The 57,671-nt window shown below is 39.6% G+C and carries 55 protein-coding genes (1 of these 55 running past the window's edge); 30 read left to right on the top strand and 25 right to left on the bottom strand.

What is annotated here, in order from left to right:
- Positions 1-310: the start of a shikimate dehydrogenase gene (aroE, locus tag AAEY62_RS15805; protein WP_350635324.1), read on the bottom strand. Its footprint begins 515 nt before the window's first position; only the first 310 of its 825 coding nucleotides appear in the window; it begins with the start codon at positions 308-310; the stop codon falls past the left edge of the window.
- 53 nt (positions 311-363) lie between these two features.
- Between aroE and AAEY62_RS15800 the strand changes: the two genes are divergently transcribed.
- Positions 364-801 (top strand): group II truncated hemoglobin, encoded by a 438-nt coding sequence (locus tag AAEY62_RS15800; RefSeq protein ID WP_004335148.1) that lies wholly within the window; start codon positions 364-366, stop codon positions 799-801.
- Between the two features lie 63 nt (positions 802-864).
- Here the strand turns inward: AAEY62_RS15800 and hemF are convergent, their stop codons facing one another.
- The 6 genes from hemF to AAEY62_RS15770 form a co-directional block, all read right to left on the bottom strand.
- Positions 865-1,815, bottom strand: coding sequence for an oxygen-dependent coproporphyrinogen oxidase (hemF, locus tag AAEY62_RS15795; RefSeq protein ID WP_350635322.1), 951 nt, complete (start codon positions 1,813-1,815; stop codon positions 865-867).
- Between the two features lies 1 nt (position 1,816).
- Entirely contained in the window at positions 1,817-2,380 is a 564-nt protein-coding gene (tsaC, locus tag AAEY62_RS15790) for an L-threonylcarbamoyladenylate synthase type 1 TsaC (RefSeq protein ID WP_007584148.1), read from the bottom strand.
- A 25-nt stretch (positions 2,381-2,405) separates the two neighbouring features.
- Positions 2,406-2,981 (bottom strand): DNA topoisomerase family protein, encoded by a 576-nt coding sequence (locus tag AAEY62_RS15785; protein ID WP_010555162.1) that lies wholly within the window; start codon positions 2,979-2,981, stop codon positions 2,406-2,408.
- Between the two features lie 114 nt (positions 2,982-3,095).
- Positions 3,096-3,569: a DUF494 family protein gene (locus AAEY62_RS15780; protein ID WP_350635319.1), complete on the bottom strand. Its 474-nt coding sequence runs from the start codon at positions 3,567-3,569 to the stop codon at positions 3,096-3,098.
- Position 3,570: 1 nt separating this feature from the next.
- Positions 3,571-4,662 (bottom strand): DNA-processing protein DprA, encoded by a 1,092-nt coding sequence (gene dprA / locus AAEY62_RS15775; protein WP_024607304.1) that lies wholly within the window; start codon positions 4,660-4,662, stop codon positions 3,571-3,573.
- A 31-nt stretch (positions 4,663-4,693) separates the two neighbouring features.
- Positions 4,694-5,812, bottom strand: coding sequence for a LysM peptidoglycan-binding domain-containing protein (locus AAEY62_RS15770; RefSeq protein ID WP_007584165.1), 1,119 nt, complete (start codon positions 5,810-5,812; stop codon positions 4,694-4,696).
- 118 nt (positions 5,813-5,930) lie between these two features.
- Here AAEY62_RS15770 and def point away from each other — a divergent pair, with 118 nt between their 5' ends.
- The 4 genes from def to trkA all read left to right on the top strand — a co-directional run bounded on the left by def (position 5,931) and on the right by trkA (position 10,163).
- Positions 5,931-6,434 (top strand): peptide deformylase, encoded by a 504-nt coding sequence (gene def, locus AAEY62_RS15765; RefSeq protein WP_007584168.1) that lies wholly within the window; start codon positions 5,931-5,933, stop codon positions 6,432-6,434.
- Between the two features lie 24 nt (positions 6,435-6,458).
- Positions 6,459-7,412, top strand: a complete 954-nt coding sequence (gene fmt, locus AAEY62_RS15760) for a methionyl-tRNA formyltransferase (RefSeq protein ID WP_350635317.1) — start codon at positions 6,459-6,461, stop codon at positions 7,410-7,412.
- On the top strand, positions 7,405-8,700 hold the full coding sequence (gene rsmB / locus AAEY62_RS15755; RefSeq protein WP_007584175.1) for a 16S rRNA (cytosine(967)-C(5))-methyltransferase RsmB: 1,296 nt from the start codon (positions 7,405-7,407) through the stop codon (positions 8,698-8,700). Before fmt ends, rsmB begins: the two co-directional genes overlap by 8 nt.
- Before the next feature lie 86 nt (positions 8,701-8,786).
- Positions 8,787-10,163 (top strand): Trk system potassium transporter TrkA, encoded by a 1,377-nt coding sequence (gene trkA, locus AAEY62_RS15750; protein ID WP_004335170.1) that lies wholly within the window; start codon positions 8,787-8,789, stop codon positions 10,161-10,163.
- A gap of 81 nt (positions 10,164-10,244) precedes the next feature.
- Here the strand turns inward: trkA and AAEY62_RS15745 are convergent, their stop codons facing one another.
- The 8 genes from AAEY62_RS15745 to AAEY62_RS15710 form a co-directional block, all read right to left on the bottom strand.
- Positions 10,245-10,460 carry an EF-hand domain-containing protein gene (locus AAEY62_RS15745; RefSeq protein ID WP_007584177.1) on the bottom strand — a complete coding sequence of 72 codons (216 nt, stop codon included), beginning with the start codon at positions 10,458-10,460 and terminating at the stop codon, positions 10,245-10,247.
- A gap of 77 nt (positions 10,461-10,537) precedes the next feature.
- Complete coding sequence (locus tag AAEY62_RS15740; protein WP_350635315.1) at positions 10,538-10,750, bottom strand: EF-hand domain-containing protein; 213 nt, start codon at positions 10,748-10,750, stop codon at positions 10,538-10,540.
- A 139-nt stretch (positions 10,751-10,889) separates the two neighbouring features.
- A complete protein-coding gene (locus AAEY62_RS15735) occupies positions 10,890-11,102 on the bottom strand; it encodes an EF-hand domain-containing protein (protein WP_004335175.1) in 213 nt (70 codons plus the stop codon).
- A gap of 464 nt (positions 11,103-11,566) precedes the next feature.
- On the bottom strand, positions 11,567-12,226 hold the full coding sequence (locus AAEY62_RS15730) for a flagellar brake domain-containing protein (RefSeq protein ID WP_024591286.1): 660 nt from the start codon (positions 12,224-12,226) through the stop codon (positions 11,567-11,569).
- Between the two features lie 44 nt (positions 12,227-12,270).
- The gene (locus AAEY62_RS15725) at positions 12,271-13,722 is read right to left on the bottom strand and encodes a TrkH family potassium uptake protein (protein WP_007584186.1); all 1,452 of its coding nucleotides are present in this window, start codon (positions 13,720-13,722) and stop codon (positions 12,271-12,273) included.
- 96 nt (positions 13,723-13,818) lie between these two features.
- Positions 13,819-14,433: a YigZ family protein gene (locus AAEY62_RS15720; RefSeq protein ID WP_007377640.1), complete on the bottom strand. Its 615-nt coding sequence runs from the start codon at positions 14,431-14,433 to the stop codon at positions 13,819-13,821.
- Positions 14,434-14,521: 88 nt separating this feature from the next.
- Positions 14,522-15,844: a Xaa-Pro dipeptidase gene (pepQ, locus tag AAEY62_RS15715; protein WP_008171989.1), complete on the bottom strand. Its 1,323-nt coding sequence runs from the start codon at positions 15,842-15,844 to the stop codon at positions 14,522-14,524.
- 149 nt (positions 15,845-15,993) lie between these two features.
- Entirely contained in the window at positions 15,994-17,880 is a 1,887-nt protein-coding gene (locus AAEY62_RS15710) for a transglycosylase SLT domain-containing protein (protein ID WP_350635313.1), read from the bottom strand.
- A gap of 192 nt (positions 17,881-18,072) precedes the next feature.
- On the opposite strand from AAEY62_RS15710, the gene fadB reads away from it, so the two are divergent.
- The 3 genes from fadB (at position 18,073) to tusA (ending at position 21,964) form a co-directional block, all read left to right on the top strand.
- Positions 18,073-20,232, top strand: a complete 2,160-nt coding sequence (gene fadB / locus AAEY62_RS15705) for a fatty acid oxidation complex subunit alpha FadB (protein WP_024591283.1) — start codon at positions 18,073-18,075, stop codon at positions 20,230-20,232.
- A 4-nt stretch (positions 20,233-20,236) separates the two neighbouring features.
- A complete protein-coding gene (gene fadA / locus AAEY62_RS15700) occupies positions 20,237-21,406 on the top strand; it encodes an acetyl-CoA C-acyltransferase FadA (protein ID WP_007584192.1) in 1,170 nt (389 codons plus the stop codon).
- 318 nt (positions 21,407-21,724) lie between these two features.
- Positions 21,725-21,964: a sulfurtransferase TusA gene (gene tusA, locus AAEY62_RS15695; RefSeq protein ID WP_007377644.1), complete on the top strand. Its 240-nt coding sequence runs from the start codon at positions 21,725-21,727 to the stop codon at positions 21,962-21,964.
- Positions 21,965-21,976: 12 nt separating this feature from the next.
- On the opposite strand, the gene AAEY62_RS15690 is transcribed toward tusA, so the two are convergent.
- From AAEY62_RS15690 to dnaA, 9 genes are all read right to left on the bottom strand, one after another.
- A complete protein-coding gene (locus AAEY62_RS15690) occupies positions 21,977-22,579 on the bottom strand; it encodes a DUF4276 family protein (RefSeq protein ID WP_350635311.1) in 603 nt (200 codons plus the stop codon).
- The gene (locus AAEY62_RS15685) at positions 22,573-23,694 is read right to left on the bottom strand and encodes an AAA family ATPase (RefSeq protein WP_008138036.1); all 1,122 of its coding nucleotides are present in this window, start codon (positions 23,692-23,694) and stop codon (positions 22,573-22,575) included. The genes AAEY62_RS15690 and AAEY62_RS15685 overlap by 7 nt, the downstream gene beginning before the upstream one ends.
- Positions 23,695-23,842: 148 nt before the next feature.
- The gene (locus tag AAEY62_RS15680) at positions 23,843-24,292 is read right to left on the bottom strand and encodes an early set domain-containing protein (protein ID WP_350635309.1); all 450 of its coding nucleotides are present in this window, start codon (positions 24,290-24,292) and stop codon (positions 23,843-23,845) included.
- 74 nt (positions 24,293-24,366) lie between these two features.
- Positions 24,367-26,436: a glycine--tRNA ligase subunit beta gene (gene glyS / locus AAEY62_RS15675; protein ID WP_350635307.1), complete on the bottom strand. Its 2,070-nt coding sequence runs from the start codon at positions 26,434-26,436 to the stop codon at positions 24,367-24,369.
- A gap of 2 nt (positions 26,437-26,438) precedes the next feature.
- On the bottom strand, positions 26,439-27,341 hold the full coding sequence (glyQ, locus tag AAEY62_RS15670) for a glycine--tRNA ligase subunit alpha (protein ID WP_007584197.1): 903 nt from the start codon (positions 27,339-27,341) through the stop codon (positions 26,439-26,441).
- Positions 27,342-27,483: 142 nt separating this feature from the next.
- Positions 27,484-29,910: a DNA topoisomerase (ATP-hydrolyzing) subunit B gene (gyrB, locus tag AAEY62_RS15665; protein ID WP_008172005.1), complete on the bottom strand. Its 2,427-nt coding sequence runs from the start codon at positions 29,908-29,910 to the stop codon at positions 27,484-27,486.
- 12 nt (positions 29,911-29,922) lie between these two features.
- Positions 29,923-31,017, bottom strand: a complete 1,095-nt coding sequence (gene recF, locus AAEY62_RS15660; RefSeq protein ID WP_008138030.1) for a DNA replication/repair protein RecF — start codon at positions 31,015-31,017, stop codon at positions 29,923-29,925.
- 15 nt (positions 31,018-31,032) lie between these two features.
- Positions 31,033-32,136, bottom strand: coding sequence for a DNA polymerase III subunit beta (gene dnaN / locus AAEY62_RS15655; RefSeq protein WP_004335206.1), 1,104 nt, complete (start codon positions 32,134-32,136; stop codon positions 31,033-31,035).
- A 13-nt stretch (positions 32,137-32,149) separates the two neighbouring features.
- Positions 32,150-33,538 (bottom strand): chromosomal replication initiator protein DnaA, encoded by a 1,389-nt coding sequence (gene dnaA / locus AAEY62_RS15650; protein ID WP_010555148.1) that lies wholly within the window; start codon positions 33,536-33,538, stop codon positions 32,150-32,152.
- A 518-nt stretch (positions 33,539-34,056) separates the two neighbouring features.
- Here dnaA and rpmH point away from each other — a divergent pair.
- From rpmH to glmU, 20 genes are all read left to right on the top strand, one after another.
- The gene (gene rpmH, locus AAEY62_RS15645) at positions 34,057-34,191 is read left to right on the top strand and encodes a 50S ribosomal protein L34 (RefSeq protein ID WP_004335215.1); all 135 of its coding nucleotides are present in this window, start codon (positions 34,057-34,059) and stop codon (positions 34,189-34,191) included.
- Positions 34,192-34,198: 7 nt separating this feature from the next.
- A complete protein-coding gene (gene rnpA, locus AAEY62_RS15640; protein WP_007584204.1) occupies positions 34,199-34,621 on the top strand; it encodes a ribonuclease P protein component in 423 nt (140 codons plus the stop codon).
- 129 nt (positions 34,622-34,750) lie between these two features.
- A complete protein-coding gene (gene yidD / locus AAEY62_RS15635; RefSeq protein WP_008138026.1) occupies positions 34,751-35,026 on the top strand; it encodes a membrane protein insertion efficiency factor YidD in 276 nt (91 codons plus the stop codon).
- 8 nt (positions 35,027-35,034) lie between these two features.
- Positions 35,035-36,672, top strand: coding sequence for a membrane protein insertase YidC (gene yidC, locus AAEY62_RS15630; RefSeq protein WP_024591278.1), 1,638 nt, complete (start codon positions 35,035-35,037; stop codon positions 36,670-36,672).
- A 135-nt stretch (positions 36,673-36,807) separates the two neighbouring features.
- Positions 36,808-38,172 carry a tRNA uridine-5-carboxymethylaminomethyl(34) synthesis GTPase MnmE gene (mnmE, locus tag AAEY62_RS15625; RefSeq protein ID WP_007584209.1) on the top strand — a complete coding sequence of 455 codons (1,365 nt, stop codon included), beginning with the start codon at positions 36,808-36,810 and terminating at the stop codon, positions 38,170-38,172.
- Between the two features lie 1,106 nt (positions 38,173-39,278).
- Positions 39,279-39,728: an FMN-binding protein MioC gene (gene mioC / locus AAEY62_RS15620; RefSeq protein WP_024591277.1), complete on the top strand. Its 450-nt coding sequence runs from the start codon at positions 39,279-39,281 to the stop codon at positions 39,726-39,728.
- A gap of 428 nt (positions 39,729-40,156) precedes the next feature.
- Positions 40,157-42,046 (top strand): tRNA uridine-5-carboxymethylaminomethyl(34) synthesis enzyme MnmG, encoded by a 1,890-nt coding sequence (gene mnmG / locus AAEY62_RS15615; protein WP_010555145.1) that lies wholly within the window; start codon positions 40,157-40,159, stop codon positions 42,044-42,046.
- Between the two features lie 15 nt (positions 42,047-42,061).
- Positions 42,062-42,682 carry a 16S rRNA (guanine(527)-N(7))-methyltransferase RsmG gene (gene rsmG, locus AAEY62_RS15610; RefSeq protein ID WP_007585988.1) on the top strand — a complete coding sequence of 207 codons (621 nt, stop codon included), beginning with the start codon at positions 42,062-42,064 and terminating at the stop codon, positions 42,680-42,682.
- 14 nt (positions 42,683-42,696) lie between these two features.
- On the top strand, positions 42,697-43,482 hold the full coding sequence (locus tag AAEY62_RS15605) for a ParA family protein (RefSeq protein ID WP_004335235.1): 786 nt from the start codon (positions 42,697-42,699) through the stop codon (positions 43,480-43,482).
- 20 nt (positions 43,483-43,502) lie between these two features.
- Positions 43,503-44,426 carry a ParB/RepB/Spo0J family partition protein gene (locus tag AAEY62_RS15600; protein ID WP_024591276.1) on the top strand — a complete coding sequence of 308 codons (924 nt, stop codon included), beginning with the start codon at positions 43,503-43,505 and terminating at the stop codon, positions 44,424-44,426.
- Positions 44,427-44,568: 142 nt separating this feature from the next.
- Positions 44,569-44,949: an ATP synthase subunit I gene (locus tag AAEY62_RS15595; protein ID WP_007585983.1), complete on the top strand. Its 381-nt coding sequence runs from the start codon at positions 44,569-44,571 to the stop codon at positions 44,947-44,949.
- A gap of 15 nt (positions 44,950-44,964) precedes the next feature.
- The gene (gene atpB, locus AAEY62_RS15590) at positions 44,965-45,822 is read left to right on the top strand and encodes a F0F1 ATP synthase subunit A (RefSeq protein WP_010555143.1); all 858 of its coding nucleotides are present in this window, start codon (positions 44,965-44,967) and stop codon (positions 45,820-45,822) included.
- Between the two features lie 61 nt (positions 45,823-45,883).
- A complete protein-coding gene (gene atpE, locus AAEY62_RS15585; protein WP_007585980.1) occupies positions 45,884-46,126 on the top strand; it encodes a F0F1 ATP synthase subunit C in 243 nt (80 codons plus the stop codon).
- A 41-nt stretch (positions 46,127-46,167) separates the two neighbouring features.
- Complete coding sequence (gene atpF, locus AAEY62_RS15580) at positions 46,168-46,638, top strand: F0F1 ATP synthase subunit B (RefSeq protein ID WP_004335264.1); 471 nt, start codon at positions 46,168-46,170, stop codon at positions 46,636-46,638.
- A gap of 16 nt (positions 46,639-46,654) precedes the next feature.
- The gene (atpH, locus tag AAEY62_RS15575; protein ID WP_007585978.1) at positions 46,655-47,188 is read left to right on the top strand and encodes a F0F1 ATP synthase subunit delta; all 534 of its coding nucleotides are present in this window, start codon (positions 46,655-46,657) and stop codon (positions 47,186-47,188) included.
- A gap of 14 nt (positions 47,189-47,202) precedes the next feature.
- Complete coding sequence (gene atpA / locus AAEY62_RS15570) at positions 47,203-48,744, top strand: F0F1 ATP synthase subunit alpha (protein WP_024611290.1); 1,542 nt, start codon at positions 47,203-47,205, stop codon at positions 48,742-48,744.
- Between the two features lie 60 nt (positions 48,745-48,804).
- A complete protein-coding gene (gene atpG / locus AAEY62_RS15565) occupies positions 48,805-49,665 on the top strand; it encodes a F0F1 ATP synthase subunit gamma (RefSeq protein ID WP_007585974.1) in 861 nt (286 codons plus the stop codon).
- A gap of 33 nt (positions 49,666-49,698) precedes the next feature.
- Positions 49,699-51,084: a F0F1 ATP synthase subunit beta gene (atpD, locus tag AAEY62_RS15560; RefSeq protein WP_007585971.1), complete on the top strand. Its 1,386-nt coding sequence runs from the start codon at positions 49,699-49,701 to the stop codon at positions 51,082-51,084.
- Positions 51,085-51,097: 13 nt separating this feature from the next.
- The gene (locus tag AAEY62_RS15555) at positions 51,098-51,520 is read left to right on the top strand and encodes a F0F1 ATP synthase subunit epsilon (protein WP_007377666.1); all 423 of its coding nucleotides are present in this window, start codon (positions 51,098-51,100) and stop codon (positions 51,518-51,520) included.
- Between the two features lie 293 nt (positions 51,521-51,813).
- Complete coding sequence (gene glmU, locus AAEY62_RS15550) at positions 51,814-53,172, top strand: bifunctional UDP-N-acetylglucosamine diphosphorylase/glucosamine-1-phosphate N-acetyltransferase GlmU (protein ID WP_350635305.1); 1,359 nt, start codon at positions 51,814-51,816, stop codon at positions 53,170-53,172.
- A 27-nt stretch (positions 53,173-53,199) separates the two neighbouring features.
- Here glmU and AAEY62_RS15545 read toward each other — a convergent pair whose 3' ends face one another.
- On the bottom strand, positions 53,200-54,042 hold the full coding sequence (locus AAEY62_RS15545; protein ID WP_350635303.1) for a LytR/AlgR family response regulator transcription factor: 843 nt from the start codon (positions 54,040-54,042) through the stop codon (positions 53,200-53,202).
- Positions 54,043-54,186: 144 nt separating this feature from the next.
- Here AAEY62_RS15545 and AAEY62_RS15540 point away from each other — a divergent pair, with 144 nt between their 5' ends.
- Positions 54,187-55,416 carry an acyltransferase family protein gene (locus AAEY62_RS15540; protein ID WP_350635301.1) on the top strand — a complete coding sequence of 410 codons (1,230 nt, stop codon included), beginning with the start codon at positions 54,187-54,189 and terminating at the stop codon, positions 55,414-55,416.
- Positions 55,417-55,499: 83 nt separating this feature from the next.
- Positions 55,500-57,293 (top strand): choice-of-anchor I family protein, encoded by a 1,794-nt coding sequence (locus AAEY62_RS15535; RefSeq protein WP_024607960.1) that lies wholly within the window; start codon positions 55,500-55,502, stop codon positions 57,291-57,293.
- The last annotated feature ends 378 nt before the right edge of the window (positions 57,294-57,671 follow it).

Raw genomic sequence — 57,671 nt, 5'->3', positions numbered from 1 at the left:
CACCATCGGTGTTATCACCGAGTAATGTGCCATCATCTCGTTTTTTTAATGTATTAACAGCCCCTACAATTTTAGCTAATGGCGTAAGCTCATCAGCCATTGCATAGGCTTGCTCTTTAAATGGCATTGTAACGTTAGCACCAACACCGCCTTGCTCAAAAAAAGACAATACTGTTTTTTCAAAGTTATCGATAGGTGCTAATATTGCGCGATAGTCGATTTGCTCACCCAGTGATACAGCAAATTGTTTATGTATCGCGGGGGATTTTGAATGTTTAATTGGATTTCCAAAAACCGCATATTTGTCCATTTTAAAGCAACCTCTTTGCAGCTATATACTGCCTATTAACGATGATAAGTAATATGATTAAACGACTTTTTTCTAAATCTAAGCCAGCTCCTGAGCAACAGGCTCCTACTCCTGAAAAAACACCGTATGAAATAATAGGTGGAGAGAAAGGGGCGCGTGCTATCTCCAATCGATTCTACGACATAATGGAGTCAGATGAATACGCTAAACCGTTATATGATATGCATCCTCTGCCATTAGATCGAATTCGCCAAGTATTTTTTGAATTTTTATCTGGTTGGTTAGGCGGGCCAAACCTATTTACTGAAAAACATGGCCAGCCAATGCTACGTAAAAGACATATGCCTTTTACTGTAGATAAAGCATTGCGCGATCAATGGATGTACTGCATGAATAAAACGCTGGATATAGAAATAGACAATCCGTTGTTACGTGAAGGCTTAAAGCAATCATTCTCTCAACTAGCAACGCATATGATCAATCAGCATTAAATTTGTATTTAGCCACAATGCAAAAAGGCGCTAATTAGCGCCCTTTTGATTACTGTGTAATTGTTATAGTTGCCACTCTCTGGCTATCAACTCACTTGGTTGACTAGTTAACCACTCTTGCGGGCGTAAGTAATACTGATATAGGTTAGCTTCTGGGCTACTTGGCTCTGGTTTATAGTTATATTCCCAGCGTGCAAGTGGTGGCATAGACATTAATATAGACTCAGTGCGCCCGCCACTTTGTAATCCAAATAAAGTGCCTCTATCCCATACTAAATTAAACTCGACATAACGTCCGCGACGATAAAGCTGAAAATCACGTTGTTGTTCTGTGTATTCGTCATTTTTGCGACGTTCAATAATAGGTAAATAGGCATCTAAAAAGCCATTACCCACCGATTGCATAAACGCAAAACTCTTTTCAAAACCAAGTTCGTTTAAATCGTCAAAAAACAAACCGCCTACTCCGCGAGTCTCATCTCTGTGCTTTAAATAAAAGTACTCGTCGCACCATGTTTTGTATTTTGGATAAACTTCACTACCAAATGGCGCACAAATGTCGTGAGCAACTTGATGCCAATGCTGTACGTCTTCTAATACTGGGTAAAAAGGAGTGAGATCAAACCCGCCACCAAACCACCATATTGGCTCTTCGCCTTCTTTTTCGGCTATAAAAAAGCGCACATTGGCATGACTTGTTGGTACGTGAGGGTTTTTAGGATGAATAACTAACGACACACCACATGCATGAAAGCTGCGTCCTGCAAGCTCTGGTCTGTGTGCTGTTGCAGAACCTGGCATTGAAGCGCCAAATACATGAGAGTAATTAACTCCGCCTTGCTCTATTACAGCGCCATTTGTGGTTACACGTGTACGACCACCACCGCCTTCTGCTCGCTGCCAGTTATCCTCTATAAATTTAGCACTGCCATCTGCAGCCTCCAAACCTTGGCAAATAGTGTCTTGCAAAGCCATAAAGTATGCTTTTACTTGATTTAATAATTCGCTTTGCATATTAACCTCTAAATATTTTGCCAGTCATGGCATCTTTTATTGTGCTTGGTTGAGTATTACCACCTAACGCCTCATCAACGTAAAAGCCAACTTGTTCTGTAAATTGCGCTTTAGCTTGCTCAATACTAATTACCGTTTCTTGACCGGTTAAGTTTGCACTGGTTGATACTAGTGGCTTACCAAACTCTTGGCACAAACGTTTTACTGTTGGATGGTTTGTTACTCTGACTGCAATGGTATCAAACTGCCCTGTGAGCCATTTAGGCGTGTTTTTAGATGCAGGCATAACCCATGTAATTGCAGCAGGCCAACTCGAAAAAATATCAGCTCGTTTATCCATTGGTATTTTTGCATCATCTACGTATTTTAATAATTGTCCGTAGTTATCAGCAATTAAAATAAGTCCTTTTTCAACCGGGCGCTGCTTAATAGCTAATAGTGCCTCAACGGCTTGTTGATTATCTGGATCACAACCTAAACCATATACAGCTTCTGTTGGGTATAAAATAACTTCGCCTTGCGTTAAGCATGTTATTGCAGTGGGCGTATTTGAAAGGTCTGACAAAGTAGTCTCCAGATATAATTAAACGTTATTCAGTTGGGGTGAGCTTATGCATGCAGCTTTTTTGTGGGCATTGCAATAATGTGCCGTTTGCCATATTTCTCTCTATGACTATGGGCCAGTTACATTCAGGACACGGGTGTTCAACAGGTTTATTATTAAGTGTGTATTTACAACTTGGATAGCAATCACAAGAATAAAATACTTTACCAAATTTATTACTGCGCGCGACTAAATGACCTTTTTTGCATTTAGGGCAACTTGGCAAAGTGTCTTCGCTTTGTTTTTCTTCATTTTCGTTAGCAATGTAATGACACTCTGGATAACCCGTACACCCAATAAACATACCGTAGCGCCCATTTTTAACCACCAGCGGTTTGCTGCACTGCGGGCATGCTGAATCTTCAAGAACTTTAATTTCGTTACTATCGTGATGTGCCAACGGCCTAATAAAATCGCATTTGGGATAACTTGCGCATCCTAAAAAAGGGCCTGATTTACTATTGCGGATCACTAACTCTGAACCACACTGTGGGCATATCTCGTATTCTTTTTCGAGGGCGTGCTTGTTCGCCGAGAAAAGCGAATGGTCGATTTTACTCATGGTGATCCTAATAGGTTGGTGAATTTTCGCCTAATATACCCAAACCACTTAAAGATACAAGCAATGCCGTGCTTATCCTTTTAAGTAATTTGAGTACAATTAAGATAATTATCTCTAATGAAGAAGTTCGCTGGGTTCATCAAAAATCAAATCTTCCATTTGCTCATATGCCTCTTCAGAGCCAGGAACGTTAAACAAGATCATAAGTACAATCCACTTTAAGTCTTCTAGGCTTATAGTTGGTTGATCGAGAGAGGCTAAACAGTCCATTACCATTTCACGTGTTACATTGTTAATTACGCCTATTTGCTCAATAAACATTAAAAAGCCACGGCACTCAGCACTGAGCCTTTGGCACTCGCTATCGGTAAATATACGCACTGCATCTTTAGGGTTAGCTATTAAATAAGGAGATTCGTCACTGTGTTGTAAATCAGCTAGTTGCTCTAACCAATCGAGTGCTTTAAATATCTCAGGCTTATTAAAGCCCGCACGCAGTAGCTCATCGGTTAACTCATTTTGCTCTGCAAATATATCCGCTTCGCTATGAATGTAATTTTCAAAAAGATATAAAAGAATATCAAACATATTACCTTCCTGCGCTCAACTTAATATAACCATCTAACACTCGCTCAATCTGATCGTCTAATTCTAAATCGAGCAACCTAGCGAGCACTTTGTCTATTGGCCACTGCGCACGACGTACAATGTCGTCTACGCTGGTGACTTCAAAGCCAATGCTATTTAAAACCTCGCATTGAGAATTTGCCTGAATAGGCTGCTCTTTGTTACATACATTATTGTCGTAAGTAAAACTCACCTCATCAAGAATGTCAGCCACGTTTTCTACCAGCTTAGCACCTTGCTTTATTAAAAAGTGACTTGCCTGCGCTAACGGGTTTTTAATAGAACCCGGTACTGCAAATACCTCTTTATTTTGTTCAAGCGCATAGCGTACTGTAATTAACGAACCACTTTTAATTTCAGCCTCAACAATAAGCACTCCCAACGATAACCCAGAAATAATACGATTTCGGCGCGGAAAGTTATGCGCATGAGCAGCTGCCCCTGGTAAAAACTCACTCACTAACAGGCCGCTTTCTAAAACTTGATCTGTTAATAGTTTATGGCGTTTAGGATAGTAAATATCAACCCCAGTACCAAGCACCGCTATGGTTTTACCCGTACCAGCAAGAGAGCCCTTATGTGCTGCTCCATCTATTCCCCGTGCCATACCTGAGGTAACTGTAATACCCGCTAAAGTTAACTCGTATGCAAATTCTGATGCTATTTCAAGCCCGGTAGGTGTGGCATTACGACTCCCTACAATTGCAATTTGTGGAGTAGATAATAACGAGACATCTCCCCTACAAAATAGTAATAAAGGCGCACTGGCAATCTGTCGGAGATCTTCTGGATAAAGCGCATCAAAAATACAGACAACCGTAATGTTGTGCAGCGTAATTAGTTGCTCATAATGGCTGACTTGTTGCCAATTGGTGTTGAGTAAATTACTCGCCTGATTAGCGGTTAATCCAAGCTGTAAAAGCTTGTCATGAGATAAGTCGAATAACGACCCAAGGGAATAGTTTGTAGATAGTGCTAAAAGGGTTTTGATACCCAACCCTTTACACATATAAAAGGCAAGCCAGTGGGCTAGCTTGCCAGATGACTGATCCATGCTCTCTCCTAGAGCACCGACTCGCTACTTCTTAATGAATAACTGCAATATCTCCAATGCGAATTGGGTGCTGGTTTTTAGTTATTAATGCATAACTTATTTTGTCATACACTTTAAAGACAATTAGCTCGCCAACTTTTTCTTTAGGCATAGTCCACGTTGTGCTCTCTTCGTCAGACTCACCACCAAATAATTGGCTCACATCAGATAAAAGCTTCTCGTATTTACTAGAATCTTCTGGATAACGAGGGCCACGAGGACCATCAATAACCGTTGGCGATTGACGTTCTAGATCTAATACATGACCCGCTTCTATGTTTTGTTCACTGCCTAAGTTTAGCACTACAACATCCATTGTGCTGAATTCTCTAACTTGTCGTGGGGAAGCAATAATATTCCCTGTTACAGGCTCAGAAGGACGGTGAATATTAAAGTACGCAGGAAGCATTTGACCTTCCATTGCCGGCATTAAAAAATCGCCTTGCTGAATTTCTCGTTTAACAGATTCAACACGTAATGACGAAGGCACGCCATTGTGTTCATCACCCGCTCTAAACGCACGTGCGATACCAACGTAAGATGCACGCGTTGCTAACACTTCACCGGTTAAATCGGTGTAAGGGTCACCTTTATGGTAAATGGCATATGCTTTATGTACTTGTAAGTCGCCTTTAACATATAAAATATGGCCTAACGTTTGTGTTTTAGTATTTTCGTTAGCACCTAAAATATAAGGTTTGCCTTTAATATCGTCACTGTTCATTGCTTGCTCGTAACTGATATAAGGTTTGATCATTTCAAGCGGCAAAGTAGTAATAGCATTACGCCCTTTTGGTGTAATACGACCCTGAGGAGATAGCTTTCTATATCCTTTATTAATCACTAAACGTGGGTTTCCATCTGCATCGTATATCAGCGCTAATGCATCACCGGGGTAAATTAGGTGCGGGTTGTCAATTTGTGGATTCATTTGCCAAAGTTCAGGCCATAGCCAAGGCTCATCTAAATAGATGCCAGAAATATCCCAAAGTGTATCGCCTTTTTTTACAACATACTGTTTTGGTGCATCTTTTTTTATTTTAAGCACGTCAGCAATTGCGGGAAACGCAGCACTTAACGTAAGCATGATTGCAAGTAATGGAGATTTCATTGAGCTTCCTTGTATTGTTTTTTCATTATTATTGCCCAAAACCTGTTAAAGGTGAACGCGAATGGCTAAAATAAGAGCATACAATACCCTAAATTAAGCACAAGTGAAAAAGGTAACTATGGCTAGGTTAGAAGTTTTAAGATTTCCAGATGAACGTTTACGTACTATAGCAAAAGATGTTGCACAAGTTGACGACACAGTACGCCAAATTGTAAAAGACATGCTAGAGACAATGTACGATGAAAATGGCATTGGACTTGCGGCCACGCAAGTAGATATTCATCAACGAATCGTTGTTATTGATGTATCAGAAGAGCGCGACGAGCCACTGGTATTAATTAATCCACAAATCATTAAAAAAGACGGCTCTACCGTTAGCGAAGAAGGCTGTTTATCAGTACCTAACTCGTATGCAAAAGTAGACCGCGCTGAAACAGTAACAGTCGCTGCACTTAACGAAAACGGTGAAGAGTTTGTACTAGATGCAGATGAATTACTGGCTATTTGTATTCAACACGAACTAGATCACCTTCAAGGTAAGCTGTTCATTGATTACTTATCTCCATTAAAGCGCCAACGTATTCGTAAAAAGCTTGAAAAAGAAGCTAAATTTGCAGATTAGTAATAAGTACCTTAGGAAAACTCAGTGACTCAACCATTACGCATTATATTTGCCGGTACGCCGGACTTTGCAGCACGTCATTTACAAGCGCTGATACAAAGCGAACACCAAATAGTGGGTGTATATAGCCAGCCAGATCGCCCTGCAGGTCGTGGTAAAAAATTAAAAGCCAGTGAAGTGAAAGAGCTAGCGCTTGAGCACAACTTACCGGTTTTTCAGCCACAGTCATTAAAAAATGATGTAGCACTAGCAGAGCTAACAAGCTTAAATGCCGACATTATGATTGTTGTAGCGTATGGCTTAATCTTACCTAAAGCTATATTAGAAGCCCCACGTTTGGGTTGTTTAAATGTGCATGGTTCTATATTACCGCGCTGGCGCGGCGCTGCACCTATTCAACGCGCAATTTGGGCAGGTGATGAACAAACCGGCGTAACAATAATGCAAATGGATGAAGGGCTAGATACCGGCGATATGCTACATATAAGTCGCTGCCCTATTAGCACGACAGAAACTAGCGCTAGTTTATATACAAAGCTTGCTGAGCTAGGTCCAGACGCGTTAATTGAAACCATTAATAAATTAGCGAATGGCGAGATCACCCCTGAACCTCAAAACGATGAACTTGCTAACTACGCTAAAAAGCTTTCTAAAGAGGAAGCTAATATCGATTGGTCAATGAGTGCACTGCAAATTGAGCGAAACATTCGCTCTTTTAATCCATGGCCAGTGTGCTTTACCCAAATGGGTGGGCAAACAGTAAAGATTTATCAAGCGCAGGTTGTGCTGCAATCAGGTGATCCTGGGCAAATTTTATCAAGCGATAAGAATGGCGTAGTAGTGGCGTGTGGCGAACACGCTTTATGTATTACGCAATTACAGCCGCAAGGTAAAAAACCAATGGCAATTAACGACTTTTTAAATGGTCGTAGTGACTGGGTTACCCCTGGCACAATATTAGGCGAAAACAATGAGTAATGTTCCAAACGTACGAGCGCTGGCCGCTGAAACTTTATATAACGTAGTTGATAAAGGCGCATCGCTTAATCAAGAACTTCCATTTGCAAGCCAAGGCTTGCCGCCTAAAGATAAAGCGTTGCTACAGCAAATTTGTTATGGCGTTTTACGCTACTTACCGAGCCTTGAAAATTACTGCCAACACTTAGTAGAGCAGCCATTAAAAGGTAAACGTAGAATATTTCAGTTTTTATTATATGTAGGTATTTATCAACTGCAGCATATGCGCGTACCACCACATGCTGCAATTTCAGAAACTGTAAACGCACTGGCTCAACTACGCGCTTTAGGATTAAAAGGGCTGATAAACGCCATTTTACGTAGTTTTCAGCGCCAACAAGCAGAGCTTGAAGAAAAAGCGAAGCTTATTCCGGTATGTTTATACAACCATCCAAATTGGTTTATTAAACAGGTGCAAACAGCCTACCCAGATAGCTGGGAAGCACTACTTGAAGAAAACCAGCAACAAGCACCAATGTGGCTTCGTGTAAATCAAGCACAATTTAGCACGCAAGAGTACAGCGAAATGCTTAGCGCTAACGATATTGAACACACCTTAAACCCTGACTTTATTGATGGGATTAAGCTTGCCAAACCACGTGATGTATTTTCGTTGCCTGAGTTTGATACAGGTGCATGTTCAGTACAAGATGCTGCAGCACAACTTGCAGCTCGCTTTTTAGAACCTAAAGCAGATGACTATATTTTAGATGCCTGTGCCGCCCCTGGCGGAAAAACGTGTCATATATTAGAGCTTGCTGATGCTGATGTACTTGCACTTGATAGCGACTCAACTCGCCTTGAACGCGTTAAGCAAAACTTAACTCGTATTGGCTTAGGTGCAGACCTTCAATGTGGCGATGCCTCACAACCACATACTTGGTGGGACGAAAAATTATTTGATCGTATTTTGCTTGATGTGCCTTGTTCAGCCACTGGCGTAATTCGCCGTCACCCTGATATAAAATGGTTACGTCGCGCATCAGATATCGAAGACTTATCTAAGTTACAAAACGATATTCTTGATAGCATTTGGCCACTGTTAAAACCAGGTGGCACATTGGTATATGCTACGTGTTCGGTTCTTCCACAAGAAAACCAACAGCAAGTTGCTAAGTTTTTAGCTAATAACGATGATGTAGAACATATACCTCTACACGAAAATGATACCGTAACAACTCCAGGTTTGCAGTTACTGCCCGGTGAAAGTGATGGATTTTATTACGCTAAGCTAGTTAAAAAAGCCTAATAGCCGTACACTAAATAGTTAGCCATTTATGAAACATTAAATGGCTATTTTTTTAATTAAATTATGATCAATACCACGGGTAAATAATGAAAATAATTATACTCGGTGCCGGGCAAGTTGGTGCTACGCTTGCTGAAAACTTAGTTGGCGAACAAAACGAAATTACCGTTGTTGATATAGACGGTAACCGATTACGTGAACTTCAAGATAAGTACGACTTACAAGGGGTTATGGGCCACAGTGCGCATCCTGATGTATTACGCCGTGCAGGTGCTGAAGATGCCGATATGATTATAGCGGTAACCAGTTCAGATGAAGTGAACATGGTTGCATGCCAAGTGGCGTACAGTATTTTTAAAACGCCCACTAAAATTGCCCGCATTCGCTCAGAGCAATATTTAAAATACCGCGAAAAACTATTTCAAAACGATGATTTACCAATCGATCATTACATTGCTCCCGAAGCACTGGTCACTAAGTATATTCGCCGTCTAATTGACTACCCTGGTGCTCTGCAAGTATTGCAGTTTGCTGATGGCATGCTCTCGTTAGTAGCCGTAAAAGCTTACTATGGGGGTTTATTAGTAGGTTATGCGTTATCTGCACTTAAAGAACATATTCCTAATGTAGAAACTCGTGTTGCCGCTATTTATCGTCAAGGTAAAGCAATCAAACCACTGGGTACCACCGTTATTGAAGCCGATGACGAAGTATTCTTTATTGCCGCTACAAAACATATACGCGCAGTAATGAACGAGCTACAAAAACTTGAGCGTTCGTACAAAAAAATTATGATAGCTGGTGGCGGTAACATTGGGGCAGGCCTTGCCCGCTCACTTGAAAAAAACCACACCGTTAAACTAATTGAACGCAGTAAAGAACGTGCCGAGCAACTCTCAGAAATGCTCGATAACACGGTCGTTTTTTGTGGTGACGCATCTGATCAAGAACTGCTCTCAGAAGAGCATATTGAACAAGTCGATGTATTTATTGCCGTAACCAACGACGATGAAGCAAACATTATGTCGGCCATGCTTGCAAAACGTATGGGCGCACAAAAAACCATGGTACTTATTCAACGTGGAGCTTACGTTGATTTGGTACAAGGCGGCGAAATAGATATTGCCATATCGCCACAACAAGCAACTATATCAGCGTTATTAACGCACGTACGCCGTGGTGATATTGTTAACGTGTATTCACTGCGTAAAGGCGCAGCAGAAGCCATTGAAGCGGTTGCTCATGGTGATGAAAACACATCTAAAGTGGTTGGTCGTGCGATTGCCGACATAAAACTTCCTGCAGGTACAACCATTGGGGCAATAGTACGTAATGACGATGTGTTGATAGCTCACGATGATACAATTATTATGTCGGGCGATCATGTCATCATGTTTTTAATCGACAAAAAACACATTACCGTTGTAGAAAAACTATTCCAAGTAAGTGCTATATTCCTTTAAATAGTTACTCTAATTAGTTAATTTAATACACAAAAAAGCCGCTGACTAAGGCGGCTTTAATGGAGTATGCTTAAATATTGATTACTGTACTTTTGAAAACTCTTCTTTAGAGATTTCACCATTACCATCAGTATCCAAATCATCAAAAATCTTTACAAGCTGAGGGTTAACCTTTGCTTCTTCCATTGTAATAGCACCGTTACCATCTGCATCAAAAGAGGCAAAATCTACTGCGGCATATGCTGCTGATGAAGATGCTAAAACGATAACTGCAAGTGTTGTATTTAATGTTTTCATAATAATATTCCTAGTAATATGGGAAGTCCTTTTCAAAGATCCCTGACTGTGAAAAATGTTTAATCTGAAAAGATTAATTAGTAATTAGCGAATTCTTCTTTAGAAAGCTCGCCGCTACCGTCGGTATCTAGCTTAATAAATTCAGCCATTAAATCTGTATCGACTGCCGCTTCGCTTGGGCTAATTGTGCCGCTACCATCGATATCAAGGCTGTCAAAATCTGATGCTGCAAATGCAGCGGAAGAAGATGCTAGTACTATAAGTGCTAATGCTTTATTTAAATGTTTCATAACTTAATCCTTCAATGTTCTATCAAAAAAATTGCTTCGTTTAACTTAAAACGTAATTTTTCACTTCCTTGTTATCCTCTTTCGTAAGCTCCCTTGCCTACTTAGGTGTCTTTGGCAACTCAGGATAAATACTTTTTAATTAAGCTTCTGAAAATTCTTCTTTTGATAACTCACCATTTTGGTCAGTATCAAGCTCAGAAAACATGCTCATTAGCTTTGCATCAACTGATGCTTCTGCTTGGCTAATTGTGCCACTGCCGTCTACATCCAGTGTGTCAAAATCTGTTGCAGCAAAAGCGGCTGAAGAAGATGCAATAGCGATAAGTGCTAAAGTTTTATTAATGCTTTTCATAATATGTATCCTTCAAATTTATGTGTGTGCGATTAAGTATTTCACTTTGAATCACGATTTCGTTCAGTACACTTAGACTATTACAACTTAGATGCCAACATTTAAAAATTAATAATTTTCAATAAGTTAAATATAAAACGTACAACAAGAAAGCGTTTTTAGAATAATTATTGTTGCCCTTTAGCAACACGTTTTAAAGAGATGGCATTAAAGTCATTAAAAACATATAGTTATGTTTATATAAAAAGATACATTTTTAAATGTACGGTTTTAAAAGGAGGGATTTTAAAGAATAATTGAGATAAATTTTAACGAGGAAGCTTTAATAACAAAAAATAAGCTGTAAAAAATAATACGTAATCAGTTGTTTTATTTAAATAATAATTTTAATTATGAAAGAGAAAAAAAAATTTTATAAATACTGACGTAAAATGCCTTTTTGTTGCAAATAAGCGAAAACCTATTTATTCAACGGTAGGCTCAAGCGCAGAAGGGTCTATAAAATGCTCTTTCATAAAGGCTTTCATTTCATCCTCGCTTGCTAGTAGCTTAATTCCACAGTGCACGCCTGCGGCATGCTCTTTAACACTGCAAATTTCACCTTCAAAATCTTTATCACTGCTATTAAGTACGACAGTGCATTGCATATCTTTAATACTTTCAACTTGCTGATCGCCTCTAATATCAAACATTACACCAGTGAGTGAAATGTCTTTAATAAGGCCTTCAAGTACCCTATCGTCACTTAGCTTTAGCTTTGCAGGTAATAAGGTAGGTATGCGTGTTTGTGAGCGTAGCGCAAATAACTGCACTTGCTTTGGAAAGTTTATAAACACGAGTTTAGCGGGATGAGAGGCTACCGACATAATTTGCTGGCGAAACGCAATAACTTGCCCACCACTACCTTCAATAAGCGCTCTTACAACAACCATTACGCCATCACGTAAATAGTCACTCGCCGCAGGTAAACGCTTTGCATTGGGATAATTTAAAATAATAAACTGTTTATCGAGTAAACCAATTAATTCAGTTTTAACACGCTTACTGCTTGTAGGTGTTAATATTTCTAGGTCGACTAAGCTGCCTACACTTATATGCTTTAGCTTTTCTAAATTTGTTGGCATATCCCTTTCCCAATAGTTCGTAATTTAAAACTTAAGCCGCTCGTTTATCCACGCCAAAAAGTAGGCGTAAATAACACTAATAAAGTAAATATTTCTAAACGACCAAACACCATTGCAATGGTAAGCAACCATTTAGCACCATCGGTTATAGCGCCATAATGCGACGCTACATCCCCCAGACCTGGACCTAAGTTATTTAAACAAGCCGCAGTGGCTGAGAACGCAGTTATGTTATCCATACCCGTGCCCATAAGCGCTAACATAATAATAATAAACACCAACGCATATGCAGAGAAAAATCCCCACACGGCTTCTACTACTTTGTCTGGCAACGCCTTTCGACCCAGCTTGATTGAATATATAGCCCGTGGGTGCACCAAACGATTAAGCTCACGCACACCCTGCAAGTAAAGTAAGAACACGCGCACTACTTTCATACCACCACCAGTAGAGCCTGCACAGCCACCAATAAAGCTCGAAAATATAAGTAAAATAGGTAAAAACAAAGGCCATGTTGAAAAGTTATCAGTAGCAAAGCCTGCTGTTGTACTCATAGAAACAGCCTGAAATAATGCCTGATCGAGGGTTTCATCGCCATTAGCAAATATTTCGTTAGAGGAAAGTACGGTAAAACAAATAACCACCAGCGCTAATTGAATACACAAAAACACCTTAAACTCAGGGTCTCGAATATAAACTTGTATGTTACGACTGGCCACTGCGGCGTAATGCAGGGAGAAGTTAACAGCGGCAATAATTAAAAAGAACACACAAATAAAGTTAATTACAGGGCTGTCAAAGTGCCCCATGGAAGCATCGTAAGTAGAAAAACCACCTATCGCGACCGTTGAGAATGCATGACATATCGCATCAAACCACTCCATCCCTGCTGCCCAATAAGCCAGCATACAAGCAATAGTCAGCGACACATAAATATACCAAAGGTGCTTTGCTGTATCGGCAATTCGCGGGGTCATTTTGGAATCTTTTACAGGCCCAGGTATTTCAGCGCGATATAACTGCATACCACCAACACCTAGCATGGGGAGTATAGCGACAGCGAGTACGATTATACCCATACCGCCAAACCACTGGAGTTGCTGACGATAAAACAACACCGACTTAGGTAAGTACTCAATACCGGTAAGTACTGTAGCGCCGGTGGTTGTTAAGCCAGAGAATGCTTCAAACACCGCATCGGCGAGCGATAAATTAGGTTCTTGTAAAAATATAAGCGGCAAGGACGCAAACGCCCCAAGTACCAGCCAAAACAAAACAACAATTAAAAAGCCTTCACGTGCTTTTAAGTCACCGTTTTCATGGCGGTTTGGGTAATAAGCCATCATGCCAATAACAACACTAAAGATAAATGCTAAAACAAAAGGAACACCACCACCGTCTTTATATATTAAAGATACCAGTGCCGGAGGCACCATGGTAATACTAAACAGCGCAACAAGTTGGCCAAGAATTTTTATGATGGTACGAAATTGCATTTAGCTTGTCGCTTTTATTATTAGTAAATTCAGGCTGAGTAGTATCAACCAAATTAAATAGGGTCAGTATGCATTACATGCAATTTGTGTAGGTTATTACTCTTTAATAGTTAACTCAACTGCGCCGTGACTTAAATCAAAAATATCTTTGATTGCTTGCTGAGCTTCGCGGCTATCTATTGTAATCACCCATTCAATATTAGCAGTAAATTGCTTATCAATATTAAGCACTTGATACTTTGTTTTTAATAACTGCTCAATCGCGCCTTGCATGCTGTACTCACTACTCCCAGTAATTTCAACACTGGGAACTTTAAGTACCGTTTGCAATTTTACTAATGCATTATTTAATGAGCCACCATAAGCACGTACTAACCCGCCCGTGCCTAATTTTATGCCGCCAAAGTAACGTGTAACAACAGCTGTGATTTCGCCAAGGCCTGAACCCACCAGCACATTTAACATAGGCTTTCCTGCAGTGCCATTTGGTTCACCATCGTCCGAAAAACCATAAACATGGCTGCCACCGGGGTTGCCTGCCACATGTGCCCAGCAGTTATGACGCGCATCGCTATACTTTTCTTCAATGCTTTTAATAAATGCTTTAGCTGAATTTAAATCGGGGGTATGTGCAATGTGAACTATAAACGTACTTTTTTTAATTTCTTCTTGATGAAAAACGTCAGCAGCGGGATATTTATATTCAGACATATTTTAAACTTGTAAAAAGGGGGCCAAAAGGCCCCTTTAAATAATGTACGTATTTTAACGTGTATAAACTAATTAGTGTTAACTAGAATTAATCGAGCGCTAAATCTCGTGTCATATTCTCTAAGCTATCTTCGTGAACAATAATGTTATCTTCAATACGAATACCGCCAAATGGTTTAAATGACTCAATCTTTTCCCAATTAATAAACTGCTTATTATCGGTTTGCGCTAAATCACCAAGCAGTGAATCAATAAAATATAAACCTGGCTCAATAGTAAATACTTGGTTTTTTTCAATCAGGCGAGTACAACGCAAGAACGGATGCCCTTCAGGCGATGGCTGATGTGTGCCCTTTTCGTCACTCATAAAACCACCCATATCATGCACTTGTAAACCTAGGTGATGCCCTAGTCCATGCGGGAAGAAAGTAGAGGTAATTTTACGCTCAACAATTTCCTCAGCGGGTAGGTTAACAATTTTAAAGTCACTGAGTATTTGTGCAATACGGTTATGGCACTCAACGTGTAAGTCACCATAAAGCATACCCGGCTTTAAACCTTTACCTAACTCTATTTGTTGAACTGTCATAGCTTGTACAAGCTCAGCAAACTCACCCTGCTTTTTAAAATCATACGTACGAGTAATATCAGCGGCATAACCATTAAAGTTTGCACCAGCATCAATTAAAAATGAGTTATGAGTGTGTGGCGCTTTTGGATCAAAGTGGGTGTAATGCAAAATAGCGCAGTTTTCGTTAAGCGCAACAATGTTGCCGTACGGCATTTCATTTTCGCTTTGACGTGTTGCCATTAAGTACGCTTGCTGAATATCGAACTCGCTACCACCATTAAAGAATGTGTCGCGTGCAGCTTTATGCCCATCTACTGCAATGCGGTTAGCGTTGCGTAAACATTCAAGTTCGTACTGCGTTTTATAAGCGCGGTGGTAATGAAAATAGTTAAGTACAGGCTCAGGGTTCATAATACTAAAACCAAGTGCTTGCGCTACTTCAATATATTCGCCCATGTAAGCGTATTTAGCTTTATCGTATGGTAATAACTTTTCAACTTGATCAGGCTGAAGTAATAGCTCTATATCAAAGTACTCAGCCCAAAAGTCGCGAGGCTCGTCTGGTACTTTATGCCAAAAATCTACTGGACGATAAAATATTAGTTTTGGTTTGTCGCTGCCATTTACCACAATCCAGCAATGAGGATTGTCAATAACCGGTAACCACGCTTTAAACTGTGGATTAACTTTAAATGGATAATACATATCATCTAAAAACTGGCGCTTAGCTTGGCCTGAATGAATTACTAATCCTTCTAACCCTTCGCTATTACAAATTGTACGAGTACGCTGTTGAAGTGTTGCAATATGTTCGGCGTATAAAACGGCTAATTTATCCATTGTTAATCCATCTGTTAAATTTAACTTGCTCTGAGTCTACCACTTAAACACTAAGCGCTCAAAAAAGGGGGATATTTAACATGTAAACATCCCCCTTATTAATACCTATACCAATCGTGTTAAGTTATTGGTCGATTGGTATCATATATTCAACCGCCCATTTTCATTTCGAGTAGCGGCGCTAATACATTACCTTCTCGGCCCATTCTTGTATGGTAAACCTGCCTGTACGCAAATACATTTTTTACGTAATCGCGGGTTTCGCGATACGGAATAAGCTCTACCCATAACTCAGCCGGAATAGCGTCATCAGGTAACCAACGCTTTATACGATGATATCCTGCATTATAAGAAGCTGTTGCCAGCACTTCATTGCCATGGTTTTTCTTTTTTAAGTATTGTAAGTAACTAGTACCTAACCTAATATTTGTTTTAGGTTGATATAAACGACTACTTGTCACACTGCCTTTATTTACATACTCAGCAGTACTAGGTAATAACTGCATTAAACCACGCGCATTAGCATGCGAGCGTGCATCTGGCGCAAAAGAGCTTTCGCGCCTTGCAATAGCAATACTCCAGGCAACATCTATCTTGCTACGTTTACTGTAGCGCTCAAAAACATCTTGAAACGCAAACGGAAAACGTTGCTCTACGTTATCCCACGCTTTAATTTTTGCTAAAGTAAAAATAGTACTGTCGTGCCAACCTAAATCGGTAGATAGTTGTGATGCTGCTAGCTTTTCTTCATCGCTAGACGTATCCGTTAAATAATTCCACTCACGGCGCGCCGACGTAAAGCGCTCAATATCATAAAGTGCTTTTGCACGCTTAAAGCCGGGGGCATTACTTACTTTATCTACAAGTACCTTATCGACTGCTAAAGGTTGATTATTTAAATCAACGGGCAAACCTAAACGTGCTGCTGCTAAAAAGCCGTAATAATCACGATTAGCCGCTACTTTTTTCCAAATATCGTCTGCTTTTTGCTGCTCGCCACGTTTAGCATAGCTATAAGCTAACCAATATTGCTGGCCAAGGCTTAAATCCTCTTTACCTGTAAAAAACGCAGCAATCCCTTCCCAATCTTGGGTTTTGAGCATATTGCCCAGTTGCCATTGAATAAGCTTGCTGTCTAATCGCTCTTTCGGCACTTTATTTAGCCAAAAGCTCGCTTGCTTATGCCCGCTTGAAGCAAGTGACAACGCAAAGGTGTAATACACGTCAGCTTTATCTTCATCACTATACTTAAATATTTTTTCTAGTTTTTCCCATGCTTTTAAAGCAAGCTCTTTATCGCGCCAAACCAAACGCTTAACACCATAAATTGCTATTTGGCCTTCTTTAGCCGACTTATTTTTATATCGATATAATCCAGCTGCCGTGCTTGGATCTTTTCGCACTTTTAGATATAAATCAGCTAAGTAACGATCCTTACTTGGCAATAAAGTTTTTAAGTAAGGTAATAAGCTTTGCGTCCCGCCTTGTGCAGCAAGTGTTACACGCTTCCAAACCGTTTCTTCTTCCATGTAGCCTTTTTTACGCCACGTAGAAAACAAACTATCACAGCCATTAGGTTGCGATTTACCAACGGCCCATAAGTCGGTCACCTGATTTAGAATCGCCTTTTCAGGCGCGCCCAAGTCGAGCTGAAAATCTAAATAAGTACAGGTAAGCCCAGTATTAGAAGTTTCACGGTAGTTGCGTATGTACGCCGCTTTTTCATTGTTCTCTTTTAAATACTCCAACCACGCTTTGCGCACAGGCCACTCAAGCGGTGTATGCTGATATATATTTAAATAGTCTTCTATCTCTGCCTGATGCTTAATACTCGGGTGACGTTGCCAATATGTTTTTTCAACATACGGTTTTAACGGATGATTTAGGTTACTAACCGCTTGTTTAAAGTCTTGGTAACTTCCATACCTTACTTTTTTTTCGGCATCTAAAAAGGCATCGTTATCGATACTTGCCTCGGCAGAGTGAAGAGGGAAAATGAATGCAGCTGCCGCAACACTTAGTAAATATTTTTTCATAATGTCCTTTAATAAAAATTAAAGTAGTGAATAAAAACTTTTCAACCACCTTAGCACCAAACCAGCTATATTTTAACCAGTCGATTGTAACCGAGTTAAATTTTTCGTTGCATTTTTAATTTAAAGCAAGCACACTGATTGAAATGCAAACTCATCGTACCAGTCTTAGTTCGTCAACTAGGGAGAATAATAATGTTATATAAAAGCGATTCCTTTGAAGTTAGCTTCCTAAAGGAAAACATCGCCGAGTTTAAGTTTTGTGTTGCAGGTTCTGTAAACACATTATCTCAAAAAACTCTTTCAGATTGCGCAGCAGCATTAAAAGAATTAGCTGCCAATACTGATATCAAAGGCATGATTTTTACCAGTGATAAAGACCACTTTATTATTGGTGCCGATATCTTCGAATTTTTACCTACATTTACTAAACCTGAAGAAGAATTAGTAGTGTGGATCAAAAACGCAACCGACGTTTTTGATGCAATCGAAGATTTACCATTCCCAACTCTAAGCGCTATAAACGGTATGGCACTTGGCGGTGGTTGTGAGTGGGCACTTGCTACCGATTATCGCGTGGCAAGCGAAACAGCTAAAATGGGCCTACCAGAAGTTAAACTTGGCATAATGCCAGGGTTTGGTGGCACAGTGCGCTTACCACGTATCATTGGCGCCGATAACGCGATGATGTGGATTACCTCAGGCGCAGAAAACCGCGCAGCAGATGCCCTTAAAGTAGGTGCGTTTGACGCGGTAGTTAGTGCTGACAAACTTTTAGAGTCAAGTGTATCAACACTTGAGCTAGCGATTTCTGGCAAGCTAGATTGGCAAGCAAAACGTAACGTAAAACTACAGCCACTTAAATTAAACCGTGTTGAGCAAGGCATGAGCTTTGCTATGGCAGAAGGTATGGTAATGGGTAAAACCAAAGGCCACTATCCTGCACCGGTTATGGCTGTACGTACTATTAAAGCAGCGGCAAACTGTACTCGCGATGAAGCAATGGCAATCGAAAATGCTAACTTTGCTAAATTAGCACGTACACCAGAAGCAGCTGCACAGACAGGTATATTCCTAGCTGACCAATACATTAAAGGTAAAGCACGTAAATTTGCTAAACAAAGCGATGTAGAAATTAAACAAGCCGCTGTATTAGGGGCTGGTATTATGGGTGGCGGTATTGCATACCAGTCTGCTTATAAAGGCACACCTATTATAATGAAAGACATCCAACAAGATGCGCTTGATTTAGGTATGGGTGAAGCGTCTAAGTTATTAGGCGCAAAAGTTAAGCGTGGCCACATGCCAATGGAAAAAATGTTGGCAACACTTAGCAAAATTAAGCCAACACTTAACGCGTCAGACCTACAAAGTGCCAACATTATTGTTGAAGCCGTTGTAGAAAACCCTAAAGTTAAGCAAGCAGTACTCGCTGATCTTGAAAAGACCATGCCAGAAGGTACGGTACTTACTTCAAACACATCAACTATTTGTATTGATTTACTAGCACAAGCGCTAGATAAGCCAGAAAACTTCTGTGGTATGCACTTTTTCAACCCTGTGCCAAAAATGCCATTAGTAGAAATTATCCGTGGCGCAAAAACCTCAGATAAAACAATTAATGCAGTAGTTGATTACGCACTTAAATTAGGTAAATCGCCAATTGTTGTTAACGATTGCCCAGGCTTTTTTGTAAACCGTGTTTTATTCCCTTACTTTGCAGGTTTTAGCAAATTAGTGGTTGAAGGCGCTAACTTTGCAAAAGTAGATAAAGTAATGGAAAACGTATTTGGCTGGCCTATGGGTCCGGCTTACTTACTTGATGTTGTAGGTATTGATACAGCATTCCATTGTACTGGCGTAATGGCTGACGGTTTCCCTGAGCGTATGGCGCGTGCTGATAAAGACCCTGTGACTATTTTTGCCAACGAAAAACGTTTTGGTCAAAAGAACAAAGCCGGTTTTTACAAATACGAAACAGATCGTCGCGGTCGTCTTAAAAAGTCTCATGACGAGACAGCAGTTGAGCTACTAAGCCCAATTACAGACGCACCAAAAGAATTTGATAAACAAGAAATCATCGACCGTTGTATGATTCCAATGATTAACGAAGTGCTACTGTGTTTGCAAGAAGGCATAGTTGCCTCACCGCAAGAAGCAGATATGGCATTAGTTTACGGTGTTGGTTTCCCTCCATTTAGAGGCGGCGCGTTCCGTTACTTAGATCAAACTGGTTTAGCTAACTTTGTTGCAGCAGCAGACAAATACGCTCACCTAGGTGCGATTTACCAAGTATCTGAGCAAACTCGCAAGTGGGCCGAAGAAGGTCGTGTTTTCTATAAGGTGGAAGGTTAATATCATGAATAATCCAGTAATTGTAGATTGTATCCGCACACCAATGGGTCGCTCTAAAAGTGGTGTATTCAAACATAAACGTGCTGAAGACTTAAGCGCACATTTAATGAAAGGCTTACTTGATCGCAACCCAGCAGTTGATCCAGCATCAATTGACGATATTTATTGGGGTTGTGTACAGCAAACATTAGAGCAAGGCTTTAACGTAGCACGTAACGCAGCATTACTTGCCGGTATCCCACACAGCGTACCTGCTGTAACGGTTAACCGTTTATGTGGATCGTCAATGCAAGCATTGCATGACGCTGCACGCGCAATAATGACAGGCGCTGGCGACACTTACCTAATTGGTGGTGTTGAGCACATGGGTCACGTACCTATGACTCACGGCAACGACTTTCACCCTGGCCTTGCAACAACGATTGCACAAGCATCGGGCTCAATGGGTTTAACAGCAGAATACCTTGCAACACTTCATGGCATTAGCCGTGAGCAACAAGATGAATTTGCTTATCGCTCACATCAACGTGCACAAGCTGCAACTGTTGAAGGCCGTTTCCGTCGCGAAATTTTAGCAATGGAAGGTCACGCAGCAGATGGTTCTCTTATATTAGTTGAAGACGACGAAGTAATTCGCCCAGAAACAACAGTAGAAGGCCTATCAAAGCTTCGCCCTGTATTTAATCCTGCATCGGGCACGGTAACAGCCGGTACGTCTTCTGCACTTTCTGACGGCGCATCTGCAATGTTAGTAATGAGCGAAGAAAAAGCAAAAGAACTTGGCTTACCAATTCGTGCGCGCATTAAAGCAATGGCAGTCGCTGGTTGCGATCCATCAATTATGGGTTACGGCCCAGTACCAGCAAGTAAAAAAGCACTTGCTCAAGCCGGTATTACAATTGATGACCTAGGCGTAGTAGAACTTAACGAAGCCTTTGCAGCACAATCATTACCTGTAATGAAAGATTTAGGGTTAATGGATGTTGTTGACGAAAAAGTGAATTTAAATGGCGGCGCAATCGCACTTGGTCACCCTCTGGGTTGTTCGGGTTCGCGTATTAGCACATCGCTTATTCACTTAATGGAAGACAAAAATGTACGATACGGTTTAGCAACTATGTGTATTGGTTTAGGCCAAGGCATTGCCACTGTATTTGAACGTGTTCAAGACTAATTAGTTTTAAACATGTAAAACCATCTTGGTGATTAAAAAGGCGGACTGATTTTATTCAGTTCGCCTTTTTTATTAGCTTTAATTAAGTGAAAATTATCAGCTATAACACCAGTATGTAGTACTACGGAATTATGTGATCGGGCGTATTATTAAATAACGTGTTTTGCAGCAATAAAGTTTCAAATAAAATGGGCATATTAAGATAAGTAAAATAGTTAAATTACACTTAAAATTGCGTTAAACTCCCAAACTTATTAATTGCTATACCTAAGCACTCGCGTACGCAGCAATCACTTTAATTAAACAGGTCAATTTATTATGAGCTTTGATAATCCCGATCACCAATTAGATGCCATAGGCCTTCGCTGCCCAGAGCCAGTAATGATGGTACGTGCTGCTATTCGTAAAATGAGTGATGGTGAAACTTTATTGATAACTGCTGATGACCCATCAACAACTCGCGATATTCCGAGTTTTTGTACGTTTATGGATCACACGCTGGTGGCTAAAGATGCAGAAGAAGCACCGTATAGGTATGTGGTAAAGAAAGGGCTTTAAATTATTTTATGGCTACTTATCGTTAATTTTCTCTATTTTATGAAGCCACTCATTAAAACCCGAACATTTATTTCGTATTGTTTCTACTCCAATAGCCTCAGCAATACGAGGGCCATGTGTTGTTTTTCTGTACCGAACAACAGACATAATTCTTTTTGATGGTGCAGTCTGCGGCGAATTATTTATCTTTTCAGGATCACCCCTAAACTCCTGTAATAAACCATCTGCCCACTCTTTAAGGTTTGCTTGTCTCATTATTAATGCAAAACTTTTTGGGCATGAAAATAATATACCTTCAAACTCATACATTTGCACAAAAGGTATCAATCGACCTCTAATATTTTCGCCTACAGCATTCAAAATACGCATTTCTAATGAGTGCTTAGTTTCGCCTACTACTTTATTTTTAAATCCATAGAAATCATAAAAAGTAGTTACATAATCAAAATTATTAGCTATTTTTTTCAGTTCGCTACGTACCTTATCTATATTTACATCACCTTGCATACATATTGGGGTCATAAACAAGTTTTTTTGAGCTAGATAAGGTGCTAAAACTTTTTTAACGAATATCTCTTCTGTTTGCCCTTCAACTGAAATTCCTATTCTTACCATTCTGGACGGCCCCCGATAAGATTTTTAGACCAAATATCTCCCATTGAAAAATCATCTAGCCATTCTGATAACTCATCTGTAGAAACTCTCTTAAATTCAGATTTACCTTCATTTTGATCGACTACAATGAAGTCATCAGGGTTAAACTTATTCGCAAAAGTTACCGACTGCGTTGAACAGATAACTTGATTATCCTTTGACGTTACTTTTACTATTTCTGCTAACTCATCTAATGCCGCAGGGTGTAACCCAAGCTCAGGTTCATCTAAGATAATAGTTTTTGGTCTTAGCGTTTCAGGCTGTAAGAATAAAGTAGCCATACAAATAAATCGTATTGTTCCATCTGATAACTGATTTGCTGAAAATGGTTCGTCATTTTGTTTATGTAACCATTTTAATAAGATGCGCTTTGAATTATCGCTCCCCCGTGGCTCCAAATAAAAATCATGAAAATATGGTGCTATATTTTGTATAGCCTCAACTATGTCTAAATATGCATTACTATATTCTTCTAAAGTTGAATGCTTTAGATAATATAAAAATGCAGCAATATTGCTTGCATCTGTATATAAATAGTCTACAGCATCAAGGTCACAGGCTTGTTTGAACCCTGCAGTATCACTAGTGTCGTGAAAGTGATAAACACGACAATCATTTAGATATAATTTTGTATATTTCTTCACATGGTGACTATCAGCTTTTATGCTATGTGCTAAGCCACTTTCTCCTTTAGTACCTTGAATAGAAAAACTTTTAGAAGAGCTTCTTATCGAACAATATTCCGTATTAAATATTAATGTATCGTCATTAATACCGTGTCCAAATGTTGCATGATAGCCATTATATCCAACGTCAATATCAATGCTTATTTCGTTAGTTTTCTTTGGCCCAAAATGAAAAAAAGCACTTGCTGATCCATGTTTTTGAACATAATTTTGTAGTTTACCTTCTGATAAGTGTCTCAAGAAAGTAAACAAGGAAATAAAATTTGATTTACCTGAACCATTCGCACCAATCAATATATTGATCGGTTTGATTTCTAGCTCAAAGTTTTTTATTGATTTGAACCCTTTAACAACCACTTTACCTAAGTGATTATTAGTTGAATCTGACATAACTTACCAACTTAACCAAAGTATGAATATACACCTAAAGCGAATTCCGAATTAGAACTAATATTTTATAGAGACTTTAACAGATGAATAAACTAACTACACTTAGAAACTTATAAATGAAAGGCTAAGCTTACAATTTATCTTTGCTCTACTTCTTAGTTATCGTTACTTGTGGCTTATCGTAGTCACTGTAATCAATACTTACTATGTATGTGCCTTTTATTGCTGGTGTGAAACTAAAGTAGTTATAAATAGTATTACAGTCTGCGATAGCTGGTTGGCCGAGTGTTAGGCTTTGCCCTGCTGGTTGTGCATCGCTGTAACCACAGTTGTAGCCTTCACTAAAATCGGCATCAGCTATTTTAAATTCGTACACTTTACCAGGCGTCGAAAATTTAACTTGTGCTTGATAAAGCGCTGGACCAACTGGCGCAAACTGATACAGGGGTTCTGCATCCCACAATGTAAAGTCGCCACGTAAGTAAATTGTGCGGTCAAGCTCTTGCTGTGGCAATACATCGTTAATCGAAATTTGGCTTGTACAGGCAGTAAGTAAACCAGCAATTGCTAAGGTTAAAATTCGTTTCATAGAAATCATCAATGGGGTTCCTTTGCATACAGTGAAAACTAAAAAGCCAGCAAAACGCTGGCTTTTAAAATTGCTAATCGGTGTTATTTTTGTAAAACAGAAATATCTGCAATACCTAAAAACAATCCGCTTAACTGGCTTAGCAGCGCAAGACGATTTTGCTTAACTGCTTCATCGTCGGCCATAACCATTACGTTGTCAAAAAAGTTATCAACACTTTCGCGAATACCTGCCAATTGACTTAATGCTTCTTGGTAGTTTCCATCTGCGTAAAGTGGTGCAAGGTCAGTGGCAAATTTTGCTACTTGTGATGCCAATACTTTTTCAGCGTCGTCGCTTAATAAGCTCTCATCAACACTACCTTGGCTGGTAATGTCGTTTTTAGCCAGAATATTACCTACACGCTTATTAGCTGCTGCAAGCGCTTCTGCTGCGTCTAATGTGCGGAAGTGGCTTACGGCTTTAACACGGCGATCAAAATCAACAGGTTTAGTCGGACGACGTGCAAGCACTGCTTGAATTACGTCTACTTCAATACCTTCGTCTTGATACCAAGCACGGAAGCGCCCTAGCATAAATTCAAATACGTCAGTTGATACATTTAAGTTAGTTAACTTATCGCCAAACAATGTTTGCGATTTAGCTACTAGGTCTAAAATATCAAGTGGTAGCTCTTTTTCTACCATAATGCGAAGTGCACCAATAGCAGCACGACGAAGAGCAAATGGGTCTTTGTCACCTTTAGGTGCTTGGCCTATACCAAAAATACCCACCAGCGTGTCAAACTTATCAGCAATCGCTACTGCGCAGCTAATTAAGTTTGTAGGTAAGTTGTCGCCTGCAAAGCGTGGCATGTACTGCTCGTTTTGCGCTACGGCTACCTCTTCGGCTTCACCATCGTGGCGAGCGTAATGCATTCCCATTACACCTTGCACGTCGGTAAATTCCATTACCATTTCAGTCATTAGGTCAGTTTTACTTAATAAGCCTGCACGCTGTGCTAGCACTTTATCAGCACCTAATTGCTCAGCAATATAACCTGCAAGCTCACTAATACGCTGAGACTTATCTTTAAGCGTACCAAGTTGCTTTTGGAACAATACGCTATCAAGCGATTCTAATCGGCTTTCTAGTGTTTTCTTTTTATCTGTTTCAAAGAAGAACTGTGCATCGGCTAAACGCGGGCGCACTACTTTTTCGTTACCAGAAATAACCACACTTGGATCTTTACTTTCTATGTTAGACACAAACAAAAACTTATTTAAAAGTTTGCCATTTTGATCTAATAACGGAAAGTATTTTTGATCGTCTTTCATAGTATAGATTAACGCTTCGGCTGGTACATCTAAAAATGCTTCTTCAAATGTTGCCGTTAAAGTAACTGGCCACTCTACAAGTGATGTTACTTCTTCTAGTAGATCTTCATCCATAGCAACAACAGCATTAACTGCTTTTGCAGCATCTTCTATTTGCGTACGAATTTGCGCTTTACGTTGTTCGTAATCGGCAATAACGTAAGCAGATTTAAGTACGTCAAAAACGTCGTCCGCATGGTTTATGCTAATTTTTTCTGGGTGATGAAAACGATGACCCTGAAGCTGGTTAGTTATTTTCTTACCAAGGATCTCACCTTCAAGTAACTCATCACCAAACAAAATAGTTACCGTATGCACAGGACGAATAAATTGTGTTTTATTCGCGCCCCAACGCATTGGTTTAGGAATTGGTAATTTAGCCAACGCTTTAGTAATTGCACCTGTCATTAGCGTTTTAGTTTCTTGCCCTGCTACTTTAGCAATGTGCAATAACCATGCGCCTTTGTCTGTTTCGAGTGTTTGTGCATCTTTTACTTCAATACCACAACCACGTGCCCAACCCATTGCTGCTTTTGTTGGGTTACCGTCACCGTCAAATGCGGCTTTAGTTGCTGGGCCGCGTTTTTCAACTTCTTTGTCTTGTTGCTTAGCTTCAAGCGCTTTTACTTGTAAACCTAAACGACGAGGCGATGCATACCAGCTTACGCCTTGGTGTGCTAATTCTAGTGTTTCAAGCTCTGCAGTTAAGTTTGCAGCAAACGCTTCTGCTAATTTACGCAGTGCTTTTGGTGGCAACTCTTCTGTGCCAATTTCTACTAATAAATTTTGTGCTGACATACTTACTTATCCTTACACAGCGGGAAACCAAGCGCTTCGCGTTTGTCATAGTAACTTTGTGCACACGCTTTTGATAACGCACGAACGCGTAAAATATAACGTTGACGTTCGGTTACCGAAATTGCATGGCGTGCGTCTAGTAAGTTAAATGCATGCGATGCTTTCATTACTTGCTCGTAAGCCGGTAGTGGTAAGTTTGCTTCAATTAACTTTTGGCTCTCTGCTTCACATTTATCAAACTGAGCAAATAAGTCTTCTACGTTTGCGTGTTCAAAATTGTAAGTAGACTGCTCTACTTCATTTTGATGGAACACGTCGCCGTAGGTTACGCGCCCTAGTGGACCGTCTGCCCATACTAAGTCGTAAATACTATCTACGCCTTGAATGTACATTGCTAAACGCTCTAGGCCGTAAGTGATCTCACCCGTTACTGGTGAACACTCAATACCACCAACTTGTTGGAAGTAGGTAAACTGCGTTACTTCCATGCCGTTTAACCAAATTTCCCAACCTAGGCCCCACGCACCTAACGTAGGTGATTCCCAGTTGTCTTCTACAAAGCGAACTTCGTGAGTTAGTGTATCGATACCCATAGCCGCTAAAGAGCCTAAATAAAGCTCTTGGATATTATCTGGCGATGGCTTTAAAACTACCTGAAATTGGTAGTAGTGTTGTAAGCGATTTGGATTTTCACCGTAGCGACCATCGGTAGGACGACGACACGGTTGCACGTATGCACTCGCCATTGGCTCTGGACCAATAGACTTTAAAAAAGTTTGCGGGTGAAATGTCCCTGCGCCCACTTCCATATCAAGTGGTTGAATAATGACACAGCCTTGCTGCGCCCAATAATCCTGTAAAGCCAGGATCAAACCTTGAAAGGTTTTTACGTCATATTTTTGCATATTTGGCTTTTTACTATCTAAGAAGTAGCGTGAAAATTACCCTTAGTATACCGTGTGTACACTCAGGTTTTAAGCAGTTTGTGTAATTGAAGAAAATAAAAAAGGAGCCATTAGGCTCCTTTTTCTATGTAAGCAATATTTTTTACACGTCTAAGTTAACTACACGTAGTGCGTTCTTTTCAATAAACTCACGACGAGGCTCTACTTGGTCACCCATTAAGGTCGCAAATAATTGATCCGCGCCAACAGCATCTTCGATCGTTACTTGTAACATACGGCGAGCACTAGGATCCATTGTGGTCTCCCAAAGCTGGCTTGGGTTCATTTCGCCCAGTCCTTTATAGCGTTGAATATAGATCCCGCGCTTCGATTCTGTGATCAACCATTCCAAAGCATCCACAAAGTTATCAACAGGTTTTGTTTTCTCACCACGTTGAATATATGCACCTTCGCTAAGGATGTTTGCGATGTTAGTACCAGTCACAGCAATGCGTTGGTAGTCACGTGACGCAATAAAGTCATAATGAAGTACGTGTGCTTTATCTACACCGTGCTGACGAATATTCACAACCGGGTAATACATATTACGCTCAGCATCATGCTCTGTACCAGCATGGAAAATAGTCGCATCTTCATCACGTGCAATCAGGTCGTCAACCAACACTTTAGTCCAAGCAATTACTTTAGCTTCATCTGAAAGGTCATCAGTTTTCAATTCTGTTTGATAAATTAAGCGTTCCATTACCGTGTTAGGGTATTTACGCTTTAAACGCTCAATTACTTTAACTGTGTTTTGATAATCGTGAACGATTTCTTCTAGTGCCTCACCTTCAAGAGCTGGTGCATCTGTACTTGCATACAACGCTGCACCATTAAGAGCAAGCGATGTTAGGTATTCAACTAATGCAGGGTCATCTTTAATATAACGCTCTTGCTTACCTTTTTTCACTTTATAAAGTGGTGGTTGAGCAATGTAAATATAGCCGCGTTCTACAATTTCAGGCATTTGGCGATAGAAGAATGTTAATAGTAACGTACGAATGTGAGAACCATCCACGTCCGCATCGGTCATGATGATGATACGGTGGTAACGTAATTTCTCAGGGTTATATTCGTCACGACCAATACCACACCCTAATGCAGTAATTAGTGTTGCTACTTCTTGTGAAGATAACATTTTATCAAAACGTGCTTTTTCTACGTTTAAGATTTTACCTTTAAGCGGAAGAATAGCTTGGTTTTTACGATTACGTCCCTGCTTGGCTGATCCGCCAGCAGAGTCCCCTTCCACTATATATAGTTCAGATTGGGCAGGATCTTTTTCTTGGCAATCAGCTAGCTTACCAGGTAAGCCTGCTAAGTCCATTGCACCTTTACGACGTGTCATTTCACGGGCTTTACGCGCCGCTTCACGAGCACGTGAGGCATCAATAATCTTACCTACAACAATTTTGGCATCAGTTGGGTTTTCTAATAAAAACTCAGTGAATTTTTCAGCCATTGCTTGTTCAACTGCAGACTTAACTTCACTTGAAACAAGCTTGTCTTTAGTTTGCGATGAGAACTTAGGATCAGGAACTTTAACACTAACAACAGCCGTTAAGCCTTCACGGGCATCATCACCGGTAGCATTGCTGGTTGTTTTAGCTTTTTTGTTAAAGCCTTCTTTTTCCATGTAGTTATTAAGTGTACGTGTTAGCGCTGATCTAAAACCGGCTAAGTGAGTACCACCATCACGTTGTGGAATATTATTTGTGAAACAGTAAATATTTTCTTGGTATGCATCATTCCACTGCATTGATACTTCAACGCTAATACCATCTTCTTCACGTTCGTGAGTAAAATGGAATACACCTTTATGTATAGGTGTTTTATTACGGTTTAAGTATTCAACGAAAGCTTGAATACCGCCTTCGTATTTAAAGTGGTCAGATTTATTTTCTTCACGTTCATCATTTAAAATGATGCTCACACCTGAATTTAGGAATGAAAGCTCGCGTAAACGCTTAGCTAAAATTTCGTAATGAAAATCTAAGTTTGTGAATGTTTCACCACTTGGCCAAAAACGCAGTTCTGTACCAGTCGTGTCTGATTCACCAATAACAGCTAAAGGTGCATCTGGAACACCCATAGTGTAAAACTGCTCATGAAGTTTACCTTCACGGCGAACTGTAAGTTTTAGCTTTTCTGAAAGTGCATTTACAACAGAAACACCAACACCGTGTAAGCCACCAGATACTTTATAAGAGTTATCATCAAACTTACCACCGGCATGAAGTACCGTCATAATAACTTCGGCTGCTGATACGCCTTCTTCTTCATGGATAGAAGTTGGAATACCACGACCGTTATCTCGTACTGAGACAGAACCGTCTAAGTGAATCGTTACATAAATATCATCACAATGACCTGCTAAGGCTTCATCGATCGAGTTATCAACGACCTCAAACACCATGTGGTGTAAGCCTGTGCCATCATCGGTGTCCCCAATATACATTCCAGGACGCTTTCTTACTGCGTCTAATCCTTTAAGTACTTTAATACTCGACGAGTCATAATTCTCAGACATGGTTAATCCCACTTATCTTGTTATTAGGTTGCCATGTTTCACGTGGAACATTTGTAGTTCTCGTTGCATGGGTTCCACCACAGCAGAAATACTTTCAGACAAAATTGAAGAGATAAAAATTTGAGAACTGCAGTGAGCAAGTAATTGTCCCACTTTCTCTTTTGTATCTTCGCCTAACTCTGAAGGTAGATCATCTATTAGCAATATAGATTGCTTATCTGTCTCTGACTCAATTAAGCTATTTTGCGTAACTTTTAACGCATATAATAGTAACTTCAATTGACCGCGTGAGAATGTATTCTCCACACTGTTGCCAGCGACACTAAAACTAAAATCGGCCTTATGAGGGCCTTTACTTGTAAATCCTTGGCGAGCATCTCGCTCAAAGTTTTGCTCTAACGCATCTGCAAGAGATTCGGTCTCTTTCCAGCCTGCGTTAAAGGTCATTTCTAAATCACGTACAAGCGTTAATTCTGCACACATTTTATCAAAAAACTGCTGCTTAAACCTACTTATATACGCCAATCTTAATTTATTTATTTCTTCAGCCAGTCTAACAAATTCTTTGTCCCAAAACTTAATTTGGTCAAAATAATTCTTGGGCTTAGTTTTTAACAATGCATTACGTTGTTTAAGTACTTTATTAAACGATTGCCATAAAAAAAAGAACTCATGTTCCACGTGGAACAAACCTAAATCTAAAAACTTTCTGCGCTCTTTAGGCCCACCAAAAAATAAAGAATAGCTCTCTGGTGTAATAATTTGCACTGGCATGAGTTGAGCTAGTTCGGATATTTTACGGCTCGCCTTACCTTGAATTTTTAAATTAGTTTCACCCGTTTGAGTTTTACTAATACCAATTGGAATAGATAAGTCGTGTATTGTTTTGCGCCCGTGAATTACAAACTGCTCTTGCTGATGCGCGATAATACTTTTGTGTTTTGGAGTACGAAAAGATTTGCCGTGAGAAAGGTAATAGATAGCCTCTAAAAGGCTGGTTTTTCCGCTGCCATTTTCACCATATATTATATTAACGCCGTTAACTGGTTCTAGCGTCAGCGCCTCAATATTACGAAAATATTTGAGGCTCAAATGACTTAAGCTCATTATGTATTTATAGTCTTATAAACGCATAGGCATAACAACGTACATTGCTTCTTCATCGCCTGCACCTTCAATTAATGCACTGCTGTTTGAGTCGGCTAATGTAAATAGTACGTCTTCTGTTTTTAATGTGTTTAGTACGTCTAATACGTAAGACACGTTAAACCCTATTTCTAGGTCAGCACCTTCGTAACTTACTTCAACAACTTCTTCAGCTTGTTCTTGCTCTGGGTTGTTGGCCGTAATTTTTAATAAACCATTTGATAAGTTTAAGCGTACGCCACGAAACTTTTCATTAGATAAAATAGACACTCGTTGGAACGCATTACGTAACCATTCTCGGTTAGCTGTAATTACTTTGTCGCCACCACGTGGTAATACACGACGGTAATCTGGAAAACGCCCATCAACCAGTTTACTTGTAAATGTAAACTCAATATCAATAATACGGATATGGTTAGCACCAAACTGAATTGTTACCAATTCATCGTCAGCTACCATAAGGCGCATAATTTCTTGCACACCTTTGCGAGGTATAATTAGCTGGCGCTGCGTATTAAGCGATTGCGTTAATTGCTTTTGCGCTATAGCTAAACGGTGACCATCTGTTGCTACTGTTTTTATGTCGGTATTATCTACTTCAAACGACATACCATTTAAGTAATAACGTACGTCTTGATTTGCCATCGAAAAATGCGTGCTTTCGAGTAACTTACGAAGCTCTAAACGAGTTAGTTGAAATTCAACCTCTCCGTCCCACTGCTCTAAATTAGGAAAATCATCAGCCGATAAAGTCGTTAATGAAAAACGGCTTTTACCACTGGTTAAAAGTAATTGATGCTCTTGCAAGCTTAAAGTAATGTCTGAACCATCTGGTAGACTTTTACAAATATCGAGTAACTTTTTAGCGGGTAACGTTAGTTTTGTATCGGCAATATCATCACCTACAAATACGCCAGAAACTAATTCAATTTCAAGGTCAGTACCCGTCATTGAAAGTTGTCCGTTTTCTACCACTAACAAAACGTTAGATAAAATTGGCAACGTGTGTTTGCGCTCTATTGCGCCCGACACTTGCACCAATGGCTTTAAAAATTGTTGTCTTGATATTGTTATTTGCATAATAAAGTCAGCCCTAAGATGACAATGTTCTTATTAAGTTTTGGTAATCTTCTTTAATTTCGTGGCTTTCGTCACGTAGTGATTTTATCTTACGACATGCATGTAATACGGTCGTATGATCGCGTCCACCAAATGCGTCACCAATCTCAGGTAAGCTGTGATTAGTTAATTCTTTAGATAACGCCATAGCTACTTGGCGCGGCCTCGCTATAGAGCGGCTGCGGCGCTTAGATAACAGGTCTGATATACGAATTCGATAGTACTCAGCAACAGTGCGCTGAATATTGTCTATGGTAACCAGTTTATCTTGCAAGGCAAGTAAATCGCGTAGCGCTTCTTTTACAAAATCGATTGAAATAGGACGACCGGTAAAGTTCGCATTAGCGATTACACGGTTAAGTGCACCCTCTAGTTCACGAACATTTGAACGTAATTTTTTGGCAATAAAAAAAGCAACTTCGTGTGGTAAGTTAATCTTACTTTGCTGGGCTTTTTTCATTAAAATAGCAACGCGTGTTTCAAGCTCTGGTGGCTCAATCGCAATTGTTAATCCCCAACCAAAACGTGATTTTAGCCTGTCTTCAACGCCTTCAATCTCTTTAGGGTAACGGTCAGAGGTTAAAATAATTTGTTGGTTGCCTTCAAGCAATGCATTAAAGGTATGAAAAAATTCTTCTTGTGAACGCTCTTTGTTAGCAAAAAATTGAATATCATCAATCATTAATGCATCAACACTACGGTAATAACGCTTAAATTCTTCTATCGCATTATTTTGAAGTGCCTTTACCATGTCTTGAACAAAGCGTTCTGAATGCATGTAAACAATTTTAGCATCTGGCTTATTTGCCATAATGCCATTACCTACTGCATGTAATAAGTGAGTTTTACCTAAACCAGTGCCACCGTATATAAATACAGGGTTAAAAGCAGAGCCAGGATTGTCGGCAACCTGTGTGGCCGCAGCTTTTGCTAATTGGTTTGATTTACCTTCAACAAAGCTATCAAAAGTATAGTTTTCTTTAATGTTAGATTTGTAACCTGACTTAGGTGCAGGTTCAACAACTGGCTTTTGCTCGCGAGGCTGTTGTTTTGCTGAAGCGTGTGCACTTGGTGCCGATTGAGTTTCTATAACCGGTGCAGCTTGTGCATTTAATAAAGGTTTACTACCTACATCAAAACGTAGTTTTGGTGCTTCAACACCACAAATCTCTACTAGTAATTCGTTAATTCTATTTAGGTACTTTTCTCTCACCCAATCAAGCACAAAGCGATTAGGTGCATAAATCGTCAAGGTATCTTCGGTACTTTCTGCTTGTAGCGGTCTTACCCACATACTGAATTGCTGCGAAGGCAGCTCATCTTGCAATACATATAAACAACTTTGCCAAACCGACAGATACACAGTTAAACTCCCAGAGATATAATTTTTATTCCCGCACATCATTAATGATTATAAATCATACATTTATTGCGTTCAAATGGTCCAATAAGCGACCCAAGACCGCGTATTATGAAGACACTTTATCCACAAGTAAAAGATTGATTTTTATAAAATTGTTGATATCGATGTATAAAATCATTAACAAGCTGATTTAAAACAGTTTTTATTTTAGATCCTGAGAGGAGATCATAACAAAATAACATCAAGATCGCGAACCAAATTTACGATCCAATTTACTTTTCCCCCGCTTTTATTCACTTTTTATACAGGGGCTGTGGAAAACTTCTTATTTATGATGATCCTAACAGATCGCCTTATATGATCTCTTATATAGTAGTAGGTGGGTTATATACCCTTAACGTAATTATGATTGACTTTACATTACTTACTCTATAATATCTCGCGCTCGCAATGGCACCTATGCCAGGATCGCGACCTGTATAGGATGTTTTAACTTTAACCGATCGGATGAGATTGTTATGAAAAGAACTTTTCAACCTAGCGTTTTAAAACGCAAACGTGCACACGGCTTCCGTGCTCGCATGGCAACTGTAAATGGCCGTAAAGTATTAGCACGTCGCCGCGCTAAAGGCCGCAAAGTTCTTTCTGCTTAATTTATAAGTGGAAGACTTTAGCTTTGGCAGGGAGTTACGTCTGTTAACTCCCTCGCATTACTCTCGCATATTTAATGAACCCGCTCGGGCTGCAACTCCTTTCTTTACTCTATTAGCTAAACCAAATGACCAAGAAAAACCTCGGTTAGGTCTTACTGTTGCTAAAAAACGTGTAAAAAAGGCATGCCAACGAAACCGTATTAAACGTCTCGCTCGCGAAAGTTTTCGTTTAAATCAACACAGCATCGATAATATTGATATTGTGCTTATGGTTAAAAATGGTATTGATGAGCAGTCTAATGAAGAAATAACCAAACAACTTACTAAATTATGGCGAAAAATTAACGAACGCTGTAAACCAGGTGCACCTAAACCGCCACCTTTTAAGAAACGCCCAAACAAATCAGCTAAATCTAACAAACAAACCTAATTGCAATAGAATTGCAGGGTTAATTAATGTATCTTTAGCTCACCTTTTAATCATGCATTTAAATTTTCTAATTGAGTCTTTAAATACATGATATCTATCTCACTAAACTTAAGTAGGGGCATAAACATCATGAGGTTACTTAAACCACTTGTTGCTTTACCAACTTTTTGTTTAGTGTTATTTATCCGCGGTTATCAAAAGTGGATTAGCCCGCTGTTAGGTCCGCATTGTCGTTTTAATCCAACCTGTTCTAGTTATGCTATTCAAGCAATTAAATTGCATGGATCGGTAAAAGGTAGTTGGTTAGCTTTAAAACGCATATTAAAATGCCATCCTTTACATTCAGGCGGAGACGACCCCGTTCCTGAAAAATTAACCCATATTAACCACCAACACGAGAAATAAGAGCTGTTATGGAATCGCAACGCACGTTTTTATTAATTGGCCTAATGCTAGTGTCGTTTTTATTGTTCCAAGAATGGGATAATGATTACAACAAGCCTAAAGTCGATCCAAGTGCCACAACACAAACACTACAAGCAAATTCACCAGAGTCGGATGATTATATTCCTTCATCGTCAGATTCAGAGTTACCTGCTTCAGCAACTTTAGCTAAGCGTTCAGTTATTGAAATTACAACTGACGTTTTTAAAGTTAAAATTGACACCAAAGGCGGTGACATTGTTGAAACAGACCTTCTTCAATACGAAGAGACAAAAGGCAGTGACACGCCTTATATGCTTCTTGGTCAGCTTGATGGTGGCAAACAATACTTTTCACAAAGTGGCTTAATTGGTTTAAATGGCCCTGACGGATCAGCTAATGGTCGCCCTACTTATAGTACCGAACAAAAATCATATACCTTAACGGGTGATGAGCTTCGCGTTCCACTTCAGTTTACTGATAGTAATGGTGTTAGTTTTACTAAAACGTATGTATTCAAAAAAGGTCAGTATGACGTAGGCTTAGAATACAAAATTAACAACACTACCAGCGCACCTCTTCAAGTACAGCTATACACGCAAATTAAGCGTACCGTACAAGAAAAAGGTAGTATGGTTGATCAAAACTATTTAGGTGCTGCATACGGTACTGATGAAGAAAAATACGAAAAGTATAGTTTTTCAGATATGGCTGATAAAAACCTAAATAAAAGCACACAAGGTGGTTACGTTGCCTTTATTCAACATTACTTTGTAAGTGCTTGGGTTCCAATGCAGGACCAATCAAATACACTTTATAGCTTAATTACAAAAAGTAATGCCGCTATTATTGGTGCTAAAGATCCCGCTGTAAATATTCAAGCTGGTAGTGAGCAAATACTAACTGCTACTTATTATATGGGCCCGAAAGAGTCAGATATTCTTGAAGCGATTCACCCAGACCTAGACCTAACCGTAGATTACGGTTGGTTATTTTTTATCTCGCAACCTTTATTTGTATTGCTAAAATGGCTACACAGCATTTTAGGTAACTGGGGTGTAGCAATTATTGCCATCACTATTATCGTTAAATCGTTAATGTACCCACTTACTAAAGCGCAATACACTTCAATGGCAAAAATGCGTGCCCTACAGCCTAAAATGGCAGCCCTTAAAGAAAAGTTTGGTGATGACCGTCAAAAGTTCGGCCAAGCAACTATGGAAATGTACAAAAAAGAAAAAGTTAACCCAATGGGTGGCTGTTTCCCTATTTTGCTACAAATGCCAATTTTCTTAGCCTTGTTCTACGTATTCTTAGAGTCTACTGAACTTCGCCATGCTGAATTCATTTTTTGGTTAACTGACCTTTCTGCGAAAGACCCGTACTACGTATTGCCAATATTATTTGGTGCGAGTATGTTTGTGACGCAAAAGCTACAACCTATGACGGTTACTGATCCAATGCAGCAAAAAATGATGACCTTTATGCCGGTTATCTTCTCTGTATTCTTCTTATGGTTCCCATCTGGTTTAGTTCTTTACTGGTTAGTGTCTAACCTTATTTCTATTGTCCAGATGTTAATCATCTACCGTGGCATGGAAAAGAAAGGAATTAAAGTAAGAGGCTAACTAAGCTCCTACTTATATAAAGGCGACTTCGGTCGCCTTTTTTATTGCCTGTTTTTCACCACAGCTATTCGCTACAAATAAATCGATAGGTTACAATACGGGCATAAAGTTACTCATCGTTGGCAAATTAATAGCATGATCAATCAAGATACAATTGCAGCACAAGCAACAGCACCTGGACGTGGTGGTGTTGGTATTATTCGCGTTTCAGGTAGCCTTGCTAAAAGTGTCGCCGAAAAAGTAGTAGGTAAAATACCTAAAGTTCGCTACGCCGATTATGTGCCATTTAAAAGCCTTGCTGGCGAGCAACTTGATCAAGGTATTGCCATTTACTTTGCAGGTCCTAACTCATTTACTGGTGAAGACGTACTTGAATTACAAGGCCACGGCGGTCCTGTAGTACTAGACATGTTACTTAAAGAAATTAGTAAAATAGAGGGCGTTCGTTTAGCAAAGCCTGGTGAGTTTTCTGAGCGCGCATTTATGAATGACAAGCTTGATTTAACACAAGCAGAAGCTATCGCCGACTTAATTAATGCCACTAGCGAGCAAGCCGCTAAAAGCGCCCTACAGTCTCTCCAAGGTGAATTTTCTAAGCACATAGAAACACTCGTAGAAAAAGTAATTCACTTACGCATGTATGTAGAAGCGGCAATAGATTTTCCTGATGAAGAAATTGATTTTTTATCAGATGGTAAAGTGTCAGGCGACTTAGACGCGATTATTACTCAGCTTAACACTGTAACCAACCAAGCCAAGCAGGGCAGCATCATGCGCGAAGGTATGCGTGTTGTTATTGCAGGTCGCCCTAATGCGGGTAAATCAAGCCTGCTTAACGCTCTAGCCGGTCGTGAAGCCGCAATCGTAACAGAAATAGCCGGTACCACTCGCGACGTACTACGAGAGCATATACATATAGATGGTATGCCACTGCATATTATAGATACAGCAGGCCTTCGTGAAAGCCCAGACAGAGTAGAACAAATAGGTATTGAGCGTGCATGGGATGAAATAAACCAAGCCGACCGCGTTTTATTTATGCTTGATGGCACTGATACTATAGATACTGACCCGCACAAAATTTGGCCTGAATTTATGGCAAAATTACCAGAAGGTATGGGGGTTACGGTCATCAGAAATAAAGCTGATTTATCGGGCGACATAGTCGGAATGGAGCAAGAGCAACAATACCCGGTTATCAGCTTAAGTGCTAAAAATGCTGACGGTATTGAACTTGTTCGCGAGCATTTAAAAGCTTGTATAGGCTTTCAAGGTGCAACAGAAGGTGGCTTTATGGCGCGCCGTCGTCATTTGGATGCACTAGAAAGTGCTGCGTATCATTTAGAAACGGGTAAAACACAGTTAGAAATGCACATTGCTGGTGAAATACTCGCTGAAGAACTGCGTTTAACACAGCAGTATTTGAATGAAATAACCGGTGAATTTACCTCAGACGACTTACTTGGCAAAATATTTAGCTCGTTTTGTATTGGTAAATAAACACCCTATTACAGATATATTTTTATTATAAGAGCACTTAGGTGCTCTTTTTTTATGTAAAATATTCTGCTGTAAAATATGTATTTATACACCTGATGCCTGCAAATTACTGCCAATAAAATCATATCCAAAACTACCTTTGTTACGTGCTAAGAGAGGTCAGATTATATAGAGTAGGCAATACTGAGAGTGCTTATTGGAGGAATTAATAGCACAAATTACACCTATTATTAAGGCTAAAACCGATGCCTTTTCAAACAACCGCACGCTTTAATAGCATTATATGTCATACAAAAAGTAGTTATAAATGGCTTCCTTATACTTACTTTAGCTCACAAAAATGCACTAAAACACACCTCATACACGCAAAAAATAATGCTATTCGCTCAATTAAAGAGCTAAAAAACACTGATTAGTACTCTAAAAAGCTTACTTTTGACAACATATAATTTGATAATCACCGTGATTTTTAAATAAAATAACTCAACTGTTAAGTATTCAAAACTTTTGATCTGCTAACTCCACCAGCAAAATTAATAAAAATAGCAGCTCTAAATTCGCATAAAATTAAAAATACCGAGATCACTTATCCACAATACCTAATTTTCAGCTCAAATAAATACCAAAACTAGGTAAATCAGTCGCAAAAACCTCATGATCAATTGTAATTTATCTATTTATGAACTTATTTTTAATTAATTTCATTAGATCTGCTTTATTAGATCATTTTTAAAAATTATTTTCGATCTAAATTTAAGGTTATCAACAGGCTTTATATCCACATTATGATCAACATGTATTTTTAATTGAGATATTTACAATTTAATTTTTTACTGACAAGTAATATCAATAACTTAGCGAATATAAAACAACCTAAAAAAACAGTTTAAGCAGAGCTTTCCCCACTGTTATCAACAACTTGATCAGAAGATTACATTTAAAGATAATTTGTTAAACACTATATTATCAACAACTTAAAGACACAATTTTGAATGAGTGTAAAATTACCGCAAAAATAGTTATACAAAAAAGCACTCTTAACTTTACTGTTATCCTCACTCAGTTATCATAGGCGGCAATTATAACCAATGTGATCACTAATATTCATGAGTTCAGTAAATCTTATTGTCGGCAGCCAAATGGGATCAGCCGAGTATGTTGCAGAGCAATTAAGCGACGCGCTTAATAACCTTGGTATTACTACGCAACTACATGATCAACCTGAATTTAGCGATATTGATCAGCAAAATACCATTTGGTTAATCTGCACATCAACTTATGGTGCAGGTGATTACCCTGAAAATCTTATTAGTTTTGTTGAAGATGTAACTCAAGCAGATGATTTATCTGAATTAAAATATTCAGTAATCGCTTTAGGCGACACTAGTTATGACACTTATAACCTAGCAGGACGTAATATAGATGCCTTATTAACTCAAAAAGGCGCTATAAAAGTAGCAGAACGTTTAGAGCTTAATATTCTCGATGAAGCACTACCAGAAGACACTGCATTAACATGGTTAGACTCTTGGATAGCTCAAACAGGCATAAAATAGATAGATCAAGTAAAAAGTTATATATAAAGTTACCCACAATTTACTAATAATTTAATAGGTTTTGTGGATAAAGATTGAATAAACTGCGTTTTAAAGCATGCTTATCCATTGGATAAGATCCAACTGATTCAACCCTGTGCATAAAGTGCCTTTTTGATCAGAGCTTATTTGCTGGATGATCCGATCATATTAACACCTTTAGATCTGATCTAATTTCATGTTTTAAATGAAGATCTAAACCTTATCAACAGAAAAGTCGATCAGTAGTAGTAATAGTAATAAAAGATCTCTTTAAAAGATCCTTTATATTATTAGAGATCACATACTTAGATCTTGCCCTTTGTTTAATCATTTATCTTCTGCCAATTTCTAGGTAGAATACGCTCCCTTTTGAAGTTTACCGGTTTGATTTAAGTAGGATCCCATTAATGATTTTTCACGAAAATTTTGACGTTATCGTAGTAGGTGGTGGACATGCTGGCACTGAAGCCGCATTAGCAGCTGCCCGTATGGGGATGAATACCCTGCTACTGACTCACAATATGGATACCCTTGGTCAAATGTCTTGCAACCCAGCAATTGGTGGGATTGGCAAAGGTCATTTGGTAAAAGAGATCGACGCGCTTGGTGGTGCAATGGCACAGGCCATTGATAAAGGTGGGATCCAATTTCGTACACTAAATTCTTCAAAAGGACCTGCTGTTCGTGCTACTCGAGCACAAGCAGATCGCGCTTTGTACAAAGCGGCTATTCAAACAACATTACAAAACCAAGATAACCTTAAGATTTTTCAACAATCATGTGATGATCTTATTGTTGAAAACGATCGTGTTACTGGCGTAGTAACTCAAATGGGTTTACGTTTTAGTGCACCAAGTGTTGTTTTAACCGTGGGTACTTTTTTAGGCGGCTTAATTCATATTGGTTTAGAAAATTATAAAGGCGGTCGTGCAGGCGATCCTCCTTCAATCGCTTTAGCTGATCGCTTACGTGAACATCCATTTAGAGTTGATCGTTTAAAAACGGGTACACCTCCACGTATTGATGCACGTACTGTTGATTTTACAAAAATGGAAGCACAGCCAGGTGATACACCAACTCCTGTGTTTTCGTTTATGGGTAAACAATCAGATCACCCACAACAGATACCGTGTTACATAACTTACACAAACGAAAAAACACATGATGTTATTCGTAAAAACTTACATCGCTCACCTATGTACTCAGGTGTTATTGAAGGTATTGGTCCACGATACTGCCCTTCAATTGAAGATAAAATTGTTCGTTTTGCAGATAAAGATAAACATCAAATATTTGTTGAGCCTGAAGGTTTAACATCATACGAATTATACCCAAATGGTATTTCGACTAGTTTACCGTTTGATGTACAACTTGAAATCGTGCAATCGATTACAGGTTTTGAAAATGCACATATTTGTCGACCTGGCTACGCAATTGAATATGATTACTTTGATCCACGTGATTTAAAACAATCTTTAGAAACTAAATTTATTGAAGGTTTATTTTTTGCAGGTCAAATTAACGGTACTACCGGCTATGAAGAAGCTGGGGCACAAGGCTTAATTGCTGGTATGAATGCTGCATTAAAAGTGCAAGGCAAAGATTCTTGGACACCACGTCGTGATGAAGCTTACGTGGGTGTATTAATCGACGACTTAGCAACACTGGGTACAAAAGAACCATACCGTATGTTTACCAGTCGTGCCGAATACCGTTTATTACTTCGTGAAGATAATGCTGATATTCGTTTAACTGAAAAGGGCCGTGAGCTAGGTTTGGTTAATGACGAACGCTGGCAGGCATTTAACGAAAAAATGGAAGTAATCGAAAAAGAGAAGCAACGCATCAAAGATACGTGGATTCACAAAGATCACGCCGTTGTAGAACAAGTAAATGCATTACTGAAAACACCGCTTACACGTGAAGCAAGTTTAGAAGAATTACTTCGTCGCCCAGAGATTCGTTATAACGATCTTATGGCTATAGAAGGATTAGGATCTGAATTTACAAATAAAGCGGCACTTGAACAAGTTGAGATCCATACTAAGTACGCAGGTTATATTGCGCGTCAACAAGATGAGATCAACAAACAGCTTCGTCATGAGCAAACAATTTTACCAAAAGAGTTTGATTATAAAACCGTATCTGGTTTGTCAAATGAGGTAGTTGCCAAGCTTATTGAGTCGCGTCCTGACACTATTGGTCAAGCATCGCGTATTTCTGGTATCACCCCAGCGGCGATTTCGCTATTATTAGTGTATCTGAAGAAGCAAGGCTTATTACGCAAATCCGCGTAACGGTAAGGGTACATAGTGTTACAGCAACAATTAACTACATTGTTAGCGCAAACTGATATTGCGCTAACAGAAAAACAACAGCAACAGCTAGTTCGTTACGTCGAGTTATTGAATAAGTGGAATAAGGCTTATAACTTAACCTCAGTACGCTTACCTGAAGAAATGATGATTAAGCATATTATGGATAGCTTAGTTGTTGCGCCTCACTTACCCGGTCATCATTATATTGATGTTGGAACGGGTCCTGGATTACCGGGTATCGTATTAGCAATTGCATTACCTAATACACATTTTGTGTTATTAGATAGCTTAGGTAAACGTGTACGATTTTTAATGCATGTTAAACATGAGCTTGGTCTTGATAATGTAACCCCGGTTCAGTCAAGAGTTGAAGAATATCAACCAAGTGTTAAATTAGACGGCGTACTAAGTCGTGCTTTTGCTTCATTACAAGATATGGTTGACTGGTGTTCGCACTTAATCGATCATTCGGGTAAATTTATAGCACTTAAAGGCGTGTTCCCTAGCGAAGAGCTAGAGTCACTACCTGCAGGCGTTAAGTTTGAGCAAAAAATTGCATTAGAAGTACCTAATTTAGATGCACAACGACATTTAATTATTCTTTCTAAAGACTAGGGATCAGAGACACCGTGGCAAAAGTCATCGCATTAGCAAATCAAAAAGGTGGAGTGGGTAAAACTACAACCGCTGTTAACCTCGCTGCGTCTATGGCTGCAACGAAACGTAAAGTGCTGTTAATTGATCTCGATCCGCAAGGTAATGCGACTATGGGTAGTGGCGTAGATAAATATGGCGACGTGCCAACTATTTACGACCTACTTATTGAAGATAAACCTATAGAAGACGTTATCATTAAAGAAACGTCTGGCGAATACCATATGATTGCTGCAAACGGTGATGTAACCGCTGCAGAAGTTAAATTGATGGAATTATTTGCCCGTGAAGTGCGTTTACGTAACGCACTTGAAAAAATTCAGGACCAGTACGAATTTATTTTTATCGACTGTCCACCCTCTCTAAATATGTTAACTGTTAATGCAATGGCCGCAGCTGATTCTATTTTAGTGCCAATGCAGTGTGAGTATTATGCACTTGAAGGGTTAACCGCATTAATGGATACGATTACGCAACTTGCTAAGTTAGTGAATCCTAGCTTACAAATTGAAGGCATACTTCGTACTATGTACGACCCGCGTAACCGTTTGGCTAATGATGTATCAGAACAATTAAAACAACATTTTGGCGATAAAGTATACCGTACGGTGATCCCGCGTAATGTTCGTTTAGCTGAAGCACCTAGTTTTGGTACTCCTGCTATGTACTATGACCGGGCATCAAGTGGCGCTAAAGCGTATTTAGCACTCGCTGGTGAAATGTTACGCAGAAAAGAAAAAACAGCGTCCGTTGTCGCCTAACTTTGAGGTAAAAAAATAACATGTCTGCTAAAAAACGAGGTTTAGGCCGAGGACTCGATGCACTTTTAAGTTCGTCAAAGCCTGCACCAAGCCCAAGCAAGGAACACGACACATCAAACGTTTCTGAGGCTGTGCAAAATGCCGCAGCTAATAATAGTGAATTACAAAAACTCCCAATAGAGTTTTTACACTCTGGTAAATACCAACCTCGTAAAGACATGTCTGAAGAGGCGCTAGAAGAGCTTGCTAGTTCTATTCGCTCACAAGGTATTATTCAACCCATTGTTGTGCGCCCTATTGCACACAATAGTTTTGAAATTATAGCGGGTGAGCGTCGTTGGCGCGCAGCGCAAATAGCTAAGCTTGAAACAGTACCTTGTATTATTAAAGATGTACCTGATGAAGCTGCCGTTGCGATTGCACTGATAGAAAATATTCAGCGTGAAGATTTAAATGCCATGGAAGAAGCAGTTGCACTTAATCGTTTACTAATAGAATTTGAATTAACACATCAGCAAGTAGCAGATGCGGTGGGTAAATCACGTACGACTGTAACTAACTTATTGCGTTTAAATAACTTAAATAGTGATGTAAAAATTCTGTTAGAACATGGCGATATTGAAATGGGCCATGCTCGTTGCCTGTTAGCCCTTGAAGGTGAAGCGCAGTCAGATGCTGCTCGTTTAGCTGTAGCTAAAGCATTAACAGTTCGAGAAACTGAAAAGCTCGTACGCTCAATTTTAGAACCTTTACCTGCTAAAGAAATAACCGAAAAAGATCCAGATGTTAAGCAGTTAGAACAACAACTCGCTGAAAATCTAGGTGCTAAAGTAGAGATTAACTACAATAAAAAAGGTAAAGGTAAACTGGTTATTTCGTATACTAACCTAGATGAACTTGACGGCATTTTAAATCGTATCAATCACGACAATACCCACCATTAGTTTTCTACATGTCTAAAAAGGGACATTTGTAGCTATTTCGTGTTACAAAGCATCTACTCAAGTTGCAAAACTGGCAGGATTAAGTATAATTTCGCCAGTTTTCACACCCTAACAATTAGAACGCAATAAAGGTTAACTAAACGTGACTGATAAGTTAGCGAGTCCATATCGACTTGCCGTATTAAAGTTAATTTGCCTTCAGGGTGTTGTAGCATTAGTTGCTGCTGTAATTATTTTTTTTAGTTCGGGAGTCAATGCCTCGCTTTCATCACTCGCTGGTGGAGCTGTAGCAGTACTTCCGCACTTTGTATTTGCACTTTATGCATTCAGATATATGGGTGCAAGTCGAGCAAATCAAGCGTATGCCTCGTTGAAACGCGGCAACGGATTAAAGTTTATGCTAACAATTGTATTGTTTGCGCTAGTACTGAAGCATTTTCCGGTAATTTTATTACCCTTTTTTAGTACTTATATACTGGCGCTCTTTACTGGATTGTTCGCACCCGTTTTTTTTAAACATTAACTTTTGGGATATAACATGGCAGCAGAAGAAGTTACTCTATCTGGCCATATCCAGCACCATTTGACCAATGCTAAGATGTGTTCGACCGATACAGGTCTCGCCTTCAATAAAGCATGTACGGACAGTGGATTCTGGACATGGCATATAGATACCCTTGCATGGTCTATCGGTTTAGGTCTTATATTTTTATGGATCTTTCGTAGTGCCGCTAAAAAATCAACACTAGGTGTACCTGGGAAATTTCAGTGTTTTATTGAAATAATCGTAGAATTCGTTGGTGACAACGTACGCGATACTTTCCATGGTAAAAGCAAGCTTATTGCACCATTAGCCTTAACGATTTTCGTTTGGGTGTTCTTAATGAACTTAATGGATTTAATACCAGTTGATTTCATTCCAGCACTTGCAGGTTTCGTTGGTGAGACTGCATTTGGTATGGATTCACACGATGTGTACATGAAAATTGTACCTACTACCGATATTAATATGACTTCAGCGCTAGCGCTGGGTGTATTTATACTAATGGTTGGCTTTTCAATCAAAATAAAAGGTATTGGCGGGTTTATTAAAGAGTTAACGCTTCATCCGTTCAGCTCAAATAACATGTTTGTTCAAATTATTTTGATACCATTTAACTTATTACTTGAACTGATTGCACTCGTTTCTAAACCGTTTTCATTAGCACTACGTTTGTTTGGTAACTTATATGCTGGTGAGTTGATTTTCATCTTGATCGGCGCTATCGGTTTTATGCAACTACCGTTGCACTTTGTTTGGGCTGTATTCCATATTCTAGTTATTACATTACAAGCATTCTTATTCATGATGCTTACGATTGTATACCTAAGCATGGCAAGTTCAGATAATCACTAATTTTTAGATTTACAATTTTACTTTTACTTTTAACTTTACAATTGAAACTTTGGAGAAATAAATGGAAGCTTTAGAATTATTAACAGGCTTAAAATACATCGCAGTAGCTTTACTAATCGGTTTTGGTGCAATCGGCACAGCAATCGGTTTTGGTAACATGGGCGGTAAATTCCTTGAAGCATGTGCGCGTCAACCTGAGCTTGCACCTTCGCTACAAGTTAAGATGTTTATTCTTGCTGGTCTAATCGATGCTGTAGCAATGATTGGTGTTGGTATCGCTATGGTATTGTTGTTCGTACTTTAATTTTATTCTTTGAACAGCTTACTATTTAAGGAGGAGCGGTTGTGAATTTAAACGCCACTCTTATCGGTGAATTGATTGCGTTTACGGTGTTCGTATTATTTTGTATGAAATACGTATGGCCACCACTAAACGGTGCAATTGAAGCTCGCCAGAAAAAAATCGAAGATGGTTTAGCTGCCTCTGATAGAGCCGAAAAAGACTTAGAACTTGCGCAAAAGAAAGCTGCTGAACAGCTTAAAGATGCAAAAGCTCAAGCGGCTGATATCATTGATCAAGCTAAAAAGCGTGCAGTGCTAATTGTTGACGAAGAAACACTTCGTGGTCAACAAGAGCGTGAAAGTATCATTGCTCAAGGGCACTCTGAAGTTGAGTCTGAACGTAATCGCATAACAGAAGAACTACGTAAGCAAGTAGCAACTCTGGCAGTGATTGGCGCAGAACGTATTTTAGAGCGTGAAATTAATCAAGCCGCACATAGTGACATCGTTGAAAAACTTGTCGCTGAGCTGTAATTAGGAGGGTATGAGCATGTCTAATTTGACTACTATCGCTCGCCCATACGCTAAAGCGGCTTTTGAACTTGCCGTTGAGAAAGGCACTCTAGAAAGCTGGAATGATATGTTGTTCTTTGCAGGCCATGTAGCCAGCAATGAGCAAGCATCGTCTGTTTTAGCGAGTATGCCTACAGCTACTGCACAAGCTGAATTATTTATTCAACTTTGTGCTGAGCAGCTCAACGAACAAGGTCAGAACCTAGTTAAGGTGATGGCTGAAAATGGACGTTTGACAGCTCTACCTGAAGTTGCACAGTTATTTGCTGAATTTAAAGCAGAATACGATAAAGAAATCGAAGTAGATGTGATTTCTGCAACTCCTCTTGTTGCTGCGCAACAAGAGTCATTGGTAGCGGCACTTGAAAAACGTTTCGCACGCAAAGTTAAGCTGAATTGTAGTGAAGACGCGTCAGTGGTTGGTGGACTTATTATTAGGTCTGGCGACACTGTAATCGACGGTACTATTCGCGGTAAATTAAACCGCTTAGCTACAACACTACAATCGTAATTGGGAAAAAGAGCATGCAACTTAATTCCACTGAAATTTCAGATCTGATCAAACAACGTATTGAGAAGTTCGAAGTTGTAAGTGAAGCTCGTAACGAAGGTACTATTGTATCTGTTACTGACGGTATCATCCGCATCCACGGTCTTGCTGACTGTATGCAAGGTGAAATGATTGAGCTTCCTGGCAGCCGTTATGCTATCGCACTAAACCTTGAGCGCGACTCAATTGGTGCAGTAGTAATGGGTCCGTACGCTGACCTTACTGAAGGCGTAAAAGTATATACAACTGGTCGTATTTTAGAAGTTCCTGTTGGTCCTGGTCTACTTGGTCGTGTTGTAAACACACTAGGTGCTCCAATCGATGGTAAAGGCGCTCTAGATAATGACGGGTTTGAACCTGTAGAAAAAATTGCACCAGGTGTAATCGAGCGTAAATCTGTAGATGAGCCAGTTCAAACTGGTTATAAATCTATTGATGCGATGATTCCAGTTGGTCGTGGTCAACGTGAACTTATCATAGGTGACCGCCAAACAGGTAAAACTGCTCTAGCAATCGATGCAATCATCAATCAAAAAGACACAGGCGTTAAGTGTGTGTACGTTGCGATTGGTCAAAAAGCGTCTACTATTGCAAACGTAGTTCGTAAATTAGAAGAGCATGGTGCACTAGCAAATACTATCGTAGTTGTTGCATCTGCTTCTGAATCTGCGGCACTTCAGTACTTAGCACCGTTCGCGGGCTGTACTATGGGTGAATACTTCCGTGACCGTGGTGAAAACGCATTAATCGTATATGATGATTTGTCTAAGCAAGCAGTTGCTTATCGTCAAATTTCATTACTACTTAAGCGTCCACCAGGCCGTGAAGCATACCCAGGTGACGTATTCTATCTTCACTCTCGTCTTTTAGAACGTGCATCGCGTGTAAACGCAGATTACGTTGAAAAGTTCACTAATGGTGAAGTGAAAGGTAAAACTGGTTCATTGACGGCATTGCCAATCATTGAAACTCAAGGCGGCGACGTTTCTGCGTTCGTACCGACTAACGTTATCTCTATCACCGATGGTCAGATCTTCTTAGAAACTGACTTATTCAACTCAGGTATCCGTCCGGCAGTAAATGCTGGTATTTCGGTATCGCGTGTTGGTGGTGCTGCACAAACTAAAATCGTTAAGAAACTAGGTGGCGGTATTCGTCTAGCCCTAGCTCAGTACCGTGAACTAGCTGCGTTCTCGCAGTTCGCGTCTGACCTTGACGATGCAACTCGTGCTCAACTTGAGCATGGTGAGCGTGTAACAGAGCTAATGAAGCAGAAACAGTACGCGCCAATGTCTGTTGCTGATATGTCTTTGTCGTTATTTGCTGCTGAAAAAGGCTTCCTTCAAGATATCGAAATCGCGAAAATCGGTGACTTTGAAGCTGCTTTACTTTCTTATGCAAGTAGCACATACGCAGAGCTTGTGGCTCAAATCAATGAAACTGGTAACTTGAATGCCGAGATCGAAGCGCAGCTTAAAGAACTTCTAACGAAGTTCAAGTCTACGCAAACTTGGTAATTTAGTTATTAATGGTGCGCTTTAGGAAACTAAAGCACACCTTGATTCGGAGAGAGAGTCATGGCCAGCGGAAAAGAGATTAAAAGCAAGATCGGGAGTATTAAAAATACTCAAAAGATCACTAGCGCAATGGAAATGGTTGCTGCGTCTAAAATGAAAAGGGCGCAAGAACGCGTTGCTTCAAGCCGTCCATACGCTGACAAATTACGTGAAGTAATTGGTCGTGTTGCTCAAGCAAATCTTGATTTTACTCACCCGTTCTTAAAAGATCGTGAAGTGAAACGAGTTGGTTATATTGTTATCTCTACAGACCGTGGTCTGTGTGGCGGTCTAAACTCAAACGAGTTTAAGAAAGTTGCACTTGATGTTAAAGCGTGGAAAGAAAAAGGTGTTGATGCTGAATTTGCTACTTTAGGTAGTAAAGCAGCTGGCTTCTTTCAACGTTTTGGTGGTCAACTACTCGCTAAAAAAGCGGGCCTAGGAGATAAACCTTCAGTACAAGACGTTATTGGTCCTGTAAAAGTTATGCTTGATGCATTTTCTGAAGGCAAAATAGACCGTTTATTCTTGGTATATAACAAATTCGTTAATACCATGAGGCAAGAGCCAATTATAGATCAGTTACTCCCTTTGCCAAAAGCTGAAGAAGAAGTATCTGCTCACACATGGGATTACTTATACGAGCCAAATCCAGAGGCTATTTTAGAGTCTTTGTTAGTACGCTTTATTGAGTCTCAAGCATACCAAGGTGTGGTAGAAAATGCTGCCTCTGAACAGGCTGCTCGTATGGTTGCAATGAAAGCTGCAACTGATAACGCAGGTGACCTTATGGACGAGCTACAGCTTGTTTATAACAAGGCTCGCCAAGCAGCAATCACACAAGAAATTAGTGAGATTTGTTCTGGCTCAGCAGCAGTTTAATGCTTCGGGTAAAGATTAACGAGAGGAATAGACATGAGTTTAGGTAAGGTCGTCCAAATTATCGGCGCCGTTGTGGATATTGAATTTCCACAAGATAGCGTGCCAGCGGTATACCACGCACTAAGAGTAACAGATGGCGATTTAGCTGGTTTGACTCTAGAAGTTCAACAGCAGCTAGGTGGCGGTGTAGTGCGTACTATCGCTATGGGTACTACTGATGGTTTACGTCGTAGTGCTTTAGTTATGAATACAGGTGAATCGATTCAAGTTCCAGTTGGTAAAGCAACACTTGGTCGTATCATGAACGTACTTGGTGAGCCAATCGATGAAGCGGGTCCAATCGGCGAAGAAGACCGTATGTCTATTCACCGTGCAGCACCTTCATACGAAGAGCAATCAAGTTCAGTTGAGCTTTTAGAAACTGGTATCAAGGTTATCGACCTTGTATGTCCGTTTGCTAAAGGTGGTAAAGTTGGTTTATTCGGTGGTGCCGGTGTTGGTAAAACTGTAAACATGATGGAACTTATCCGTAACATCGCAATCGAGCACAGCGGCTACTCAGTATTCGCAGGTGTTGGTGAGCGTACACGTGAGGGTAACGATTTCTACCATGAGATGAACGATTCAAACGTACTTGATAAAGTATCGCTTGTATACGGTCAGATGAACGAGCCTCCAGGTAACCGTTTACGCGTAGCGTTAACAGGTCTTACTATGGCTGAAAAGTTCCGTGACGAAGGTCGCGATGTACTTTTCTTCGTAGATAACATCTACCGTTATACACTTGCTGGTACAGAAGTATCTGCACTACTTGGTCGTATGCCATCAGCGGTAGGTTACCAGCCTACACTTGCTGAAGAAATGGGTGTGCTTCAAGAGCGTATCGCTTCTACTAAGACGGGTTCAATTACATCAATCCAAGCGGTATACGTACCTGCGGATGATTTAACGGATCCATCTCCAGCAACTACCTTTGCTCACTTAGACGCAACAGTAGTACTTTCACGTGATATCGCGTCACTTGGTATCTACCCAGCGGTAGACCCTCTTGATTCGTCTTCACGTCAACTTGACCCACAAGTAATTGGTCAAGAGCACTACGATACAGCACGTGGCGTTCAAACAGTTCTTCAGCGTTATAAAGAACTTAAAGACATCATTGCAATCCTAGGTATGGACGAGCTTTCTGACGAAGATAAGCAACTTGTATCTCGTGCACGTAAAATCCAACGTTTCCTATCTCAGCCATTCTTCGTGGCAGAGGTGTTTACAGGCGCGTCTGGTAAGTACGTATCACTAAAAGATACAATTTCTGGCTTTAAAGGCATCTTAAACGGTGAATTTGATGATATGCCAGAGCAAGCGTTCTACATGGTTGGCTCTATCGAAGAAGCTCAAGAAAAAGCCAAAGGCATGTAACTAGGAGGGTAGTATGACAGCTATGACTGTACATCTTGACGTAGTAAGCGCTGAGCAGAGTTTGTTCTCTGGTCTTGTTGAATCGATTCAAGTATCTGGTAGTGAAGGCGAGCTGGGTGTAAACCTAGGCCATGCTCCACTACTAACTGCCCTTAAACCTGGTATGGTACGTTTAGTTAAGCAATTTGGTCACGAAGATGTGATATATGTTGCTGGCGGTACATTAGAAGTTCAACCAAATCACATCACGATTCTTGCAGATACTGCGGTTCGTGGTGAAGATTTAGATGAAGATTCTGTACAAAAAGCTAAACGTGAAGCTGAAGAACATATGGCGAATTCGTCAGCTGTTGAGTTTGATTATCAGCAAGCGGCTACGCGACTGGCAGAAGCAGTTGCTCAGTTACGCGTAATTCAGCAATTACGTCACAAGTAAGCCTATCCGGTTTGTAAAAAGCCCACTTTAAGTGGGCTTTTTTGTGCCTGTTACTTTTGTATTTACACTAAATACCTTAGTCCGATTATTATCTACACTTTTACACTTTTACACTTATATCCTGCAGGAATCATCGCTACAATAACGCCATCCAATTAAGTGTGTTTTTTCAGTCAAGATTCAGTACTAATAAACTAACCTACTGAGTATCTGCACAAGAAGTGATTTACGTAATCTTCTGATCAAACATAAGACTTATTTAGCTAAAACAACGAAAAAAGGAAATTGTTTTAATGGCTCTAACAACTATTATTCTTGCTGCGGGTAAAGGTACTCGTATGCGCTCTGCTCTACCTAAAGTTTTGCACAAAGTTGCAGGTAAACCAATGGTACAGCACGTTATTGATAATGCGATGGCATTAGGTGCAACGACTACAAACCTAGTTTACGGACACGGCGGCGAACTATTACAACAACAACTTGCCGATAACAATGTAAATTGGGTACTTCAAGCTGAACAGCTTGGTACTGGCCATGCAGTAGCGCAAGCCAACTCTCATGTTAATGATGAAGACACGGTATTAATTTTATACGGTGATGTACCACTAACAAAACAATCAACACTAGAGCGTTTATTAGCCGCAACACCTAAAAATGGTTTAGCTGTATTAACGGTAAATTTGGTAAACCCAAATGGCTATGGTCGAATGCTTCGTGCCGGAGGTAAGTTAGTCGGTATTGTTGAGCAAAAAGATTCAAGCCCAGAGCAGTTACTTATTAACGAAGTAAATACAGGCATTATGGCTGTTAACGGTAAGCTATTAAAAACATGGTTAGGTAACTTATCTAACAATAATGCACAAGGCGAGTACTACTTAACAGATATCGTTGCAATGGCTCACAGTGAAGGCGTAGAAATCACTTCAGCTCAGCCAGACCATGCAATGGAAGTTGAGGGCGCAAATAACCGCGTACAACTTGCAGGCTTAGAGCGCGCTTACCAAGCATGGCAAGCAGAAGAGTTAATGTTAAATGGCGCAACACTTGCTGACCCTGCGCGTATTGATGTGCGAGGAACAGTTACCACCGCTGAAGATGTACTTATCGACGTAAACGTTATTTTTGAAGGCACAGTCACTCTTGGTAATAATGTACAAATAGGTCCTAACTGTGTCCTTAAAAATTGTAGCATTGGCGATAACGTTATCATTAAAGCTAATACACTGATTGAAGATGCCACAGTTGCAGATAAGTGTACGCTTGGTCCTTATGCTCGCCTTCGCCCAGGCGCTGTAATGGAAGAAGACTCACACATTGGTAACTTTGTTGAGATGAAAAAAACCCGTCTAGGTAAAGGCTCTAAAGCCAACCACTTAAGTTATTTAGGTGATGCTGAAATTGGCGAAAAAGTGAATATTGGCGCTGGCACTATTACCTGTAACTACGATGGTGTTAACAAAGCAAAAACTATTATTGGCGATAATGCCTTTATTGGTTCTAATTCATCACTAGTTGCCCCAGTAAATATAGGTGCAACTGCAACAATTGGTGCAGGCTCTGTGATCACCAGTACCGTTGAAGATGACCAATTAGCAATAGCACGCTCTAAACAGCGTAATTTAACGGGTTGGAAACGCCCAGTTAAAAAATAACAATAGAGGCTACTTAGGTAGCCTTTTTTATTTTAGCTGAAGTTTAAATTGCTCTTTATAGCGTCTAGACAAGTTAAGTACTTTACCTGTTGTTAGTTTTATTTCACTGTCACCACTGGGTAGTGGTGTAATGGACTCCACTTTATCGAGTTTTACGCCATGGCTGCGGTGAATTCTACAAAACCCCTGCACTTCAAGTTGTTTACTTAATGCTGTAAGCGTTGCCCTTAACGGATATATACGTGAGCCTATATGTAGGTTTACATAATTACCCGACGATTCAAGCCAATCAACATCCTCTATTTTTATAATGAATTCTTTTCCGAGCTTTTTAACTAATAGGCGGTTTATGGTCGATGTTGTTTGCTGCTCATTTTCTTCAATTGAAGAGGCTTCACCTAGTAACTGCTGCACCACATATTGATATACTTTGATAAGTACGATGAAAAACACAAAGCTTATAGCGTCTTTCTGGTATTCATAAATAAGCTCAAACCAGCTAAGTCCAAAGTTGTAAGACCCATCATTCAACAAATATATGAATTTACGAACCCCTACCATAATACCAACGTGTAACACGCTAAATATAATAGAGACACCAAAGTACATACCTAATGAGACCGTAATATTTTGCCAATTAAAAGATAAGTGTCTTAAAAACAAAATTAAAATAGGGAATATAAGCAAAGTACTCAAGGCACTTGAATACTCCCAAACAAATGGCTCCCACATTAAAAAAGTTAAAGCCCCTTCTCTTTGGGCTTCCATTATTTGGGTTGTAGCATTTACTGTATTATTAATTAATACGTAAGCACACAGTAATACTGATGCGTAAATGCTTTGAAAACGTTGAAAGTGCTGTAGGTTCATAAATGTATGCTTATTGCTGATGTGGCACGCTTATCCCTGTATACCACCTTTTATCACTATTGCTTGTAATATAAGCACTTATAGATAGTTTTAGCGAGAGCTTTAGGTATGAATAGCGCATAGCATACATAAAGTAGTAAAAGCATGAGCACTCAAGTACAACAACCTTCATTAGTTAATTCGCGTAAATATTATCTTGATTGGCTTAGGGTAATCGCATTTGCGTCGCTAATTTTTTATCACATTGGCATGTTGTATAGCGAAAACTGGGGGTTTCATTTTAAGAGTAATTATACATCACAGTATGTTGAATATTTAATGTTGGTGTTTTCACCTTGGCGCATGTTGCTCATTTGGTTTATATCGGGCGTAGCACTGCGTTTTATGATTGATAAAGTAAGCAGCTTTAAGTCTTGGTTACATTTCACCTTATACCGCTCTATTTTTTTACTATTACCCTTGCTGGTGGGGTTATGGCTAATAGTGCCTTTACAGCTGTTTGCAGAAATGTCACAGCAAGGTGTTATTGATATTAGCTATTGGCAATTTTATTTAGCTTTTATAGAGACGAACAATACGCTTTTTATTAATTATCAGTCTGGAGTGTGGCCGAATGTGGATGTAAATCACTTATGGTATTTGCGCTCGTTGTGGCAATTTATGCTGATCATTATTGTTTTAACTCTTTTTGCACGCTTGCCCTTTATTGCGCCTTTAAAAACATTTGTTAAAGGGGGTATGTCATTTGGGTTTTTAATTACCTTGCTCATTATTGCCACACTATTTACAAGCCATTACTTAACTGGCGATTCAATCAGAGAGACTAACGGCTTAATACTGCTACTCTCAGGATACATACTTGCTAAAAACACTTACTTTTGGAACTGCTTAAATAAAAACTTGGTATTACTGGCTTTGAGTTTTGCGGTTTTGTTTGTACTTATAATATTAAGTTATCAGAAGGTGTTTACTCTTCCTCATTTTATTTTAATCGGTAGCTACAATATTCAACGTGTTGTAGGTGTATTTTTTGTACTTGCGCTCGCTCGTCGATTTTTAAATTTTAATACTTACTATTTAAAACAGCTCAATGTATGGGTGTTTCCCTTTTATTTATTGCATCAAAGCATTTTGATTGTTTTGTGTTTTTTACTACAGCCTTTAAGTTTAGGGCCTGTTGCTGAGCCATTCATCATTATTACAGGGACTTGGTCTTTTTGCGGTGTTATTACATGGGGTATTACACGTACTGATGTACTTAGACCTTTGCTAGGGGTTGCAATTAAACGAAATTATTCCCCGACTGTAAAAACGATTGGCTATACGGCCGCTTTAATTCTAATAACTCCGCTAGCGTATAAGCTAATTACTTAGGCTAAGGGGCTGTATTAAAATTGCCATAATCTTGTCATGCCTGTGTGTTGATATTTAGCAAATACAATACTAAGGAAAATCACATGTTTAAAAAATCAATTATTGCGCTGTCACTTATATCTGTTCTTACTGGTTGCTCACTTGATGGTGACGATGGCCAAAACGGCTCTCAAGGATTACAGGGAGAACAAGGCACAGGTGGGACTAATGGGTTAAATGGTATAAATGCCAATTCAGCATTAAATATTAACCTTGTGGGTAGAGGTGTATTAAATGCACAAAGCCCAGAAGGTGCAGCTGAAATAGTTGCATATCAAGCATCTAAAAAATGGATTTACGCTATTAACAGTTCAGGTGATGACGCTGTTGTTAATATTTTACCCGCCGACACCTTTGATACTGCCGCACTCGTTAAAGATAACGAAGGGGTTATAAACGGCACAAATTTAACATCCGTTATTACGTTGCCTTTAAACGAGCATACCCAAGGCGATGCAAACAGCATTGCTATTGATGAAAATAACAATCTACTTGCAGTGGCAATGGCTGCTGAAAGCACGGGTGATACAGGTCAAATTGCTTTTTACGATATTAGCGGCGACTCACCTGTATTTATTAAAAATGTTACAGTCGGATTTTTACCAGACATGGTGACGTTCACCCATGATGGCGCAAAGGCAGTGGTTGCTAACGAAGGTGAACCAAGTGGCGACTACAGCGTAGATCCTGAAGGTTCTATTAGTATTATCGATATAACAAATAATGTAATAGCCGATACAGCAATAAATATTGATTTTAAAGCCTATAACAACAAACAAACCGAACTAGAAGCGCAAGGGGTCGTTTTTGCAAACCCAAATGGTCGTACTATTAACGGTAATCTAATAAATACCACAGTAGCTATGGATTTAGAGCCCGAGTACGTTAGCATTTCTAAAGATAACAAATATGCTTATGTATCTATTCAAGAAAACAATGCACTTGCAATAGTTAACCTACAAGACAACAGCTTTGAGCTAAAGGGCTTAGGCTTTAAAGATTGGTCAAGCTTACAACTTGATGCCTCAGATAAAGATGGCGGCGTTAATTTTAAATCATACCCAGGGCTCTATGGTATGTACCAGCCCGATACTATCTCAAGCTTTAGTTGGAAAGGCGCTAACTTTATAGCTACTGCCAACGAAGGTGACGCAAGAGAATACTTTTTTGATACAGCTGATGAAGCAGACTGCACAGCAAAGGGCGGACTTGATTACGATAAAGACGATGGCTGCTTAGCTTATATAGATGAAAGCCGCGTTGAAGACTTAACGCTTGCTGCTAATTTTGATTACTTAAATAATGACGATGATGATATTGGTCGCTTAAAAGTAACAACAATAAAAGGCGATACCAATAACGACGGACAATACGAATCGCTTTACGGCTATGGCGCACGTTCTTTTACTATTTGGGATAGCAATGGGCTGGTGGTTTTTGATTCAGGTGACGATATAGCACGTATAACAGCATCTGTGCATGGTGAATCATTTAATAATAATGAAGATGAAAACAAAGGTGACTCACGTTCAGATGATAAAGGCGCAGAGCCTGAAGCGCTGACTATTGGTAAAATTGACGATCGTACATTTGCTTTTGTTGGATTAGAACGTATGGGCGGTATTATGGCTTACGACATTACTAATCCATACAATGTGCAATTTGAAGACTACTTCTATAATAGAGGCTTAATTAAAGGAGCGAATATTACAGGCGATTTGGCACCTGAAGGAATGGTATTCGTTTCAGCAGAGCAAAGTGCAACAGGAAATCCACTCTTAATTGTTGGAAATGAAATATCAGGCTCTATTGCCGTATGGGAAATAGCATCTAAATAAATCTTTAATTTTAAATAAAGCTGTGTGTTGTTTGTTTAACATACAGCTTAGTTTAAACCTTACTAATACATCATCAATTGATACATAAATTATGAGTGTTTTTTAAACTAAAAGCATCCTGTAGCCCTTTATTTGTATAGCTTTCATACTAAATTCATTTAATTGTCAAAAAGCTGAAATAAAACATTGACCCCCGCTCGAATCTCCCTATAATGCGACCCCACTGAGACAGGAAACGCCAACGCATAGCGAGGCACGAACTACTCAGAGAGTTAAATAAAACTTCGGTTTTAAATTATCTAAAAAGAAAGTTTAAAACTAAGTGTTGACTCGAAAAATAAAGGGTGTATTATTCGCATCCCTTGAGACGCTAAAGCG

This window comes from Pseudoalteromonas sp. GW168-MNA-CIBAN-0100, assembly GCF_040309225.1.
Taxonomy (GTDB): domain Bacteria; phylum Pseudomonadota; class Gammaproteobacteria; order Enterobacterales; family Alteromonadaceae; genus Pseudoalteromonas; species Pseudoalteromonas arctica.
Note: the sequence above shows the minus strand (reverse complement) of the source record. Positions and strands in the feature narration are given on the sequence as shown.

Excerpts from the sequence above, each read along its gene's own strand:
- AAEY62_RS15800 (WP_004335148.1), top strand. The coding sequence starts at position 364 with ATGATTAAACGACTTTTTTCTAAATCTAAGCCAGCTCCTGAGCAACAG.
- hemF (WP_350635322.1), bottom strand. The coding sequence starts at position 1,815 with ATGCAAAGCGAATTATTAAATCAAGTAAAAGCATACTTTATGGCTTTG.
- AAEY62_RS15785 (WP_010555162.1), bottom strand. The coding sequence starts at position 2,981 with ATGAGTAAAATCGACCATTCGCTTTTCTCGGCGAACAAGCACGCCCTC.
- AAEY62_RS15780 (WP_350635319.1), bottom strand. The coding sequence starts at position 3,569 with ATGTTTGATATTCTTTTATATCTTTTTGAAAATTACATTCATAGCGAA.
- dprA (WP_024607304.1), bottom strand. The coding sequence starts at position 4,662 with ATGGATCAGTCATCTGGCAAGCTAGCCCACTGGCTTGCCTTTTATATG.
- AAEY62_RS15770 (WP_007584165.1), bottom strand. The coding sequence starts at position 5,812 with ATGAAATCTCCATTACTTGCAATCATGCTTACGTTAAGTGCTGCGTTT.
- def (WP_007584168.1), top strand. The coding sequence starts at position 5,931 with ATGGCTAGGTTAGAAGTTTTAAGATTTCCAGATGAACGTTTACGTACT.
- rsmB (WP_007584175.1), top strand. The coding sequence starts at position 7,405 with ATGAGTAATGTTCCAAACGTACGAGCGCTGGCCGCTGAAACTTTATAT.
- trkA (WP_004335170.1), top strand. The coding sequence starts at position 8,787 with ATGAAAATAATTATACTCGGTGCCGGGCAAGTTGGTGCTACGCTTGCT.
- AAEY62_RS15745 (WP_007584177.1), bottom strand. The coding sequence starts at position 10,460 with ATGAAAACATTAAATACAACACTTGCAGTTATCGTTTTAGCATCTTCA.
- AAEY62_RS15740 (WP_350635315.1), bottom strand. The coding sequence starts at position 10,750 with ATGAAACATTTAAATAAAGCATTAGCACTTATAGTACTAGCATCTTCT.
- AAEY62_RS15735 (WP_004335175.1), bottom strand. The coding sequence starts at position 11,102 with ATGAAAAGCATTAATAAAACTTTAGCACTTATCGCTATTGCATCTTCT.
- AAEY62_RS15730 (WP_024591286.1), bottom strand. The coding sequence starts at position 12,226 with ATGCCAACAAATTTAGAAAAGCTAAAGCATATAAGTGTAGGCAGCTTA.
- AAEY62_RS15725 (WP_007584186.1), bottom strand. The coding sequence starts at position 13,722 with ATGCAATTTCGTACCATCATAAAAATTCTTGGCCAACTTGTTGCGCTG.
- AAEY62_RS15720 (WP_007377640.1), bottom strand. The coding sequence starts at position 14,433 with ATGTCTGAATATAAATATCCCGCTGCTGACGTTTTTCATCAAGAAGAA.
- pepQ (WP_008171989.1), bottom strand. The coding sequence starts at position 15,844 with ATGGATAAATTAGCCGTTTTATACGCCGAACATATTGCAACACTTCAA.
- AAEY62_RS15710 (WP_350635313.1), bottom strand. The coding sequence starts at position 17,880 with ATGAAAAAATATTTACTAAGTGTTGCGGCAGCTGCATTCATTTTCCCT.
- fadB (WP_024591283.1), top strand. The coding sequence starts at position 18,073 with ATGTTATATAAAAGCGATTCCTTTGAAGTTAGCTTCCTAAAGGAAAAC.
- fadA (WP_007584192.1), top strand. The coding sequence starts at position 20,237 with ATGAATAATCCAGTAATTGTAGATTGTATCCGCACACCAATGGGTCGC.
- tusA (WP_007377644.1), top strand. The coding sequence starts at position 21,725 with ATGAGCTTTGATAATCCCGATCACCAATTAGATGCCATAGGCCTTCGC.
- AAEY62_RS15690 (WP_350635311.1), bottom strand. The coding sequence starts at position 22,579 with ATGGTAAGAATAGGAATTTCAGTTGAAGGGCAAACAGAAGAGATATTC.
- AAEY62_RS15685 (WP_008138036.1), bottom strand. The coding sequence starts at position 23,694 with ATGTCAGATTCAACTAATAATCACTTAGGTAAAGTGGTTGTTAAAGGG.
- AAEY62_RS15680 (WP_350635309.1), bottom strand. The coding sequence starts at position 24,292 with ATGATTTCTATGAAACGAATTTTAACCTTAGCAATTGCTGGTTTACTT.
- glyS (WP_350635307.1), bottom strand. The coding sequence starts at position 26,436 with ATGTCAGCACAAAATTTATTAGTAGAAATTGGCACAGAAGAGTTGCCA.
- glyQ (WP_007584197.1), bottom strand. The coding sequence starts at position 27,341 with ATGCAAAAATATGACGTAAAAACCTTTCAAGGTTTGATCCTGGCTTTA.
- gyrB (WP_008172005.1), bottom strand. The coding sequence starts at position 29,910 with ATGTCTGAGAATTATGACTCGTCGAGTATTAAAGTACTTAAAGGATTA.
- recF (WP_008138030.1), bottom strand. The coding sequence starts at position 31,017 with ATGAGCTTAAGTCATTTGAGCCTCAAATATTTTCGTAATATTGAGGCG.
- dnaN (WP_004335206.1), bottom strand. The coding sequence starts at position 32,136 with ATGCAAATAACAATATCAAGACAACAATTTTTAAAGCCATTGGTGCAA.
- rpmH (WP_004335215.1), top strand. The coding sequence starts at position 34,057 with ATGAAAAGAACTTTTCAACCTAGCGTTTTAAAACGCAAACGTGCACAC.
- yidD (WP_008138026.1), top strand. The coding sequence starts at position 34,751 with ATGAGGTTACTTAAACCACTTGTTGCTTTACCAACTTTTTGTTTAGTG.
- yidC (WP_024591278.1), top strand. The coding sequence starts at position 35,035 with ATGGAATCGCAACGCACGTTTTTATTAATTGGCCTAATGCTAGTGTCG.
- mnmE (WP_007584209.1), top strand. The coding sequence starts at position 36,808 with ATGATCAATCAAGATACAATTGCAGCACAAGCAACAGCACCTGGACGT.
- mioC (WP_024591277.1), top strand. The coding sequence starts at position 39,279 with ATGAGTTCAGTAAATCTTATTGTCGGCAGCCAAATGGGATCAGCCGAG.
- mnmG (WP_010555145.1), top strand. The coding sequence starts at position 40,157 with ATGATTTTTCACGAAAATTTTGACGTTATCGTAGTAGGTGGTGGACAT.
- AAEY62_RS15600 (WP_024591276.1), top strand. The coding sequence starts at position 43,503 with ATGTCTGCTAAAAAACGAGGTTTAGGCCGAGGACTCGATGCACTTTTA.
- atpB (WP_010555143.1), top strand. The coding sequence starts at position 44,965 with ATGGCAGCAGAAGAAGTTACTCTATCTGGCCATATCCAGCACCATTTG.
- atpE (WP_007585980.1), top strand. The coding sequence starts at position 45,884 with ATGGAAGCTTTAGAATTATTAACAGGCTTAAAATACATCGCAGTAGCT.
- atpH (WP_007585978.1), top strand. The coding sequence starts at position 46,655 with ATGTCTAATTTGACTACTATCGCTCGCCCATACGCTAAAGCGGCTTTT.
- atpA (WP_024611290.1), top strand. The coding sequence starts at position 47,203 with ATGCAACTTAATTCCACTGAAATTTCAGATCTGATCAAACAACGTATT.
- atpG (WP_007585974.1), top strand. The coding sequence starts at position 48,805 with ATGGCCAGCGGAAAAGAGATTAAAAGCAAGATCGGGAGTATTAAAAAT.
- atpD (WP_007585971.1), top strand. The coding sequence starts at position 49,699 with ATGAGTTTAGGTAAGGTCGTCCAAATTATCGGCGCCGTTGTGGATATT.
- AAEY62_RS15555 (WP_007377666.1), top strand. The coding sequence starts at position 51,098 with ATGACAGCTATGACTGTACATCTTGACGTAGTAAGCGCTGAGCAGAGT.
- glmU (WP_350635305.1), top strand. The coding sequence starts at position 51,814 with ATGGCTCTAACAACTATTATTCTTGCTGCGGGTAAAGGTACTCGTATG.
- AAEY62_RS15545 (WP_350635303.1), bottom strand. The coding sequence starts at position 54,042 with ATGAACCTACAGCACTTTCAACGTTTTCAAAGCATTTACGCATCAGTA.
- AAEY62_RS15540 (WP_350635301.1), top strand. The coding sequence starts at position 54,187 with ATGAGCACTCAAGTACAACAACCTTCATTAGTTAATTCGCGTAAATAT.
- AAEY62_RS15535 (WP_024607960.1), top strand. The coding sequence starts at position 55,500 with ATGTTTAAAAAATCAATTATTGCGCTGTCACTTATATCTGTTCTTACT.